50 protein-coding genes, 3 pseudogenes and 1 other annotated feature (1 of these 54 cut by a window edge) are annotated in these 57671 nt (G+C 51.3%); of the genes and pseudogenes, 27 read left to right on the top strand and 26 right to left on the bottom strand.

Annotation, left to right across the window (positions count from 1 at the left end):
- Positions 1–29: 29 nt before the first annotated feature.
- Entirely contained in the window at positions 30–752 is a 723-nt protein-coding gene (gene folM / locus K7X24_RS02045; RefSeq protein ID WP_224552587.1) for a dihydromonapterin reductase, read from the top strand.
- Positions 753–777: 25 nt separating this feature from the next.
- Here folM and K7X24_RS02040 read toward each other — a convergent pair whose 3' ends face one another.
- Positions 778–1980: an immunity 26/phosphotriesterase HocA family protein gene (locus K7X24_RS02040; protein WP_224552585.1), complete on the bottom strand. Its 1203-nt coding sequence runs from the start codon at positions 1978–1980 to the stop codon at positions 778–780.
- Positions 1981–2200: 220 nt separating this feature from the next.
- On the opposite strand from K7X24_RS02040, the gene rstA reads away from it, so the two are divergent.
- The 5 genes and pseudogenes from rstA (at position 2201) to K7X24_RS02015 (ending at position 8494) form a co-directional block, all read left to right on the top strand.
- Positions 2201–2938: a two-component system response regulator RstA gene (gene rstA / locus K7X24_RS02035; RefSeq protein ID WP_224552582.1), complete on the top strand. Its 738-nt coding sequence runs from the start codon at positions 2201–2203 to the stop codon at positions 2936–2938.
- Positions 2935–4248, top strand: a complete 1314-nt coding sequence (gene rstB, locus K7X24_RS02030; protein ID WP_224552580.1) for a two-component system sensor histidine kinase RstB — start codon at positions 2935–2937, stop codon at positions 4246–4248. Before rstA ends, rstB begins: the two co-directional genes overlap by 4 nt.
- Before the next feature lie 178 nt (positions 4249–4426).
- A pseudogene (gene asr / locus K7X24_RS02025) lies at positions 4427–4714 on the top strand (acid resistance repetitive basic protein Asr); the annotation flags it as partial.
- 727 nt (positions 4715–5441) lie between these two features.
- Positions 5442–6272, top strand: a complete 831-nt coding sequence (locus tag K7X24_RS02020) for a trypsin-like serine peptidase (RefSeq protein ID WP_224552576.1) — start codon at positions 5442–5444, stop codon at positions 6270–6272.
- 446 nt (positions 6273–6718) lie between these two features.
- A complete protein-coding gene (locus K7X24_RS02015) occupies positions 6719–8494 on the top strand; it encodes an EAL domain-containing protein (RefSeq protein ID WP_224552574.1) in 1776 nt (591 codons plus the stop codon).
- 83 nt (positions 8495–8577) lie between these two features.
- Here K7X24_RS02015 and hrpA read toward each other — a convergent pair whose 3' ends face one another.
- Positions 8578–12465, bottom strand: coding sequence for an ATP-dependent RNA helicase HrpA (gene hrpA / locus K7X24_RS02010; RefSeq protein ID WP_224552572.1), 3888 nt, complete (start codon positions 12463–12465; stop codon positions 8578–8580).
- Positions 12466–12770: 305 nt separating this feature from the next.
- Here hrpA and K7X24_RS02005 point away from each other — a divergent pair, with 305 nt between their 5' ends.
- Positions 12771–13376: an FMN-dependent NADH-azoreductase gene (locus tag K7X24_RS02005; protein ID WP_039505775.1), complete on the top strand. Its 606-nt coding sequence runs from the start codon at positions 12771–12773 to the stop codon at positions 13374–13376.
- 43 nt (positions 13377–13419) lie between these two features.
- On the opposite strand, the gene K7X24_RS02000 is transcribed toward K7X24_RS02005, so the two are convergent.
- Both K7X24_RS02000 and K7X24_RS01995 read right to left on the bottom strand, forming a co-directional pair.
- Complete coding sequence (locus K7X24_RS02000) at positions 13420–13653, bottom strand: YnbE family lipoprotein (RefSeq protein ID WP_103860542.1); 234 nt, start codon at positions 13651–13653, stop codon at positions 13420–13422.
- 15 nt (positions 13654–13668) lie between these two features.
- Positions 13669–16260 (bottom strand): YdbH family protein, encoded by a 2592-nt coding sequence (locus tag K7X24_RS01995; protein ID WP_224552570.1) that lies wholly within the window; start codon positions 16258–16260, stop codon positions 13669–13671.
- A gap of 372 nt (positions 16261–16632) precedes the next feature.
- Between K7X24_RS01995 and K7X24_RS01990 the strand changes: the two genes are divergently transcribed.
- The 3 genes from K7X24_RS01990 (at position 16633) to K7X24_RS01980 (ending at position 21221) form a co-directional block, all read left to right on the top strand.
- On the top strand, positions 16633–18186 hold the full coding sequence (locus K7X24_RS01990; RefSeq protein ID WP_103860540.1) for a methyl-accepting chemotaxis protein: 1554 nt from the start codon (positions 16633–16635) through the stop codon (positions 18184–18186).
- 369 nt (positions 18187–18555) lie between these two features.
- Complete coding sequence (locus tag K7X24_RS01985; RefSeq protein WP_103860539.1) at positions 18556–20109, top strand: methyl-accepting chemotaxis protein; 1554 nt, start codon at positions 18556–18558, stop codon at positions 20107–20109.
- 119 nt (positions 20110–20228) lie between these two features.
- Positions 20229–21221 carry a 2-hydroxyacid dehydrogenase gene (locus K7X24_RS01980; protein ID WP_010295895.1) on the top strand — a complete coding sequence of 331 codons (993 nt, stop codon included), beginning with the start codon at positions 20229–20231 and terminating at the stop codon, positions 21219–21221.
- A gap of 33 nt (positions 21222–21254) precedes the next feature.
- Here the strand turns inward: K7X24_RS01980 and K7X24_RS01975 are convergent, their stop codons facing one another.
- From K7X24_RS01975 to K7X24_RS01965, 3 genes are all read right to left on the bottom strand, one after another.
- A complete protein-coding gene (locus K7X24_RS01975; protein WP_198996676.1) occupies positions 21255–21545 on the bottom strand; it encodes a DUF333 domain-containing protein in 291 nt (96 codons plus the stop codon).
- Positions 21546–21921: 376 nt separating this feature from the next.
- Positions 21922–22260 (bottom strand): 2Fe-2S iron-sulfur cluster-binding protein, encoded by a 339-nt coding sequence (locus tag K7X24_RS01970; RefSeq protein ID WP_224552569.1) that lies wholly within the window; start codon positions 22258–22260, stop codon positions 21922–21924.
- Positions 22261–22294: 34 nt separating this feature from the next.
- The gene (locus K7X24_RS01965; protein ID WP_198996678.1) at positions 22295–22447 is read right to left on the bottom strand and encodes a hypothetical protein; all 153 of its coding nucleotides are present in this window, start codon (positions 22445–22447) and stop codon (positions 22295–22297) included.
- A 612-nt stretch (positions 22448–23059) separates the two neighbouring features.
- Here K7X24_RS01965 and K7X24_RS01960 point away from each other — a divergent pair.
- Positions 23060–23239: a hypothetical protein gene (locus K7X24_RS01960; RefSeq protein WP_224552567.1), complete on the top strand. Its 180-nt coding sequence runs from the start codon at positions 23060–23062 to the stop codon at positions 23237–23239.
- A gap of 81 nt (positions 23240–23320) precedes the next feature.
- Here K7X24_RS01960 and cysB read toward each other — a convergent pair whose 3' ends face one another.
- Together cysB and topA are read right to left on the bottom strand one after the other, a co-directional pair.
- Positions 23321–24295 (bottom strand): HTH-type transcriptional regulator CysB, encoded by a 975-nt coding sequence (gene cysB, locus K7X24_RS01955; protein ID WP_198996679.1) that lies wholly within the window; start codon positions 24293–24295, stop codon positions 23321–23323.
- 379 nt (positions 24296–24674) lie between these two features.
- Entirely contained in the window at positions 24675–27272 is a 2598-nt protein-coding gene (gene topA / locus K7X24_RS01950; RefSeq protein ID WP_224552565.1) for a type I DNA topoisomerase, read from the bottom strand.
- Positions 27273–27621: 349 nt separating this feature from the next.
- Here topA and K7X24_RS01945 point away from each other — a divergent pair, with 349 nt between their 5' ends.
- Positions 27622–27891 (top strand): YciN family protein, encoded by a 270-nt coding sequence (locus K7X24_RS01945; RefSeq protein ID WP_224552563.1) that lies wholly within the window; start codon positions 27622–27624, stop codon positions 27889–27891.
- Positions 27892–27949: 58 nt separating this feature from the next.
- On the opposite strand, the gene sohB is transcribed toward K7X24_RS01945, so the two are convergent.
- Complete coding sequence (gene sohB, locus K7X24_RS01940; protein WP_224552562.1) at positions 27950–28996, bottom strand: protease SohB; 1047 nt, start codon at positions 28994–28996, stop codon at positions 27950–27952.
- A gap of 356 nt (positions 28997–29352) precedes the next feature.
- On the opposite strand from sohB, the gene K7X24_RS01935 reads away from it, so the two are divergent.
- Together K7X24_RS01935 and cobO are read left to right on the top strand one after the other, a co-directional pair.
- The gene (locus tag K7X24_RS01935; RefSeq protein WP_224552560.1) at positions 29353–30114 is read left to right on the top strand and encodes a YciK family oxidoreductase; all 762 of its coding nucleotides are present in this window, start codon (positions 29353–29355) and stop codon (positions 30112–30114) included.
- Positions 30115–30131: 17 nt separating this feature from the next.
- Positions 30132–30722: a cob(I)yrinic acid a,c-diamide adenosyltransferase gene (gene cobO / locus K7X24_RS01930; protein WP_224552558.1), complete on the top strand. Its 591-nt coding sequence runs from the start codon at positions 30132–30134 to the stop codon at positions 30720–30722.
- Positions 30723–30802: 80 nt separating this feature from the next.
- On the opposite strand, the gene rluB is transcribed toward cobO, so the two are convergent.
- The 3 genes from rluB to rnm form a co-directional block, all read right to left on the bottom strand.
- Positions 30803–31687 carry a 23S rRNA pseudouridine(2605) synthase RluB gene (gene rluB, locus K7X24_RS01925; protein ID WP_224552556.1) on the bottom strand — a complete coding sequence of 295 codons (885 nt, stop codon included), beginning with the start codon at positions 31685–31687 and terminating at the stop codon, positions 30803–30805.
- 161 nt (positions 31688–31848) lie between these two features.
- Positions 31849–32469, bottom strand: a complete 621-nt coding sequence (locus tag K7X24_RS01920; RefSeq protein WP_039480865.1) for an L-threonylcarbamoyladenylate synthase — start codon at positions 32467–32469, stop codon at positions 31849–31851.
- Positions 32470–32629: 160 nt separating this feature from the next.
- Complete coding sequence (rnm, locus tag K7X24_RS01915) at positions 32630–33514, bottom strand: RNase RNM (RefSeq protein ID WP_224552555.1); 885 nt, start codon at positions 33512–33514, stop codon at positions 32630–32632.
- 208 nt (positions 33515–33722) lie between these two features.
- Positions 33723–33827: a sequence feature (Trp leader region), on the top strand.
- 31 nt (positions 33828–33858) lie between these two features.
- Between rnm and K7X24_RS01910 the strand changes: the two genes are divergently transcribed.
- The 7 genes from K7X24_RS01910 to K7X24_RS01880 all read left to right on the top strand — a co-directional run bounded on the left by K7X24_RS01910 (position 33859) and on the right by K7X24_RS01880 (position 41574).
- A complete protein-coding gene (locus tag K7X24_RS01910) occupies positions 33859–35421 on the top strand; it encodes an anthranilate synthase component 1 (protein ID WP_224552552.1) in 1563 nt (520 codons plus the stop codon).
- Positions 35421–35999 (top strand): glutamine amidotransferase-related protein, encoded by a 579-nt coding sequence (locus tag K7X24_RS01905; RefSeq protein ID WP_010275261.1) that lies wholly within the window; start codon positions 35421–35423, stop codon positions 35997–35999. Before K7X24_RS01910 ends, K7X24_RS01905 begins: the two co-directional genes overlap by 1 nt.
- A gap of 83 nt (positions 36000–36082) precedes the next feature.
- The gene (gene trpD, locus K7X24_RS01900) at positions 36083–37081 is read left to right on the top strand and encodes an anthranilate phosphoribosyltransferase (protein ID WP_095699431.1); all 999 of its coding nucleotides are present in this window, start codon (positions 36083–36085) and stop codon (positions 37079–37081) included.
- Between the two features lie 7 nt (positions 37082–37088).
- Positions 37089–38456, top strand: coding sequence for a bifunctional indole-3-glycerol-phosphate synthase TrpC/phosphoribosylanthranilate isomerase TrpF (trpCF, locus tag K7X24_RS01895; protein ID WP_224552551.1), 1368 nt, complete (start codon positions 37089–37091; stop codon positions 38454–38456).
- A gap of 13 nt (positions 38457–38469) precedes the next feature.
- Positions 38470–39663, top strand: a complete 1194-nt coding sequence (gene trpB / locus K7X24_RS01890) for a tryptophan synthase subunit beta (protein WP_170310025.1) — start codon at positions 38470–38472, stop codon at positions 39661–39663.
- Positions 39663–40469, top strand: coding sequence for a tryptophan synthase subunit alpha (gene trpA, locus K7X24_RS01885; protein WP_039531521.1), 807 nt, complete (start codon positions 39663–39665; stop codon positions 40467–40469). The genes trpB and trpA overlap by 1 nt, the downstream gene beginning before the upstream one ends.
- A 385-nt stretch (positions 40470–40854) precedes the next feature.
- Positions 40855–41574 (top strand): oligogalacturonate-specific porin KdgM family protein, encoded by a 720-nt coding sequence (locus K7X24_RS01880; protein ID WP_224552548.1) that lies wholly within the window; start codon positions 40855–40857, stop codon positions 41572–41574.
- A 210-nt stretch (positions 41575–41784) separates the two neighbouring features.
- On the opposite strand, the gene ompW is transcribed toward K7X24_RS01880, so the two are convergent.
- Both ompW and K7X24_RS01870 read right to left on the bottom strand, forming a co-directional pair.
- Entirely contained in the window at positions 41785–42417 is a 633-nt protein-coding gene (ompW, locus tag K7X24_RS01875) for an outer membrane protein OmpW (protein WP_224552546.1), read from the bottom strand.
- Positions 42418–43324: 907 nt separating this feature from the next.
- Complete coding sequence (locus K7X24_RS01870; protein WP_157983758.1) at positions 43325–43501, bottom strand: YciY family protein; 177 nt, start codon at positions 43499–43501, stop codon at positions 43325–43327.
- Between the two features lie 375 nt (positions 43502–43876).
- Here K7X24_RS01870 and K7X24_RS01865 point away from each other — a divergent pair, with 375 nt between their 5' ends.
- From K7X24_RS01865 to ttcA, 4 genes and pseudogenes are all read left to right on the top strand, one after another.
- Positions 43877–44251: a hypothetical protein gene (locus tag K7X24_RS01865; RefSeq protein WP_224552544.1), complete on the top strand. Its 375-nt coding sequence runs from the start codon at positions 43877–43879 to the stop codon at positions 44249–44251.
- A gap of 85 nt (positions 44252–44336) precedes the next feature.
- Positions 44337–44516, top strand: a pseudogene (locus tag K7X24_RS01860) (IS3 family transposase); the annotation flags it as partial.
- A 68-nt stretch (positions 44517–44584) separates the two neighbouring features.
- A pseudogene (locus K7X24_RS01855) lies at positions 44585–44851 on the top strand (site-specific integrase); the annotation flags it as partial.
- A gap of 77 nt (positions 44852–44928) precedes the next feature.
- On the top strand, positions 44929–45864 hold the full coding sequence (gene ttcA / locus K7X24_RS01850; RefSeq protein WP_224552542.1) for a tRNA 2-thiocytidine(32) synthetase TtcA: 936 nt from the start codon (positions 44929–44931) through the stop codon (positions 45862–45864).
- 121 nt (positions 45865–45985) lie between these two features.
- On the opposite strand, the gene K7X24_RS01845 is transcribed toward ttcA, so the two are convergent.
- The 3 genes from K7X24_RS01845 to K7X24_RS01835 form a co-directional block, all read right to left on the bottom strand.
- The gene (locus K7X24_RS01845) at positions 45986–46162 is read right to left on the bottom strand and encodes a hypothetical protein (protein WP_010295880.1); all 177 of its coding nucleotides are present in this window, start codon (positions 46160–46162) and stop codon (positions 45986–45988) included.
- Positions 46163–46654: 492 nt separating this feature from the next.
- Entirely contained in the window at positions 46655–47638 is a 984-nt protein-coding gene (zntB, locus tag K7X24_RS01840; RefSeq protein ID WP_010295877.1) for a zinc transporter ZntB, read from the bottom strand.
- 124 nt (positions 47639–47762) lie between these two features.
- Positions 47763–49379 (bottom strand): peptide ABC transporter substrate-binding protein, encoded by a 1617-nt coding sequence (locus K7X24_RS01835; RefSeq protein ID WP_318013116.1) that lies wholly within the window; start codon positions 49377–49379, stop codon positions 47763–47765.
- Between the two features lie 164 nt (positions 49380–49543).
- On the opposite strand from K7X24_RS01835, the gene mpaA reads away from it, so the two are divergent.
- The gene (mpaA, locus tag K7X24_RS01830) at positions 49544–50263 is read left to right on the top strand and encodes a murein tripeptide amidase MpaA (RefSeq protein ID WP_130639865.1); all 720 of its coding nucleotides are present in this window, start codon (positions 49544–49546) and stop codon (positions 50261–50263) included.
- A gap of 79 nt (positions 50264–50342) precedes the next feature.
- Positions 50343–50846 carry a thiol peroxidase gene (gene tpx, locus K7X24_RS01825; protein ID WP_039288920.1) on the top strand — a complete coding sequence of 168 codons (504 nt, stop codon included), beginning with the start codon at positions 50343–50345 and terminating at the stop codon, positions 50844–50846.
- 51 nt (positions 50847–50897) lie between these two features.
- Here the strand turns inward: tpx and tyrR are convergent, their stop codons facing one another.
- The 8 genes from tyrR to pspA form a co-directional block, all read right to left on the bottom strand.
- A complete protein-coding gene (tyrR, locus tag K7X24_RS01820) occupies positions 50898–52466 on the bottom strand; it encodes a transcriptional regulator TyrR (RefSeq protein WP_224552539.1) in 1569 nt (522 codons plus the stop codon).
- A gap of 136 nt (positions 52467–52602) precedes the next feature.
- The gene (locus tag K7X24_RS01815) at positions 52603–52782 is read right to left on the bottom strand and encodes a hypothetical protein (protein WP_224552537.1); all 180 of its coding nucleotides are present in this window, start codon (positions 52780–52782) and stop codon (positions 52603–52605) included.
- Entirely contained in the window at positions 52779–53813 is a 1035-nt protein-coding gene (locus K7X24_RS22060; protein ID WP_224552535.1) for a peptidase dimerization domain-containing protein, read from the bottom strand. The genes K7X24_RS01815 and K7X24_RS22060 overlap by 4 nt, the downstream gene beginning before the upstream one ends.
- A 156-nt stretch (positions 53814–53969) precedes the next feature.
- Positions 53970–55013, bottom strand: coding sequence for a YcjF family protein (locus K7X24_RS01805; protein WP_224552533.1), 1044 nt, complete (start codon positions 55011–55013; stop codon positions 53970–53972).
- Complete coding sequence (locus K7X24_RS01800) at positions 55010–56407, bottom strand: YcjX family protein (RefSeq protein ID WP_224552531.1); 1398 nt, start codon at positions 56405–56407, stop codon at positions 55010–55012. Before K7X24_RS01800 ends, K7X24_RS01805 begins: the two co-directional genes overlap by 4 nt.
- Positions 56408–56606: 199 nt before the next feature.
- Positions 56607–56972: an envelope stress response membrane protein PspC gene (gene pspC, locus K7X24_RS01795; RefSeq protein WP_224552529.1), complete on the bottom strand. Its 366-nt coding sequence runs from the start codon at positions 56970–56972 to the stop codon at positions 56607–56609.
- Positions 56972–57196: an envelope stress response membrane protein PspB gene (gene pspB, locus K7X24_RS01790; RefSeq protein WP_103860522.1), complete on the bottom strand. Its 225-nt coding sequence runs from the start codon at positions 57194–57196 to the stop codon at positions 56972–56974. The genes pspC and pspB overlap by 1 nt, the downstream gene beginning before the upstream one ends.
- Positions 57197–57283: 87 nt before the next feature.
- On the bottom strand, positions 57284–57671 hold the 3' portion of the coding sequence (gene pspA / locus K7X24_RS01785; RefSeq protein WP_010295838.1) for a phage shock protein PspA. It continues 278 nt past the right edge of the window; only the last 388 of its 666 coding nucleotides appear in the window; the start codon falls outside the window, past its right edge — the gene reads right to left on this strand; the stop codon is at positions 57284–57286.

Raw genomic sequence — 57671 nt, 5'->3', positions numbered from 1 at the left:
TTTGACTAGCGTGTTGAGGAGACCTAATTGTGACAACTTTTTCTTCTGCTCCCGTGTTAATTACCGGCGGCGCACGGCGTATTGGGCTGGCGCTGGCGCGTTCGTTTCTGGCCCAGTCGATTCCGGTCATCATCAGCTATCGCACACCTTATCCTGAGCTGGAGGTGCTACAGCAAGATGGTGCCGTTTGTCTGACCGCCGATTTTTCCACCACGGAAAACATCTATGCGTTTGCGGAGCAAATCCAGTCGCTCACGCCGCAGCTGCGCGCCATTATTCACAATGCCAGCCGCTGGGAGCCCGAAAAATCCGCCACACCGCCAGAAAAAACGCTGGCCGATATGCTGCAAATTCATGTCTATACGCCCTACTTACTCAACCAACTGCTGGAGCCCTGCCTTCGCGGGCAAGGTATCGCTGGCGCGGATATTATTCATCTGACAGATTACGTGGTTGAAAAAGGCAGCGAGAAACACATCGCCTACGCTGCCAGCAAAGCGGCACTGGATAATATGACACGCTCATTTGCCCGCAAACTGGCGCCGGAAGTGAAAGTCAACGCGATCGCCCCCAGTCTAATCCTGTTTAATGAAAAGGATGACGAATCCTATCGTCAGCAGGCGCTGGAAAAGTCATTGATGAAAATTGCCCCCGGTGAAGAAGAAATTGTCCAGTTGGTGGATTACCTGCTCAGCAGCCGCTACATCACGGGGAAAACATTGGGTATTGATGGTGGACGGGCTTTGCGCTAAGGCCCATCCAATAAAATCTCTGACGCTATTTCGTCTCTTTTTTCTTCACTCGCGCCTTACGCTGGTACACTTTATTGTTGGCGATATACGTCAGGTAAGCTGCACGTGTCAGCCCGCCAGTACGCTGGGCGAAGGCATCGTAGGTCGTATCGGGTGGAAAGCCAAACTCAGCCAATGCCTGTTCCCACGCGTCACGATGTTCCGGTTTGTGCAACGTTTTATCGTAGTCAGGGAAACCTTTATCAGCGAAGGATTCGGCTGACACGCTGCTATAAGCCCCATTGTTCATATAGTTACGCCCAGCTTTAAAAACTGTATCTTGACTGGCTTTCACGATCGAACTGGGTCCCCAAGACAAACGGTAGTCGCTTCTCTTTGTGCTGATGTTGGGGCCATAGCCAACAGGAAACAGAATGTCTTCTTCCGACAACACTTTCGAGCCCACATACTCGTAATTACCGCGCAGGAAAGCATTATCCATGACAATCCAGCATTTTTCTGACAACGGCAATGCCACGATCTCCGACAGCGGTGGATTACGCTCAATCGTGCTGAAAAGGTAAGGCCGAACAAATAGCGGCATCGTCATCACATCATTCCAGATGCTATGTTCTGCAAAAAGTTCGTCTTTTTGCATCTGGCGCAGGTTGCCAATAACCAAAACATAGCCATCAGTATGCAGGTCTATTTCGACCCGAAAGATATCGCCCGGAACAGTTTTATGCTGCTGGTTTTTCTTTTGCAGCAAGCGTTCCAGCTTATGTGCATAATCAACGGGTAGCCGCTCGTGATAAGATTGCAGCCATTCAACAATCGCGTCTTTGCTGACCAAATGCCGACATTCTGGCAAAGGTAGTTGGATAGCGTTTCGGTAATTGCTGGCGTTGACATAACCATAGCTTCCCGAATTAAACGTTCTGATGCCCGCAGAAAATACAATACCGTCCGCCATCACGCTGGAAACACTGGTGTAAGTCAGTTTTTTTTCTTTACCTCGCGCGGTTCTCGGCAAAATAACCTCACGTCCGCGCGTCCGAATGATGACATCTTCTTCCTGATAATTTAACGCGGTGGCTGTAATACGTTTTCGGATCGTTTCGCCATCGAAACAGATAAAATAGCCGTCACGTACAGTTAAAATATCCCATTCAGCCGATAACGGTTCCAACCCAAAGTAAGGGCGTAAGGCTTCTTGCATCCAGCTATTTATTTGGTCAATTGGTTTCATCTTCAGCACGGTTCCCAGTGAAGTATTCAGTAATCAGGTCGTCGCCGTTCTCAGTAAACGACGAGAATCAGGTGCAATACTGCCTAAAAAAACACACGCAGCAGCTTATCTAATTTTGACAAGTAAACAAATACTTAACACCCATTTACGCTTCATTTCTCGTTTATCACCGATCATCAGGCTATGCTATCAGTAGTGAGATGGAGATGACGCAAATACCATGCATAAGATTGTTTTTATAGAAGATGATACCGAGGTCGGAAAATTGATCGCCGCCTACCTCGGCAAACATGACATTAATGTTCAAGTTGAAGCACGAGGCGATCGGGCATTAGCGTTTATTGAACAGCAGCAGCCCGATCTCGTGCTGCTGGATATCATGCTGCCTGGCAAAGACGGAATGACCATCTGTCGGGAGTTGCGACCACAGTACAGCGGTCCGATCGTGCTATTGACGTCGCTGGACAGCGACATGAATCATATTCTGGCGCTGGAAATGGGTGCCGATGATTATATTTTGAAAACCACACCGCCCGCAGTCTTGCTCGCTCGCCTGCGCCTGCATTTGCGGCAATACGCTACGGCACCACAGGCTGTGACGGAAAACGCTGCGCCCGCCGCGTTGCAGGTGCATAAATCCCTGCACTTCGGCCTGCTCTGTATCGATCCGGTCAACCGAGAAGTGACATTAGGGCAAGAGCACATCGTGTTATCCACCGCGGATTTCGATCTGCTCTGGCAGTTGGCGACCCACGCGGGTCACATTATGGATCGGGATGCGCTGCTGAAAAATTTGCGCGGCGTGACCTACGACGGCATGGATCGCAGCATTGACGTCGCGATTTCCCGTCTGCGTAAGAAACTGTACGACAACCCACTGGAGCCGTTCCGTATTAAAACGGTGCGCAACAAAGGGTATCTGTTTGCCCCCAATACCTGGGAGAGCGTCACGCTATGAGAAAGCTGTTCGTCCAGTTTTTTCTATTGCTGTTCGCCTGCTTTGTCGTCATGACACTTCTGGTCGGGCTGGTCTATAAAGTCACGGCCGAACGTGCCGGACGTCAGTCCATGGATGACCTGATGAAAAGCTCGCTGTACCTCATTCGTAATGAACTGCGCGCAATTCCGCCCCGCGACTGGCATAAAACCATCAGCCAACTTGATTTAAACCTGTCATTCAAACTGCACATCGAACCGGTGAGCAAATATGCGCTGAGTCCCAAGAACCGGCAGCGTCTGAATCAGGGGGAAATTATTGCGCTGGATGATGAATACACATTTATCCAACGCATCCCCCGCAGCCACTATGTTCTTGCCGTTGGCCCGATTCCTTATTTGTTCTTCCTGCACGAAATGCGGTTGCTGGATTTACTGCTGGTGATGCTCATCGGGCTGTCGCTGGCGTTGCCGGTTTTCCTCTGGATGCGTCCACACTGGCAGGCCATGCTAAAACTGGAAAATGCCGCACAACGCCTGGGAGATGGTCATCTGGAGGAGCGCATTCACTTCGATAGCACCTCAAGCCTGTACCGGCTTGGCATCGCCTTCAACCGCATGGCAGATAACCTGAACCAGCTCATCAACAGTAAAAAGCAGCTGATTGACAACATTGCGCACGAACTGCGTACGCCGCTGGTCAGGCTGCGCTATCGGCTGGCGATGAGCGACAACCTGACAGAAGATGAGCAGCAGGCGTTAAACCGGGATATTGGTCAACTCGAAGCACTGATTGACGAGCTGCTGACGTATGCCAGACTCAACCGTCCACAGGTGACGTTGCATCTTGCCGATATTGATATTCCGTCGTGGCTACAGGCAAAAGTTGACGATTTCCGCCTGATCCACCCTGACAAACACATCTCGCTGGACATGCCTCATTCAGCACAGATTGGGGCGCTCGATTTACGCCTGATGGAGCGGGTACTGAATAACCTGATTGGCAATGGGTTACGTTTCTGCCACAGCCGATTGCATGTCAGCATGACGTCCGACGCCGGGCATATTGCCTGTCTGCAAGTCGAAGATGACGGCCCCGGTATTCCACCCGAAAGCCAGGAAAGCGTGTTTGAACCGTTTGTCCGTCTGGAAGCGGGTATCGAGAACAGCAGCGGCGGATGTGGGCTGGGGCTGGCGATTGTTCATGCCATTGCGCGAGCTTACGAAGGCAGTATTACCGTAGATGAAAGCCCGCTAGGCGGTGCTCGTTTCCGTTTCTGCTGGCCGATAAAAACCGCCACAACGCAGGCCACAATCGCCATTCAGCACTAATGTCGAGACAGCAGTAATCCCACTGTCTTTCAATCTATTCCTCGCGCTTCCAAACTTGTACATTAGGTTACGCGCCGAAACCAATCACTCACGGAAGCCGCTCTCTGTTTGCCCTATTCTCTCTTCAACGGCCCACCCGAGGGTCACGAAACGTGAATGAGATAACGAGGAAATAATGATGAATAAAGTATTAGTTATGATCGCAGGTGCGGCTCTGGGTCTGTCCTCTGTAGCATTCGCCGCAGATACCGTAACCAGCGCCCCCGTACAGCCTTCTGCGACGGCGACCACCTCTGCTCCAGCTAAAGCCATTCACCATAAAAAGCAGGTGAAGAAAGCTAAACCAGCCACTGAACAAAAAGCACAGGCTGCCAAAAAACACGTGAAGAAAACCAAACTCGCAGCACAGAAAGCGCAGGCTGCCAAAAAGCAGGTGAAGAAAGCTAAAACGATAAAACCCTCAGCTACCACGCCAGCGGCGTAATTGGTAAACACCCGCAGGGAAGGAGTCACTTGCGGGAAGCTACGTCACTAAAGTGCTTACCGCAATAGGACAACCATCAAACACTCAGTTTACTGGGTGTTTATTTCATGGGGGCGGGATAATGATGCGACGTTACTCATTTGAAATTATGCTATCCCTTGTTCTGCTTTGTGGATTTATCACCCTGAGTTTTTTTCTCTAGTTCGCAGAATTCCCCATAGCAGGATGACAGTCCGTGAGCGCGTTACCGCCTTAATTTTCAGGCAGCAATATCTCCGCCATTTGCATCTATATACCCTAAATAATTCGAGTTTCATGACAAAACGTTAGCGTTTTGAACAACGCAACGCGTTGGCCCCGAAGGGGTGAGGCCACAAGGCCGAATAACGCGGAAAGGGAAGGACAAATTCGTCGGGAACGAATTTGACCAGCCAACGGCTGGCCTTTGGTGAGAGACAAGATGTCTCTCATTTCATCCCGATGAGCTTACTCAAGTAAGTGATTCGGGTGACTGACAACTCTGCCAGAGGCAGTGTTGAACGCTGCTTGCAGCGGCCCCAACGGGGCGAGGCACACATAAGTGTGCTGAGTAACGCAGTCAACGCACAGGCAACTTGAAGTATGATGGGTATAATGCATTCAACGCTCTATATTTAAATCAATGCGCTCACTTATGCCGCCGACTTTTACCATAAGGCTTATTTACTTCATGCGTCTATCAGTCTGGTTGTTATGTTTGTTATCTTTTACTGCCCCGCTAAGTTGGGCTGAATCAGCATCAACAGACGCCGCAGTGCAGCGACACATCTTATTTTTTAATCACGACAATCGGGATGCGGTTCCTGACGCCGCCGCCTGGCCATGGCAGGCGATTGGGCAGTTGGAAACCACCACTGGCAACCTCTGCACCGTAACACTCATCTCTCCCCATCTGGCACTGACGGCGGGGCATTGCGTGGTCATCCCACCGAAGGGCGAAATAGACAAGCCCGTCGCGCTGCGCTTTCTGGCGACAGAAAATGGCTGGCACTATGAAACGACGGAAATTGAAGCACTGGCAAATAAAGCACTCGCCAAAAAATTGAAAGCCGATGGCGAGGGATGGATCGTTCCGCCCTCGGCAGCACCGCTGGATTACGCCCTGATTTGGCTGAAACAAACACCGCCTGGAATTCGCCCGCTCCCGCTTTGGCAAGGCAGTCATCAGGCGTTGATGCAGGCATTGCAGGATAACGGCCAGCGCGTCACACAGGCAGGTTACCCAGAGGATCATCAGGAAACGCTTTATCGCCATCAGGATTGTGTGATCACCGGCTGGGTTCATCCTGCCGTTATGGCACACCAGTGCGACACGCTGCCCGGCGATAGCGGATCCCCCTTGATGTTAAACTCAACAGCAGGTTGGGTTCTTATGGGAATTCAAAGTTCAGCACCCGATGCCAGTGAACGCGATCGAGCCGATAATCGCGCCGTTTCGGTTATCGCCATTCGTCAGCAGCTAGAAACATTGGCAAAACTACGATCGCCAAAACAACGCTAACGCCCACTACGCAAAAGCCCTCTCGTCAGGCGGAAATCGCTATTAGGGATACCGCCTGCTTCATGGTATAAAAAAATATCTGTTCTATTCTTATCAGAGATATAGATTAATCATCCATATTGTCGCTCGGTAGCGACGAGACAATTAGCAGGGTTTTATTTTTATCTTATGAAGATGCTTTTTTATAATTAGATTCCCATTTATTCGCAGAGCATTGTCTCAACCAAACCGATTATCTCTGCTCGCAAGTCATGGGAAAATATCATAAATTCATACCGCACACTGAAAACCGAAAACACGGTTTAAGACAAAAAAGCCTCTGAGCCTTAACGGAAAGATAAAGGTGATATAATAAGTTACCTCAATTTTTAGCCTCTATGTTATTGTGTCGCCGTTAAATTAAATTGATGTTGTCGCGGTTATTATTGCGGAAAGGAAGAGTCTACATGTTAAAACATTTGAGCCATGACGAAAAAGAACGCATGCAGACTCTCGATGAATTAAAAAAAACCGATATATCTCAAGACGATATTCTTCACAAACTCACGAAAATGGCCTGTCAACTGCTCGAAACCCCCACGGCACTCGTCACACTAGCGGGTTCTAAATCTCTGCATATTAAAGCGAAAAACCATTTTCCTCTGGACGATATGGGTAAAATCGGTTCATTCGACCATTTTATCGTACAAACAGGCCAATCCTTTGTCTGCCCCAATGCCATTCAGGACGACCGTTTTAACGATAGCCCTTACGTGACCGGCAAGCCTTTTATCCGCTTTTACGCTGGCGTTCCGCTTAAAACCAAAGAAGGCTATGCCATCGGTACGTTTTGCGTCATCGATTATGTTCCACGTACCTTCAGTAAGGTTCAACTGCGGCTACTGCACGATTTAGCTACGATTGCGATGGTGCTAATGGAATACCGCAATGCGATTGGGCTGATCGATGCCGTGACTCTGTTACCCAACCGACAGCGCCTGATCGATGACATCAGCCACATTACCGATATTCACGAGCGCTATCTGCTTATTCTGATTGATACCATCGACATTTCTTACGCCTATGAAATGGGGTGTGCGCTGGGTATGCCGACCGTAGAGGGCCTGCTGAAAGATATCGGCATCTTCCTGCGTCTCAGTTTACGTTCACCAGACAACATTTACTGTGCTGCCGTAGGGCGTTTCGCCCTGCTGGTGAAAGCTGACAAAAAAGAGCAGGTTCTGGCAGAGCTCGACGCCTGCGCCGAGCGGATTCATGAAAGTATCACCAGCCATATTCCGCTTAAACTGGAATTTTTCGTTGGCTATACTGAATTTCAAATTCCGGCCAACGATCCACAGCGAATTCTACGTGAATCAATGAGCGCACTGCGCGCTGCCATCGCCAAAAATATCCGTCAGTTTGCTTATGACCACGAGGCCGATAAGGCGCAGCAAATCGCCTTTACCTTGCTCAATGAGCTGGCCGATGTGTTACAGAGCAAGAGGCCGGGTCTGTATTTGGTTTACCAGCCGAAATTAAGTATCAAGACCAACACCGTCATTGGTGCCGAAGCGCTGATTCGCTGGCATCATCCCGAGCTGGGTGAGATTTACCCCGACCAGTTTATTCCGCTAGCAGAAGGAACGACGCTGATGCGCCCATTAACCGACTGGGTCACCCGAGAGGCCGCGTGCCAGGTGAAGCGGTGGCGTCACCTGGGACTAAACTTCCCAGTCTCAATTAACGTCTCTGCCAGAAATTTTTCCGAAAATGACTTTATCCCACGCCTCATCAGCATTCTGGACACCCAGGGCCTCACCCCTCAAGACATTGATATAGAATGTGTCGAAACGCAGAAAATCATCGAAAGTTCCGAAACGCTCGCCACTATCCAAACACTGCAACAGCTCGGGTTTACTATCGCTCTCGATGATTTCGGCACGGGATATAGCAATTTAAGCTATCTGCGCAACATTCCCTCTACGGTGATAAAACTGGATAAATCGCTGATTAAAGATATAAAAACTGACCACAAAAGCCGCGTCATTGTGGAGTCTATTATCAGCATGCTGCATAAACTGCATTATATTGTTTTGGCGGAAGGGGTGGAAAATAAGGAAACGCTCGAACATCTGGCGCGTTTTGACTGTGATGAAGTTCAGGGCTACTATTTTTCTCGGCCAATCCCTCCAGAGGCTTTCACCGCTTGGTTGAATGACTACTCGTCACGCACGTCTTAATCACATCATCGTTAAAATAAATCCGTTGCAGCAAGACGAGCGGTCGGCAGCAAACGCCGCCGACCTGCTGTGATAACGAAAGATTACCCTTCAACCTGCTCCATCGCCTGCAATACGCGCTTATCCGAGATCGGGAAAGGCGTCCCTAACTGCTGAGCAAAGTAACTGACGCGCAGTTCCTCAAGCATCCAGCGCACCGCTTTCACATCGTCGTCATCACGTCGCTCCGCAGGCAGTTTATTCCACCACTGTTGCCACGCTTGTTGAACGTGCTCCACTTTCAGCATCTGCGCCCGGTCACGGTGAACATCCTGCGCCAGTTTCTCCAGACGCCGTTCTATCGCTTGCAGATAACGCAGCACGTCCGGCAGGCGCTGCCAGCCGTTTGCGGTCACAAAACCCCGGAACACCAGACCATTCATCTGGCTCTTGATATCGCTTAACGCCAGCGCCATCGCCATATCTACACGCCCTTTCAGACGCTTGTTAATGGTGAAGACGGCCGTCAGGATTTGCTCAACCTGCTTGGCGATATCAACCACCGTATCGTTCAGCTCTGCACGCACTTTTTCATGCAGTTTCTGGAAGGCCTCTTCCTGCCAGACGGGACCACCGGATGATTCAATCAGCTTATCCACCGCGCAGGCGATACAGTCATCAATGAGATCCAACACCTTTCCGTACGGGTTGAAATAAAGACCGAGTTTCGCCTTGTTCGGCAGCTTTTCATGCAGATATTTAATCGGCGACGGAATGTTCAGCAATAACAGACGGCGCAGCCCCTGCCGCATAACCTGCTGTTGCTGGTGCGGCGTATCGAACAGGCGAATCGCCACGCTATCCTTTTCATCCACCAGCGCCGGATAGGCCTTGACAGAATAGCCGCCCCGCTTCTGCTCATAACAGTCCGGCAGCGAACCAAAGCTCCAGACGTGCAGGCCGCGCTGCTCCAGCCCGTCATCCACTACGGATGACAGCGTTTGCTGCACTTTATCCTTAAGCTGATCTTTCAACGCATTCAGGTCTTTGCCTTCGCGCTGCGTCCGATTCTTCTCATCGATAACGCGGAATGTGATTTTCAGATGATCGGGCACCTGATCCCACTGCCACGCCTCACGCGGCACCGTGACGCCCGTCATCAGCCGCAGTTCACGTTCCAACGCATCCAATAGCCCCTTCGCTAATGGCGTGGTACGGGCCAGAAACGCTTCGGCATAGTTCGGCGCGGGTACAAAATTACGACGTAATGGCTTAGGTAACGATTTAATCAGCGCGATCGTCAGTTCGCGGCGCACGCCGGGAATCTGCCATTCGAAGCCCTCTTCACGTACCTGATTGAGAATAGGCAACGGAATATGTACTGTTACGCCATCCGCATCCGCGCCCGGTTCAAACTGATAGGACAAGCGTAATTTCAGGCTGCCCTGATGCCAGAAGTTCGGGTAGTCCAGCGCGCTCACCTTCTCCGCGCCGTCTTTAATCAACATGCTCTTTTCAAAATTAAGCAGGTCGGCGTTATCCCGGCTGGCCACTTTCCACCATGTATCAAAATGACGTGACGACACCACATCGTGCGGCAAGCGCTGGTCATAGAAAGCAAACAGCGTCTCGTCATCCACCAAAATGTCGCGGCGGCGCGATTTATGCTCGAGATCTTCCACTTCCGCCAACAGTTTGAGGTTGGCACGGAAAAAGGCGTGATGCGTTTGCCAGTCACCTTCCACCAGCGCATGGCGGATGAACATCTCACGCGCCAGCGTCGGATCGATTTGGCTGTAGTTCACCTTGCGCGCCGCGACAATCGGCAGCCCGAAGAGCGTCACCTTCTCCTGTGCCATCACCGTGCCCTGCGCTTTCTCCCAGTGAGGATCGCTGTAGCTCCGCTTAATCAGGTGCTGAGCTAGCGGCTCGATCCATTCGGGTTCAATACGCGCGGCAATGCGTCCCCACAGGCGGCTGGTTTCCACCAGTTCAGCGACCATTGTCCACTTAGGCGGTTTTTTGAATAGCCCCGAGCCTGGGAAAATCGCAAACCGTGCGTTACGCGCGCCGCTGAACTCCTGTTTTTCAATATCTTTCTGCCCGATATGCGACAACAAGCCAGTGAGCAGCGCGCAGTGAATACTCAGGTAATCAGCCGGTTCACTGTTGACCGGCAGCCCCAGTTCTTTCACTACCTGACGCAGCTGCGTGTAGATATCCTGCCATTCACGCACGCGCAGATAGTTAAGGAAATCCGTGCGGCATTGGCGGCGGAACTGGCTGGAAGACAGCGCCTTTTGCTGGTCACGCAGGTAATCCCACAGATTGACGAAAGCCAGAAAATCGGAGTCTTTATCGGCAAAACGACGGTGTTTCTCATCCGATGCTTGCTTCTTATCCATCGGCCTTTCGCGCGGATCCTGAATCGACAGCGCAGCGGTGATGATCATCACTTCACGCACACAGCTGGTTTTACGCGCTTCCAGCACCATTCGCGCCAAACGCGGATCGATCGGCAATTGCGCCAGCTGTTGCCCCTGCGGCGTCAGGCGATAATGTCCATTCTCTGCCAGATTAATCGCACCTAATTCCTCCAGCAACCGCACGCCATCCTGAATATTGCGCTTATCCGGTGCTTCAACAAACGGGAACGCAGCGATATCGCCTAGCCCCAACGACGTCATTTGCAGAATAACGGAAGCCAGATTGGTGCGAAGAATTTCGGGATCGGTAAATTCAGGCCGTGACAGGAAATCCTGTTCGGAATAGAGACGAATACACACCCCGGCAGCGACACGGCCGCAGCGTCCTTTACGCTGATTCGCCGACGCCTGCGAGACAGGTTCAATCGGCAGACGCTGTACCTTGGTGCGGAAACTGTAGCGACTGATGCGCGCGGTACCGGGGTCGATCACATAGCGAATCCCTGGCACGGTGAGCGAGGTTTCCGCCACGTTGGTCGCCAGTACGATGCGGCGGCCGTGATGTGACTGAAAGACGCGGTTCTGTTCCTGATTCGACAGCCGCGCGTACAGCGGGAGGATTTCGGTATGCGGCAAGTCCAGACGGGTTAGCGCCTCTGCCGTATCGCGAATTTCACGTTCACCGCTCATAAAGACCAGAATATCCCCCGGCCCTTCGCGCGTCAGTTCATCGACCGCATCAAAAATCGCCTGTAACTGATCGCGTTCACTGTCATCCGCATCTTCCACCACGGGACGATAGCGCACGTCCACCGGATACGTCCGGCCGGACACTTCAATGATCGGCGCGTTATTAAAATGGCGAGAGAAACGCTGGGGATCGATGGTAGCCGATGTAATAATCACTTTTAAATCAGGGCGTTTTGGCAACAGCTGGCACAAATAGCCCATGATAAAATCGATATTCAGGCTGCGCTCGTGCGCTTCATCGATGATCAATGTGTCGTACTGCATCAACAGGCGATCCTGCTGAATTTCAGCCAGCAGAATACCGTCGGTCATCAGTTTGACCAGCGTATTGTCACCGACCTGATCGTTAAAACGGACTTTATAACCGACACTGCCACCCAGCGGCGTTTCCAGTTCGGCAGCAATGCGGTCAGCAACGGTTCTGGCTGCCAGACGACGCGGCTGCGTGTGGCCGATCAGGCCGTGCACGCCACGCCCCAGTTCGAGACAGATTTTCGGCAGCTGCGTGGTCTTACCCGATCCCGTTTCACCTGCGACGATAATCACCTGATGATGACGCAGCGCCTCCAGTATCTCGTCTTTTTTCTGGCTAACAGGAAGCTGTTCAGGATAGTGAATCGCCGGACAGCTTGCCCGTCGGTTCTCGACTTTCTGGCGCGCGGCGGCGATTTCCCCCTCAATTTCCTGAGCGATCGCCGCCTGAGCCTGCGGGCTGCTGACCTTCGCCGCGCCCTGTAAACGGCGGCGCAGACGTTGCCGATCGCGAAGCATTAGCTCACTTAACTGCGTAGATAATGCACTGAGAGGTGATTTCACGTTGCTCTTCCTTAATCGTTTTCTCTAATTCTTGTCTCTGCCGGGGCGATGCTCGCCACCGAATCTGGCTCAATGGAGCCTAACCTGATTTTAAGGTACTGAATTTTTAAGGCGTGGATAGTAGCACATTGTCATAGACGGCTCTAATCGCCCCTGCCCGGACTTAGTCAAACATCGTCTTATTCAATAAAATCGAATAAAGACCTCGAATATTTGCACTTTTCTCTTTCTAGATCACCGCATAAGATGTGACGCATCAAGGGGCGTTATGTTGTCGCCCACTTCAATCACTAAAGGAATTGGCAATGAGCAAAGTATTGGTTCTGAAATCAAGCATTCTGGCAGGTTATTCTCAGTCAAACCAACTGGCCGATCACTTCACCGCCGAGTGGCAGTCTGCACATCCAAACGACAGTATCACCGTCCGCGACCTGGCCGCTCAACCGATTCCGGTTCTTGATGGCGAATTAGTTGGCGCGCTGCGTCCTTCCGATGCCGCCCTGACTCCTCGTCAACAGGAAGCCCTGAAACTGTCCGACGAACTGATCGCCGAACTGCAAGCACATGACGTTATCGTAATCGCTGCACCAATGTATAACTTCAACATTCCGACTCAGTTGAAGAACTACTTCGACCTGGTGGCTCGCGCGGGTGTAACGTTCCGCTACACCGAGCAAGGTCCAGAAGGTCTGGTGAAAGGTAAACGCGCTATCGTATTAACCAGCCGTGGTGGCATCCATAAAGGCACACCAACCGACCTGCTGGAACCGTACCTGCGCGTCTTCCTGGGCTTCCTCGGTCTGACTGACCTTGAGTTCGTGTTCGCAGAAGGCTATGGCTACGGCCCAGATGTGGCACAGAAAGCCACCGAAACGGCGAAAACTCAGCTGTCTCAGTTGGTCACCGCATAAAGATTCATCATTACCGACCTTGCCATTGGTTTACTTGGCTTGACTATTGCGCGCCCTCCGGCGCGCTTTTCTTTATCTCATCGCCAGCCGCATTGTCCGATCTTTCCAGCAGTTGCGTCGCTTCTTTATCCGCTTTGATGTGAATCTCATGCTCGATCTTCACGTTCATATTGATGGTAATCGGCTCTTTGGGCGCAGCCACTTCAATACGCGGCACGCATCCCGTCAGGAAAGCGGCCATGCAACATGCCGCCAGCAATGTCTCGCACTTGTTCATTGTTCTACCTTGAGTTTATTCATTTGCCTGCTGCTCCAGCGTATCCCGCAAGTTATCGCCAAAACGCAAGCTGCGCCATAGCTGGAAGATATTTTCCTGATGGCGATAGTTAAGAATAACCTGTCTTTTTGCACTGAGCTGCGGGTTTTTCCCCTGCACCCGCGACGTTAATGTCAATTCGCCCTGATTATTCAGGTCAAGCGTGGCATAGGAACGCCCAATCTCCAGATAGCGCAGCCAGCCAATCGCCGCCCCGCCTGCCAGATTTTTACTCGCTAACTCATCGGCCAGTTGGTTATCCAGTCGCAGCGTCAGGAAACCGTCATTGGTAATTCGTCCGCCTTCAATCAGCATGGTCGGGTGATTAAAATTCAGCGGAAGCGTGCCGCTCACGCGCCCGGACAGGGCAAACTGCTTTTGTTTTAACACGGTTATCAGTTCGCTGAGATCCACACTCTTAACGGTGAACAGCGCCGGTTCCCGCTGCGGCCAGCGCAATGTAGACAGGCCAATATGCCCATCCAAGACGTCCATGTCGGCCTGAGACATAACCAGCGGCTGTCGTTCACTGTACGGGTAAAAACCCTGGAGATCGACGCGGATATTGCTCATCCGAAACAGGTTATCCAGCACGTCAATTCGCAGCGCAACGGGCTGCTTGACGCCCAGTTGCCAGCGCTGATCTTTCAAACGGTAAGGCAGGACAAAGTTAACGCCGCTAACTTCACCATCCTGTAGCCACAGTCCGCCATTTTTCACGACCCAATGTCCGCCCGCGCTGAATCCTTCTTTACGTGCGGCGGAAAATGCGGCCTGTGCGTAAAACTGTCCGGCGCGAATGTTCATTTTCAACAGAGGAGAAAGCAGAGGCTGAAACACCTTAAGCGGCTGTGTCGGCCACCACGCGCCACCACGCAGTCGTTCACCATCCCAGCGGCCACGCAGCCTGACTGGCCCGATATCCTCAGCCTGTAGCTGCCCCTGTAGCTGGAAATCATCCGGGCTACGCCCCTGCATCGCCAGCGTTAGCAACGAAGGCGGCAAGTAGCCCCCGTTGCTGAAGTGTGCCCGTTCGGAGGCCAGTTGTAGCGCCCCTTGAAAATATTCACCGGAACGGGCGCGCTGCCAACGGATCGGCTCAGTAATGGTCAGTCGGGGCTGGTGCACCGTCACAATGCCGTAGCCCAACTGATCCAAGCCGCTCGACAGTTGGCTGACTTCAATCAGGGTATCCTGCCACTGGCCTCGACCGGCCACATCCCACTGCCCTTTGAGCGGTGGCAGATGACCGTTGCCCCAATAACGCCATTGCCACTGCCCTTGATCTGGCCAGAAATCCTGTGCCTGACCGTCAAGGTGCAGGCTAAAGCGCCCCCAATATTCTTCCCGTGCCTTCACAATCGCCTGTAGTCGTCCATTCACGCCCGTCGCACTGACTCGGACACCCGCCAGCGGCCAGCGTGCCTCTTCAAGATAAATTTGCGGCGCAGGCCTTCCCCAGGCACGCAGCAGCGCCCCCGGTAAAAGAGAGAATTCGGGATTGAGAATCGAGCCCTGCAACACCCCCGGCAACGTTGCCGTCAGGGAGAGTGCGGGTAAGTTTGCCTGCCCGGTAAGCTGAAAGCGCAATTCGCTATTGAGCAGGCCGATGTTACCCGGCCCCAACACCAGCACGGCGTTCGCCTTACCATTATGCCCTTGCGTCAGCATGTTCAACCGCGCGTTAATCGTGGTGGCATCCAACCCTTGTCGCCAATGTTGTAATGTCATAGCCACCTGCCCGGAGAGTGGCTGATTGGCATAAGGCCAGCGCCAGACGCCGTTAGTGACCTGAATCACCTCATCCGTCAGTTGCCACGGCAGCGATATCAGCGGCATCTCGTCATTCGCCGCATTCAGTACCAGCTCACCAGCTTGATGATGCCAGTCCAGCAGGAGCGAAAGCGGATCGGGTGTCTGCCCTGAATCCAGTTTTCCGGTGAGCCGCCCCTGCACTGGTGCAGCATCCAACGTATCGGCCAGTTCCATCTCACCACTGACTTGCAGGCGCGCGAACCCCGCTGGCGTTGCGAGCATGCTCTCATGCAGCGTCAGACGCTTATCGTTCAGCTCTGCCTTAAACGCCAGTTTATCGCCCTGATAATCCAGCGTTTGTTGCCGTTTGCCGTCGCTGCGGAGTCGCACCTGCCCAGCATAATCCTGCCACGGCTGTAGCGTAAACGTCTTCACCTGAATATCGACAGCAGGCAGTCGCTGTTGCCATTGCGCCAGCTGCGCCGCTGGCTCGGAGTTGCTCCCTGCTGGCACATATTGCAGGCAGTCACTGTTTAACGTCACGGTATCAATATCGACATGCCATCGCCAGCTATGCCAACGCAGCGTCATACCCCGTACGTCAACGAGCGTGCACTCCCCGGCCATAAGACGGAACCCCGTGCTATGCAGCCCGCCGCCCTGCCAGCCAGGCGTCCCATCCACGGTCAAAAACATCTCCGTCGAGAGCCAGATGTTAGCAAGGCGTGGTAGCCACTGCGGCAGTGCTCGCCAGGAAAGAAACAGCAATGCGGCGAGCAGGAAAGCGACTGAAAGTGCACGTTTTTTAATCATTAGCGCGAGTTAAGCATCCTGTTCAATAGCGGTAAAATTCGTCCAGCATAACTCTGCCGATTATTCATTCACAAATCGCTCTTTTTATTAACAAACAAACCCATCCAGCTCACATTTACCACTATTGTGCGTACGTACTCATTACCCTTTCGTGGTAAAATGTTTAATTGAGGTTATATTTTGTAATGAATCACGTTATCTCATCATGAACAAAGCGTTTACGGGTGGATATCAGGATTATCTCCTTCTGCCCGAGCGCCTTAAAAAAATCAATGGGCAAACCTGAACCATTACCGCTATCCGCTGATTCATTGCCGTGGGTATGCCTCATGTTAAATCAGTATTCGGACACAGCATATCAAGGACTGCTTTATGCGTAATAACACCCCTGTAACCGACCGTCAGCTCCCTCTTTCTGAAAAAACCAGACTCATGTCGGTCACCACGCCAGAAAGCCATATTACCTACGCAAACAAAGATTTTATTGATGTCAGCGGCTATACCACAGATGAGCTGATGGGGCAGCCCCATAATCTTATCCGACACCCGGATATGCCACCAGCCGCCTTCGCGGATATGTGGAAAACGCTGCGCGCAGGCAATATCTGGACGGGGATTGTGAAAAATCGGTGCAAAAATGGCGACCATTACTGGGTAAAATCCAGCACCACGCCACTGAGAAAAGGCGGTGAAATTGCCGGTTATATGTCTGTGCGGACCGCCGCCTCACCCGAAGAGATTCGTCAGGCTGAGGGGCTCTATGCCAGTGCAAATGAAGGTAAACTGAAATATCGCACCTTCCATCATGGTCTGCTTATTTATACTGGGCCATTGCGCATCCTGAGTCTTTTTAAAACCATGCCATTACGCTGGCGCATCCGCAGCTATTTTCTACTCTTTAGCCTGATTCCGCTCATCGCTGCCTATTCTCTGCTGGCGGGAACGGCATTGGCCTCCGTACTTTTTCCACTGCTCATCGCCTGTTGTTTTGTCAGTGGCGAACTTCTGGTGCACCATGTTGCCCGTCCTATTGAGCAAATCCTGGCTCAGGCCATGCGTTCCGCTGCCGGACAGGCGGACAACCTGACGCAGCTTAATCGCGTGGATGAAATTGGCATGTTAATGCGCGCGGTAAACCAGTCCGGTATGAATTTCCGCACCTTCGTGGACGATGTGAACACCAATCTGAGCGAGCTGAAAAACGCCTGTAATGAAATCGCGCAAGGCAACCATACGTTGGCACAGTGCTGCGAGGAAACGGAAGAGAGCCTGCAACAAACCGCCGCCTCCGTGGAACAGCTTACTGCAACAATAAAAAGTAATGCGGAAGCCTCGCTTCAGGCCTCACTCTATACGCAGGATGTGAACCAGGCAGTGAACTCTGGCGAGCAGGCTGTCAGCCAGGTCTCTGATACAATGGAGACGATCACCCGTTCCAGCGAACGGATTACGGATATCGTCAGCGTGATGGATAATCTCGCGTTCCAGACCAATATTCTGGCCGTGAACGCCGCCGTCGAAGCCGCACATGCCGGAGAACAGGGTAAGAGCTTTGCGGTGGTCGCCAGTGAAGTGCGTTCGTTGGCACAGCGTAGCGCCTCTTCTTCCAGCGATATTTCGACCATCATTGACGAAACGCTGAATAGCATTCGTACCGGTGAACAGCAGGTTTCACACACGCATAAATCCATGAGCAATATTCTGCTGCAGGTTCAGCACGTTACCAATTTGATGAATGAGATCAGCCTCGCAACGCAGGAACAATCTCAAGGGCTGGAGCAAATTAATGAAGCGGTAAACCGCATCGATGAGCTCACACATCAGAATACCGCGCTGGCGAGTCAGTCACATTCGGCCACCGATCACCTGCAACAGCAGATCTCGAGTATGGTACAAGCAGCTTCTGTCTTTAGCCTTTCCCGCTAGTTAATCTCATCTTCACGGACGCTCATATCAGGGCGTCCGTCGCCTTATCCCCTCGTCATTTTTCCCATACTTCAACCTGCGTTACCCACCGTGCAAATTCGCAGAGTCATAATATACTTAGCAAATGAATGCTTTTGGTCACCGGCGCAGGCTCTTGCAGCGAGTCGGGCTAGGCAACTACTTTCCTGAAGAAAAAACAACAGTTTCCTAAAGAAAAAATAACGAGCGAAACTAGTAAGAATATATAAGTCTACTCGCTAAGTATTTCGTGAAGATTGCCGTTAATTAAATAGCATTAATCGCTTTTCAGTTAGCTAATGGATCTAAAAACATTATGTTTATGCTTGCTTATACTAAAAGGATCAATAAATGCGTAAGAATTTTCCAGTCAGTGATATTCAGTATTTATTAGATGAAAAAGCAAAGCTAATGTCGGTTACCACTACCGATAGCCATATCACTTATGCCAATGACGATTTTATTGATGCCAGTGGTTACGACTTTGAGGAAATCCTCCACCAACCTCACAATATCGTGCGCCACCCGGACATGCCCCCGCAGGCGTTTGCCGACATGTGGGCAACGCTGAAGGCAGGTAAAATCTGGACGGCCGTCGTCAAGAATCGCCGCAAGAGTGGCGACTATTATTGGGTAAAAGCCAGTACGACGCCGCTGATGAAGGAAGGGAAAATCACAGGATATATGTCGGTGAGAACCCGCGTTTCACAGGAAGAGATTCGGCAAGCAGAAGCGCTTTACCACCAAATGAACGAGAATAAATTAAAAAACCGCCGACTCTTTCAGGGACTATTGATTTATAAAGGGCCGCTAAAACTTCTTAGCTTATTTACCGTCATCCCCATACGGTGGCGGATAAGAAGCTACGTTTTCCTTTTCATGCTATTTGCGCTTCTTTTCTTATTGGCGACCCTTCCACTCACCACACCGCTATTAACTTTTGTTCTGGCACTACTCGCTGGCGCGACAATAACCAGTGAATTATTAGTTCAACATCTGGCAAAACCACTGGAAAAGATTCTACGCCAGGCTATTAATTCCGCATCTGGGCAGGCGGACAACTCGTTTCAACTTAATCGCGTGGATGAAGTTGGCATGTTATTACGCGCCGTCAACCAATCCGGCATGAATTTCCGCACGTTTGTCGATGATGTTAACGGCAAGCTGGCTGAACTACGCAACGCCTGCGGCGAGATTGCTTCGGGGAATTACACACTCAGCCAGCGCTGTGAAGATACCGCGCAAAGCTTACAATCCACCGCGTCATCAATGGAAGAACTGACGGCGACGATCCAAAGTAATGCGTCTGCCACACAGTTAGCAACGCGTTGTGCGAATGATGCCAATCAGGCTGTCAATGCAGGAGAGAAAGCGGTCAATCAGGTAACCGATACCATGGCGACCATGACCCGTTCCAGCAAAGAGATCACCGACATCATTAGCGTGCTGGATAATCTGGCGTTCCAGACCAACATTCTGGCGCTTAATGCAGCAGTAGAGGCCGCTCACGCCGGAGAACAGGGCAAGAGTTTCGCCGTGGTCGCGGGGGAAGTCCGTATTCTGGCGCAGCGTAGTGCCGCTGCCGCCAAAGACATCGCAGCGATTATCGATGCCACAATCGCGAACATTCACACCAGCGATAAATTGGTCAACCATACCAGTCAGTCAATGAACAACATTCTGGCTCAGGTACAACAAGTCTCGCAGCTTGTGAATCAAATCAGCCTGGCGACACAAGAGCAATCGCAAGGGCTGGGGCAAATTAATTCTGCGGTGAACAACATTGATGAATTGACGCGCCAGAACACCATTTTGGCTACGCACTCCAGTTCTGCCATTAACAGTCTGGAACAGCAGATTTCCACGATGTCCGAAGCCGTGTCGGTTTTCAGTACGTCTCGCTAAAATCGGTCTTACGCTATTATTGCCTCTCAATTTCAAACCGTTACTGTCAGTCAGGTAACGGTTTGTCACCGCCCGATTTTCTGATAGCTTAACCTAAGGATTTTTCGGAGAAACTATCAATGAAACTGGCAATTTACAGCACTAAGCAGTATGACCGTAAATATCTGGAGCAGGTCAATCAGCAGTTTGGCTATGAGCTGGAGTTTTTTGATTTCATGCTGACATCGCGCACCGCGAAAACAGCCGCGGGCTGTCAAGCCGTCTGCATCTTTGTAAACGATGACGGTGGACGCGAAGTGTTGACCGAACTGGCAGCGTTGGGCATTAAAACGCTCGCGCTGCGCTGTGCGGGCTTTAACAATGTCGATTTGGAAGCCGCTAAGGAACTGGGTATCAGCGTAGTACGCGTTCCCGCGTATTCCCCTGAGGCCGTCGCCGAACACGCCGTCGGCCTGATGCTGACGCTTAACCGCCGCATTCACCGCGCCTATCAGCGTACTCGCGACGCGAACTTCTCTCTGGAAGGATTGATTGGATTCAATATGCACAACCGGACGGCGGGCATTATTGGCACCGGAAAAATCGGCATCGCCACGATGCGCATTCTGAAAGGCTTCGGCATGCGGCTGCTGGCCTTCGATCCCTACCCGAACCCGCAGGCACTGGAATTAGGGGCAGAGTATGTCGATCTAAAAACGCTGTACGCCAACGCGGACGTTATCTCCCTGCACTGTCCACTGACGCCGGAGAATCATCACCTGCTGAATCAGGCGGCCTTTGCGCAAATGAAAAACGGCGTCATGATCGTCAATACCAGCCGTGGTGGCCTGATCGACTCGCAGGCCGCTATCGACGCGTTGAAGCAACAGAAAATTGGCGCACTGGGCATGGACGTTTATGAAAACGAGCGCGATCTCTTCTTCGCCGATAAATCCAACGATGTGATTCAGGACGATATCTTCCGCCGCTTATCCGCGTGCCACAACGTACTGTTTACTGGGCATCAGGCGTTCCTGACGGAAGAGGCACTAATCAGCATTTCCCAAACCACGCTACAGAACCTCAAAGACATCAGCCAGAACGCGTCTTGTGTAAATCTGGTTACACCGTAAACCTTCCTGCGGCAGTGCAGACTGCCGCGACACTCACCCTGCAGGGCAACTTCCATTCATCAGCGATTGCTCGCTACAGCGCTTACCGTTGGCTAACTGACAGGCACCCACGCTCGCACCATCAAGCTGCCGGGAGATCGCCATCGTTCCACCAATCAGCGTACAGTTGACGTCAACCGGCGAACTGCTTTTCAGCAACACCACCGTGCTTGTGTCATCATTTTGCGTGGTGTTTTGCTGGGTAGCGGCAGCGTTCTCACTATGATTACTGCATCCCGCCAGCAGAAGCGCAGCGGCAGTACATAGCCATGGCAATAATTTCATGTTTTGGCCTCGGATCGGGTGGAGCGAAGGTTCTGACACCACGTTTGGCATCAACACCTACTGGATAGACTTTTCAGACGAGGACTATATCTATCACACCTCGCTCCGACAACACAGGGCTCAATGCGGATAAACGGGCAAAAGATCAAGGAAATGGTGGGTTACATAGGAAGTGGGGCAACGATAAAGCACAAGCATTATGGTCTGTCCCCAAAAGTTGGACACCCGTTTTGGGCAGCGTTTATGGGAGAGTCGATATACATAATTTTTTACAGCGTGCCGTTCTGGGGAACGCCACATGTTTTGATAATGTTCCCTTCTTTATGAAGGGAACATATTTTGCCATTTTAAAGATCCAAGCTTAAAAAAGCCGGAATCAGTTCCACCTCTGCCAGTCTTCAAAGAAGACTTTGTCCGCTTTTTCTTCATCTCCCAGGAGCCATTCTACCCCTGTTCGAATAATACAGTCACTTTGAGGATATGCTGAACAGGTTAATATAAATCTAACTTTCTGCTCATCGCTTAGAAACGAACCATCCGATTGATCAACGAGACCGGTAATAAGTAGTGCAGCACATGAAGAGCATGACCCAGCACGGCATGAATAAGGTGAATCAACACCAGCCTCTTCAAGTGAATCCAAAATGCAAACATCATTAGGAGCCTGAATTACAGCCCCTGTGGTTAAATCTCTAATTGTATAAGTATATCCCATCACTTTTATCCTTTTTCAGATATTGACATTTACTTCATCGTGCGCAAAAACACTTCTCGCGATTACATCCAGGGCGTCTTTTATTTGAGTCATCGGCGCGATTTTCTTTATCAACGGCCTCCTCTTTTTTACTCATGTCTTCTGACATATATTCATTTTTCAAACGTTCATTGCTTTCTTTTTCCATTATTCCCTCTTTATTAAATTGATTCGTGAGCATGGTGGACATTTCTACTCAGCCAATGACAGCTGTCACAGCGAGAGAGATATATTACGTTTAATACCTATTTTGTTATTTTAAAGAACTTTACTAATCAGACGGTTGCTGGCCCACACTGAATACAACTCGGTTTGTATTACCGGGCGAGTAAGCGGCGGCAAAAATGTACGACAGTCTTCGATGGCAATATCATGAGGAGGGGGAAAAGAAACCGCGCTCAGAACGTAACGTGGTTAGTCGATGGCTTGCTGCATAAGCTTTTTGATATTTATATCAAAATATATAATTAAACACATTACTCACTGAAAATATAATAAATATTATTATTTTATTTTTTTAACATGGTCTCACATTATTCATATAAAGAGAATGGCGTTCCTCCTTGCTAAAGAAAATTAAATCACCTAGTCTCATTTCACTGACCTGTGAATATATTAACAGGGCAATACAGCGATAGATTATCAATAAAATTAAATGAGGTGAAATAATGTCAGATCAACTTGCTGGTGGATGGACTGCTTTCCGTGATTTGAATGATGCTGATCAATCACTTTTAAATCTACCGTACATTTAGTGGGTGTGGCTTATACGCCGCTATTTGTTGCAACACAGGTGAACTACTCGTTCCTGACCAAAGGTACGGTAACGTCACCAGAAGCACCACTAAAAATTGTCAAAATTCATATTTATAAGCCGCTGAGCGGCGATGCGCGCATTACTAAAATTGAAGAGGTTTACCGTAAAAAAATAATAGCTTGAAGCCCGACGGCTATATAAATGAAAACTCCAGACATACGCTGGAGTTTTCATTTCATAACAACAAATGCTGCATCAGTAACATTATTTCACGGGTAATGAGACATCTTTAAACATCGCTTCAATTTCATCATTCGAGCGCAGCGCAACGGCAGAATCGACGACATCACGTGTTAAATGAGGGGCAAAACGCTGGATGAAATCGTACATGTAGCTACGCAGGAACGTACTGCGGCGGAAGCCGATTTTCGTTGTACTGTAGCTGAAAATACTGTTCGCGTTGATGGTCACCAGATCGGTTTCCGTCTGCGGATCGACCGCCATATTAGCAATCACCCCGACACCCAGCCCTAAACGCACATAGGTCTTAATCACATCGGCATCCGTTGCGGTAAAGACGATGCGCGGCGTCAGCCCCGCACGGTTAAACGCGGTATCCAGCTCGGAACGGCCCGTAAAACCAAAGGTATAGGTAACGATGGGATAAGCGGCCAGCTCTTCAATGGAGATGTCTGTTTTGGAGGCCAGCGGGTGATCAGGTTTTACCACCACGGCACGGTTCCAGTGATAGCACGGCAACATGATCAAATCGTCGTACAGATGCAAAGCTTCAGTCGCAATAGCAAAATCCGCAGACCCTTTCGCGACAGCCTCAGCAATCTGCGTCGGCGAGCCCTGATGCATGTGCAGCGACACGCGAGGATAGCGATCGATGAAACCTTTAATGACGCTTGGCAGCGCGTAGCGCGCCTGCGTGTGCGTCGTCGCCACGTACAGCGACCCTTTATCGGGATAGGTATGTTCTCCGGCGACCGCTTTGATAGCATCGACTTTCGACAACACTTCACGTGCAATGCGGATGACTTCCTGTCCGGCTGGTGTCACCTGTGTCAGGTGTTTTCCACTACGGGCAAAAATTTGAATGCCCAACTCATCCTCCAGCATGCGGACCTGTTTACTGATCCCCGGCTGGGAGGTGTACAACCCTTCTGCGGTAGAAGATACATTCAGGTTGTGATTAACAACTTCAACAATATAACGAAGCTGTTGTAGTTTCATAATTTATCCCATTCCCAATTGAAGTGTGCACGTGGCATCTCACGACGTTCTGACGACGTTCCGTTTTATTGATTTGATTGCGCCTTAACCACCTGGCGCATATTTCCATCAATTAATGTCATTTAATCATAAAAATTATTTTTATATAACCATTTTTGCATGGCGACAGCGATAAAGAACGCGGTGTATGCGATTATCACCGAGGTAAACCGCATTATTCTCTATCACGGATCAACAATCCTCATGCTACCGCAGGACAATCTTCATGCATCTGTTTTATCTGGATATTTTCTGCGATCAAAAAAGCCAGCCTTACGGCTGGCTTGATTTAGCGATGTCTTACACATAACCCAGTTATGTGTAGGGTAACTGAAAGAAGTTACTTCTTCCCTTCAACCCATTTGCCATCAATGTAAAACGCTGACCAGCCCGTTGCCTTGCCATCTTTCTCTGACGAGACATATTGCTGTTTGGTCTTACGGCTGAAACGCACCTGCGTTTTGTTGCCGTCGTTATCGGCCACAGGAGCATCAGCCAGATAACGCAGTTTTTCCGGTAAACGATCTTTGAATCGCACCAGTTCTTCTACCAGAGGTGCCCGCGTTTCGCGAGATTTCGGGAACGTATTGGCCGCAAGGAAGACACCTGCCGCGCCGTCACGCAATACGAAATAGGCATCAGACTTCTCGCAAGGCAGCTCAGGCAACGGCACCGGATCTTCTTTCGGTGGCGCAACATCGCCATTACGCAGGATCTTACGCGTGTTACTACATGTTTCGCTGGTGCACGCCATGTATTTACCGAAGCGTCCCATTTTGAGGTGCATCTCGGAGTCACATTTCTCGCACTCAACAATCGGGCCATCATAGCCCTTGATGCGGAACTCGCCGGCTTCGATCTCATATCCGTCACAGGCAGGGTTATTCCCACAAACGTGCAGCTTGCGCTGATTATCAATCAGATAGCTGTCCATCGCCGTCCCACATTTCTCACAGCGGCGGCGGGCACGCAACGCGTTGGTTTCGGCATCATCGCCTTCCAATACGTTCAGCACTTCGGTTTCTGGTATTAGGTTGATCGTAGTTTTACAGCGCTCTTTCGGCGGCAGTGCATAACCGGAACAGCCCAGAAATACGCCGGTACTGGCAGTACGGATACCCATTTGACGAGAGCAGGTTGGGCAATCAATGCTAGTTAATACCATCGCATTCGGGCGCATACCGCCTTCTTCAGGATCCTGTTCTGCCTTTTCCAACTGCTGGCTAAATTCGTTAAAGAACTCATCCAAGACCGCTTTCCATTCCGCCTGATTATTGGCGACCTGATCGAGGCGGCTTTCCATCCGTGCGGTGAAATCGTAATTCATCAGTTCGCGGAAGTTTTCTTCCAGTCGATCGGTAACGATTTCACCCATTTTCTCGGCATAGAAACGGCGGTTCTCCACTCGAACATAGCCGCGATCCTGAATGGTTGAAATAATAGACGCGTAGGTAGACGGACGACCAATTCCGCGTTTTTCCAGCTCTTTAACCAGAGAGGCATCGCTGTAACGTGCAGGTGGTTTAGTGAAGTGTTGCCCTGGCAGCAGTTTTTGCAGCGACAGCACTTCGCCCACTGCCACGGTCGGCAACGTGCGATCTTCATCATTTTTACGCAACGCAGGCATGACTTTCGTCCAACCATCGAAACGCAGCGTACGGCCTTTGGCACGCAGCTGATAATCGGCAGCTTCCACGATTAGCGTGGTGGAATCGTATTGCGCTGGTGTCATTTGGCAGGCGACGAACTGACGCCAGATCAGCTGATACAGCTTCTGTGCATCGGCTTCCATATCTTTCAAGCTGTCGGCCAGCACGCCAACATCGGAAGGACGAATCGCTTCGTGCGCTTCCTGCGAGTTTTCTTTGCTGCTGTAAAGGTTCGCTGATTCCGGCAGATAGCGCTTACCGAATTCTTCGCCGATATAACCACGCACCATCGTCAAGGCATCCTGACTGAGGTTTGTTGAGTCGGTACGCATGTAGGTAATGTAGCCCGCTTCATACAGACGCTGCGCCATCATCATGGTCTTTTTCACGCCGAAGCCAAGACGCGTACTGGCTGCCTGTTGCAGCGTGGAGGTGATGAACGGCGCGCCCGGTTTGCTGCTGGTCGGTTTATCTTCACGATCGGCAACCACATAGCGCGCGTTCTCAAGCAGACTGACCGCCGCATGCGTTTGTTCTTTATTAACCGGTTTAAACGGTTTGCCGTTGTGGTGCGTCACCTGCATTTGCAGTTGAATATCGCTGCCTGCCAGCAAATCAGCGTGCAGTTCCCAATATTCTTCAGGCACGAACGCTTTGATTTCACGCTCGCGATCGACAATCAGACGCACTGCGACCGACTGCACGCGCCCAGCGGACAGGCCACGGGCGATTTTTTTCCACAGCAGTGGAGAAACCATGTAACCCACCACGCGATCCATAAATCGACGCGCCTGCTGGGCATTCACGCGGTCAATATTCAACGTGTCTGGTTTTTCAAACGCCTGTTTAATGGCATTTTTCGTGATTTCGTTAAACACCACGCGGCTGAAACGCCGATCGTCACCTCCAATGATTTCCCGCAGGTGCCAAGCAATGGCTTCCCCTTCGCGGTCAAGGTCGGTTGCGAGATAGATGTGGTCAGCATTTTCCGCCAGCGTTTTTAATTCGGAGACAACCTTCTCCTTACCCGGCAGGATTTCGTAGTTGGCTTTCCAGCCATGATAAGGGTCGACGCCCATACGATTAACCAGCGCTGATTTCTCATCTTTTTTGACTTTTTTCGTTTTATCTTTCGTCGTTGAGTCCGCGCTCTTTTTACTGACTGAGCCACTCGTCGGCAAATCGCGCACATGACCGACGCTGGATTTCACCACGTAGTCATTGCCCAAATACTTATTGATAGTTTTGGCTTTTGCCGGGGACTCGACGATAACGAGAGCTTTACCCATATGTACTATTACCTGCTGAATTCTTCTGAAAATCAGATATTTTTCGGGGCATTCAGAGCGGATTCTACTGACTGCGCAAAATCCCACACTCTACCTGATAAATACTGCCACGCAACCTAATTAGCATGGAAACCCTGTTTTATCCGCTTCCTGCCACACTGAATATCGGCAGGTAAGCACCTAAAATGTAGTCCCTTTGCATCATAATCTACGCTTTACGCTGAAACCGTATCGCAGTACCCTTTTATCTTGGTGCGACTTTTGAAATCGCCGTGTTGATTTTAGAAATAGCCTTATTGATATAGTGCAACACCCCTTTTTTTCAAGGGTGAGTACAGGAGTAACAATCATGTCACCTGAACATCAGGTTAACGAAGAAAAGCGTCCTATTGACCGCCAGAGCTTATTAATTGAAGCCAATGACATCATTAAACATCACGATGATTATTTGCATGGCATGGTCGCTAATAGCGTAGAACAAAAAAACGGCGTATTGGTTTTTCGCGGTGAATTTTTTCTCGATGAGAACGGAATACCGACCTTAAAAAGCACCGCAGTATTTAATATGTTCAAGCATCTTGCGCATGTTTTATCCGAAAAATATTATTTGATCGATTAAATGCAAATGCCCGCAAATTCGCGGGCATTTGATTACGTACGGCTTAATATTGCATCGATTACAGCAGGGGCTTCGAACCACGTTGCCACCAACGCAGCATCAATCGTTCTGCAGTATCGCCTGCGCTGCCCGTCAGACGATCCAGCAGACGTTTACGTCGCGTATAGCGAACACTTAATACTTCATGGCTAGCCATTTCCTCAATCAGCAGATCGTCACTGGTGCCGATAGCATCAACCAACCCCAGATCTTTCGCTTGAGTGCCAAACCAGTGCTCCCCCGTCGCCACCGAATCAATATCTAGAGAGGGGCGCATCTGCTGCACAAAATCCTTAAACAGCGTGTGAGTGACATTCAGATCTTCGCGGAATTTCTCACGACCTTGTTCAGTGTTCTCACCAAACAGCGTCAGCGTACGCTTGAATTCACCGGCAGTGTGCAATTCAACATCAATATCTTTGTTTTTCAGCAAACGGTGGAAATTGGGAATTTGCGCTACGACGCCAATAGATCCCACAATCGAAAAGGGTGCCGCTACGATGCGGTCAGCCACGCAGGCCATCATATATCCGCCGCTGGCAGCGACTTTATCCACCGAAACCGTCAACCGCACACCGCCCTGACGCAGACGCTGTAACTGCGAGGCTGCCAGTCCATAGCCGTGAACCACACCGCCGGGACTTTCAAGACGTAGCAACACTTCGTCTTGCGGTTTTGCTACAGCAAGTACGGCAGAGATCTCTTCACGTAGCGAGCTAACTTCGCCCGCATCCATACTGCCGTTGAAATCGAGCACGTACAGGCATGGCTTAACACTTTTCTCTTCGCCACGTTTGGCGCGTTGTTTATCTTGCTTCGCGGTTTCTTTTTCTTTCTTCTTTTCTTGTTTAGATAACAGCTTACGCTCGGTGTCGCTCATACAGGCAGTCTGCATTTCGCGCTGCATTTCCTGATATTGTTCACCTAGATTCGTGACCTGCAACTCACCTTTATGTGGGCGTTTACGCTGCGTCATCCCGAATGCCAGAACGACTAACGCACCAATAGCCACCACGATGGTGAGTACCTTAGCCAGGAATAAACCGTACAGAGAAAGTAATTCCACAAACACCGTCCTCATTGACTGCGTATTAATTAATGTTGGTTTACTCACCAACCATGGCGTTGACGTCGAGCGCCATTCCCTTCCTATAACCTAACTGATGGCACGCAATATGGCGATGTTATTCCTGCGGTTTTTACGCCTAATGCTGCTTTTTACAACAGCACAGGGATAAATAGAGGCAGTCTCATTGAAAACATACGACATTTGAGGCATAACACCCCCATTCACCCAGCCCGGATGCGCCGTTATCTGACGTTCCGATCGGCACGACTAACGCATATCGTCGTGCCGACACGCGATGGCAGGTCTATTATCTGAAGCGTGGCTGTTCTGCGCCACGGCAAGAGGAATTCATTGTGCATTACCAACCTAAAATCGATTTACTGCAAAACCGCATCATTCTGGTCACCGGTGCGGGCGACGGCATTGGTCGGGAAGCTGCGCTGACCTACGCCCGCTACGGCGCACACGTCATCTTATTCGGACGGACAGAAAGTAAACTTCAGTCGGTTAAACAGCAGATCGAACAGGATAACGGCACACCAGCGCACGTTGTTGTTTGCGATATGCTGGCTTTATCCTCCGCACAGTGCTTTCAACTGGCTGACGAACTGGCGCAGGTTGTGCCGCACCTAGATGGCGTTCTTCACAACGCCGGATTACTTGGGGAAATCGCCCCTATCACACAGCAAACGCCGGAGATCTGGCATCAGGTTATGCAGGTCAACGTCAACGCAACCTTTATGCTGACGCAGGCGCTGCTGCCTCTGTTATTGAAATCGCCGTGCTCTTCTCTGGTTTTCACTAGTTCCAGCGTGGGCCGCGAAGGTCGTGCCGGCTGGGGAGCCTATTCCGTCTCCAAGTTCGCGACTGAAGGCCTGATGCAAGTGCTGGCCGAAGAATACCGTTCACAAAATCTGCGAGTGAACTGTATTAATCCCGGTGGAACACGTACGGGAATGCGTGCATCGGCCTTTCCCAATGAAGATCCGATGAGACTGAAAACACCAGCAGATATTATGCCACTGTATCTCTACCTGATGGGCGATGACAGTCGCCGCAAGACGGGGATGAGTTTTGACGCACAGCCGGGCAGAAAAGCCGGTCCAGCCGAATAATAGAGAAGAGCCACACGATGAGCGATGAACGCCACCAGCAACGCCAACAGCGCCTGAAAGAAAAGGTCGACGCCCGTATTGCCGCCGCGAATGAAACGCGCGGTATCCTGATCGTCTTCACCGGTAACGGGAAAGGAAAAACCACAGCGGCGTTTGGTACCGTCACGCGAGCGATAGGCCACGGATTACGGGCAGGCGTGATCCAGTTTATTAAAGGCGAATGGCCGAACGGTGAGAAGAATTTGCTGCAACAGCACGGCGTGGAATTTCAGGTCATGGCGACGGGCTTTACCTGGGATACACAGAATCGCCAGACGGATACCGAAGCGGCACAGCACGTCTGGCAACATGGCAAACGCATGTTGGCCGATCCACAACTCGATATCGTCGTGTTGGACGAACTGACGTATATGATTAGCTATGATTACTTGGATTTAAGTGACATTGTCACTGCATTAAAACATCGTCCTGCTGGGCAGACGGTCATTATTACCGGCCGAGGTTGCCATCGGGATTTGCTAGAAATGGCCGATACCGTGACGGAAATGCGTCCGGTAAAACATGCGTTTGATAACGGGATTCAGGCGCAGCAAGGCATTGACTGGTAGTTGTTAACTTTCACTGCTGATAGCAAAGCGAAATGAAAACGGGCAGCGAAAGCTGCCCGTGAAGCGTAGGAATAACGATATTAACCGTTGCGCTTCGGTTTTGGCGAGGTACGGCGCGCCGGAGCACTGTTGATCTGGCTGTGGCGTTTTACCGCACGGCGGATCTGGTTCGCTTTCACCCGACGGCGTTCACGCTCAACTGGCAGTTTCGACACGGTTTCTACCGGAAGTTGCACTAACTCACGCAGATAATTCAGCTGTTCCAGCGGCATTTCTGCCCAGCCACCGCGTGGAATGCCTTTCGGCAAGGTAATGTCGCCGTAGCGCACGCGAATCAAGCGACTAACCTGCACGCCAACCGCTTCCCACAGACGACGAACTTCGCGGTTACGCCCTTCTGTCAGCGTCACGTTATACCACTGATTCAGACCTTCACCGCCCTGATAGCGGATAGTGCGGAATGATGCAGGGCCGTCTTCCAGCTGTACACCTTTACTCAGTTGTTTGATCTTTTCGTCGTCAACAACACCGAAGACACGCACGGCATATTCGCGCTCAACTTCGTGGCTAGGATGCATCAGACGATTGGCTAACTCACCGTCGGTCGTGAACAGCAGCAGACCGGAAGTGTTGACATCCAGACGCCCTACGGCAACCCAGCGAGAGCCCTGAATTTTTGGCAGACGGTCAAATACCGTCGGGCGGCCATCAGGATCGTTACGGGTGCACAACTCACCTTCCGGTTTATAGTACATCAGTACGCGGCACACTGACTCTTCGGTTTCCTTAACGGTAACCACATGGCCATCGATACGTATTTTGGTGGCTTTCGTCACTTCAACGCGATCGCCCAGAGTGGCAATCTTACCGTCAACGCTGACGCGCCCAGCCTGAATGATACCTTCAATTTCGCGGCGTGAGCCATGTCCGGCACGCGCCAGAACTTTTTGTAACTTTTCGCTCATTGAGCAACCTCTAGTGTCGCCTTCCCAGGCGTCGGGGGGAGTCATAACTGCTTATAAAATTCAGCAGGTTACGTAAAAATCGTTCGTCGTATTAAAAACTGGCGCGATTATACCGATCTTCGCGCCATTTGTATTCCCATTGTTACCGCTCGTCGCTGCACTTATAGGAACGGCGTGACATCACCGGTGCCTTCACGGGCGACGCGCGGCACAGATTCGGTCAAGTCGATGACCGTCGTCGGCTGTTGACCCAGCGAGCCACCGTGAATAATCAAATCCACCAGTTTTCCCAATCTATCCTGAATCTCTTCTGGATCGGATTCGGCAAAATCATTTCCTGGCAGCATCAGCGTGGTCGACATCAACGGCTCATTCAGCGCGGCCAGAAGCTCCAATGCGATAGGATTGGACGGCACACGAAGGCCGATGGTTTTACGCTTTTCATTCATTAAGCGGCGAGGCACCTCTTTCGTCGCTTTCAGAATAAACGTGTAATTACCAGGCGTATTATTTTTAATCAACCGGAAAGCCGAGTTATCAACATGGGCATATGTCGACAGTTCGGACAGATCGCGACACATCAACGTGAAGTTATGATCGCTACCCAGATCGCGAATCCGGCAGATGCGTTCCAGCGCGTTCTTTTCGCCCAACATACAGCCCAACGCGTAACCGGAATCCGTTGGATAAACAATCACCCCACCTTTATGCAAAAATTCCACCGACTGATTGATCAATCGCGGTTGCGGATTCTGTGGGTGAATATAAAAAAACTGGCTCATGACCCTACCTCATACGTCTGACATTTCGCGGCGTTGTTCATTCCAACCCGCTTCATCGTGCAATAGGATTATTATAGAACGTGTTGATGGTAAAAGATTGTTATTCCATGAATTTGTTATTTCAAAAAGAACGACATGGCATCAACACGGCTATGCACCGCTAGCCTACCAACACGGGATGGTGCCAAACGGGTTCGACATCGGCAGGTAGCCACAGCTTGCGGCCTAGCTCAATCCAGGCGCATGGCAGGTGGAAATCCGATCCTTGCGACGCCATCAGGTTGAAGCCGCGCGCATAGCGTCCCAACTGCGTGCGCTCATCCGGTGCCTGTTGGCATTGCGCCACTTCCATCGCAATCCCGCCGCTTTCTGCGAAGGTAGCTAACAGACGCTTTAACCATTTGGCCGTCAAATCGTAGCGCCCCGGATGCGCCAACACCGACACACCGCCGGATTGATGAATCGCCTCAATCGCTTGCGGGATTGTGCACCACTGCGGGGGTACGTAACCGGTTTTGCCTTTCGCCAGATATTTCTTAAATACCTGATTCATATTGGCCGCGATGCCCAGTTCGATCAGATAACGCGCAAAATGCGCGCGTGTAATCTGCCCCCCTGTCGCCAGACGCTGTGCGCCGGCCAGCGCATCGGGAATACGGTTTTTTTCCAGTCGAGCCGCAATCTGTTCCGCCCGACTCTGCCGACACTCTGCTTGCTGTTGCAGCAAACCCGTTAACGCTGGATGTGCAATATCCATCCCCAACCCGACGATATGGATCTCATGATTTTCCCACAGCGTGGAGATCTCCACGCCGGGAATCAACCTCAGCGGCAACCTCTGCTGTGCAATCGCATTCTGCGCTTCGTCAAGTCCAGCCGTCGTGTCGTGATCGGTAATAGCCAACACGCTCACCCGCATGTCTACCGCACGACTGACCAGCGCCGTCGGCGTTAAAAGACCATCAGATGCCGTGGTATGGCTATGCAAATCATAAAGTGGAAATGACGATATCGGTTGAAAATCTTCTGGCACAAGCCTATCCATTAACAAGAATAATGCGAAGGCCGCATGATGCCATTAATAGGAAGCAAATGGTAATGCCCGCCGTTTCCCTGAGTAATAAAATAATCATATTGAAGGTGTTGACATTTTATCGTCGAACCAGTTAACTAGTACGCAAGTTCGGTACACAGACAGTAATCAGTATACAAACAGTGAGATGATGATAATGGCAACGCAGAAAATGATGAAGCATGGTTGGTGGCGCTCTTCCCTATCGCGGGTGGACTAATCACGCATCGCTGTTATCACACATGCAGATATTCCCAGGCCCGCTTAACTAAGCGGGCTTTTTATTTGATGGGCACAACATTAAACGGGTAGCAAGAATGCAAACAACACAACCTAAACTGGAACTGCTGCGTACCGAGGCCGTTTACCGTAACGACCCCAGCGCCATCTTCCATCAGCTCTGCGGTGCCAGACCGGCAACGTTGCTGTTAGAGTCGGCTGAAATCGACAGCAAGGAAAACCTGAAAAGCCTGTTGATCGTAGATAGCGCGCTGCGCATCACCGCACTGGGCCAGCACGTTTCCATTCAGGCACTCACGGCAAACGGCGCCAGCCTCCTGCCGCTTCTGGATGCCGCGCTACCAGTAGAAATTATTAATCAGCCGCGCCCGAACGGCCGTGAACTCACCTTCCCGCTGGCAGACGCGATGCAGGACGAAGATGCTCGCCTGCGCTCGCTGTCCGTGTTTGATGCCTTACGCCAGATTCTGACGCTGGTCGCCTGCCCGACAGACGAGCGTGAAGCCATGTTCCTAGGCGGCCTGTTCGCCTACGATTTGGTCGCTGGGTTTGAAGAACTACCCGCGCTGAGCCAGCAGCAGCGTTGCCCGGATTTTTGTTTCTATCTGGCAGAAACGCTGCTGGTGCTTGATCACCAAAAACGTGTGACCGCTCTGCAAGCCAGCCTGTTTACGCCGAACCAGAGCGAAAAGCAGCGTCTGCAACAGCGTCTGGAACAGCTACAACTTCAGCTCACCCAGCCAGCGCCTGCGCTGCCACGTCAGTCCATCGAAGACATGACGCTGAGCTGTAACCAGAGCGATAAAGCCTTCGGTGACGTCGTCAGCCAGATGCAAGAAGCCATCCGCATCGGTGAAATTTTCCAGGTCGTGCCGTCACGTCGTTTCTCTCTGCCGTGTCCTTCACCGCTGGCCGCCTACCAAACGCTGAAGGATAGCAATCCCAGCCCTTACATGTTTTACATGCAGGATCAGGATTTCACGCTGTTCGGTGCCTCGCCGGAAAGCTCGCTGAAATACGATGCTGACAGCCGCCAAATCGAAATCTACCCCATTGCCGGTACCCGCCCGCGCGGTCGCCGTGCCGATGGCTCACTGGATCGCGATCTTGATAGCCGTATTGAGTTGGAAATGCGTACCGACCATAAAGAGCTGGCTGAGCATTTGATGCTGGTAGATTTAGCCCGTAACGATCTGGCTCGTATCTGTCAGCCGGGCAGCCGTTACGTTGCTGACCTGACCAAAGTTGACCGCTATTCCTTTGTAATGCATCTGGTCTCCCGCGTAGTGGGCACATTGCGTGAAGATTTAGATGTGCTGCATGCCTACCGCGCCTGCATGAATATGGGCACGCTGAGCGGCGCACCGAAAGTCCGGGCAATGCAGCTGATTGCCGAAAGTGAGAAAACCCGGCGCGGCAGCTACGGCGGCGCAGTCGGCTACTTCACCGCGCACGGCGATCTGGACACCTGCATCGTTATCCGCTCCGCCTATGTCGAAGACGGTATTGCCACCGTTCAGGCCGGTGCGGGCGTGGTTCTGGATTCTAACCCTCAGGCTGAAGCCGACGAAACGCGTAATAAAGCCCGGGCCGTACTGCGAGCTATTGCCAGTGCGCACCATGCAAAGGAGATTTTCTGATGGCTGACATCCTGCTGCTCGATAATATCGATTCATTCACCTACAACCTGGTGGATCAACTGCGTGCCAGCGGTCATCAGGTCGTGATTTATCGCAACCATCTGCCTGCCGACGTCATCATCGCGCGCTTACAGCAAATGGAAAAACCGATCCTGATGCTCTCCCCCGGCCCCGGCACGCCAGCCGAAGCGGGTTGTATGCCTGAGCTGCTGCAACGCTTACGCGGTCAGTTGCCGATTATCGGCATTTGCCTCGGCCATCAGGCCATCGTGGAAGCCTACGGCGGCCATGTCGGTCAGGCGGGTGAAATCCTGCACGGCAAAGCGTCTGCCATCGACCACGATGCCAGCGGTATGTTTAGCGGTTTACCGCATCCGTTGCCCGTTGCCCGCTACCACTCGCTGGTCGGCAGCAACATTCCGTCGACGCTGACCGTCAACGCACACTTCAACACGATGGTCATGGCCGTGCGAAACGATGCGGATCGCGTCTGCGGTTTTCAATTCCATCCTGAGTCGATTCTGACCACGCACGGCGCTCGACTGCTGGAACAAACGCTGGACTGGGCACTGGCTTAACGAGGGATACGATTATGCAATTGTCTTCTACACAACAGTCTTCTAAGACCCGGGAACCGTCTACAGCTCAGGATGTCATGACCATGCAACACATACTGGAAAAATTATACGGCGCGAACCCTATCAGCCGTCAGGAAAGTCAGGCGCTGTTTGGTGCCATTATTCGCGGTGAACTGGAAGCTAGCCAGTTAGCAGCGGCGTTGATTAGCATGAAAGTGCGTGGCGAGCATCCCGACGAAATCGCCGGTGCCGCCACGGCCTTGCTGGCCGATGCGCAGCCGTTCCCCCGCCCTGACTATTTATTTGCCGATATCGTCGGCACAGGCGGAGACGGCACCAACAGCATCAACATTTCGACGGCCAGTGCCTTCGTTGCTGCCAGCTGTGGCCTGAAAATCGCCAAGCACGGCAACCGCAGCGTATCCAGCCGCTCCGGTTCCTCAGACTTGCTCTCCGCTTTCGGCATTAAGCTGGATATGAGCGCGCAGGATTCCCGTCAGGCTTTGGACGATCTGGGCGTGTGTTTCCTGTTTGCTCCGCAATACCATCTGGGCTTCCGTCATGCCATGCCAGTTCGTCAGCAGCTCAAAACGCGCACCGTCTTCAACGTGCTGGGGCCGTTGGTTAACCCCGCTCGCCCGCCACTGGCGCTGATTGGCGTGTATAGCCCCGAATTAGTTCGCCCTATCGCCGAAACGCTGAAGGTGCTGGGCTACCAACGTGCTGCCGTCGTACACGGCGGCGGGATGGATGAAGTCGCGCTTCATGCACCGACGCAGGTTGCTGAGTTGAACAATGGCGAGATCGAAACCTACGAACTGACGCACCGCGATTTCGGTCTGGATGCGTATCCGCTGTCGGCATTACAAGGCGGTACGCCAGAAGAAAATCGTGACATTCTCGCGTCACTGCTACAAGGTAAAGGTGAACGCGCGCACGCCGCGGCGGTTGCCGCCAACGTTGCGCTGCTCCTGAGATTATTCGGACAAGAAGATCTGCGCCAGAATGCGCAACAGGCGCTTGAAGTCATTCATAGTGGACAGGCTTATCAGCGCGTTATCGCCCTGTCCGCCAGAGGATAATGGAACCATGCAGGAAACCGTATTACATAAAATTGTGCGTGATAAAGCGCTCTGGGTTGCGGAACGAGAAAAAGCACAGCCGCTGGCCTCTTTTCAGCATGAGATCGTTCCCAGCCAGCGCGACTTTTATCAGGCGCTGAAACAAGATAAGCCCGCCTTTATTCTTGAATGCAAAAAGGCTTCACCATCGAAGGGATTGATTCGCGATGATTTCGACCCAGTAGCGATAGCTCAGGTCTATAAAGGTTACGCATCTGCTATTTCCGTTTTAACCGACGAGAAGTATTTTCAGGGCGATTTTGCCTTCCTGCCACAGGTTAGCGCGGCAGTACACCAGCCGGTGTTGTGCAAAGACTTTATTATTTCGCCCTACCAGATCTATCTGGCTCGCTACTATCAGGCTGATGCCATTTTGCTGATGTTGTCCGTGCTGGACGACGAGCAGTATCAGCAACTGGCCGAGGTAGCGCACAGCCTGAAGCTGGGCGTGTTAACAGAAGTCAGCAACGAAGAAGAGCTACTGCGGGCCATTCAGCTCGAAGCGCGCGTAGTCGGGATCAACAACCGCGACCTGCGCGATCTCTCCATTGACCTCAACCGTACCCGGACGCTCGCACCGCGTCTGCCCGCAGGGGTAACCGTGATCAGTGAATCCGGTATCAACTGCCAGGCGCAGATTCGTGAACTCAGCGCGTTTGCTCAGGGCTTCCTGATCGGCAGCTCACTGATGTCCGAGCCGGATCTGAACGACGCAGTACGCCGCGTTATTTTGGGAGAAAACAAGGTCTGCGGCCTGACGCGCGCCGCAGATGCACAGGCGGCTTATCAAGCGGGTGCGCTCTACGGCGGATTAATCTTCGTCGCCAGCTCCCCACGCTATGTTGACGCCAAACAAGCCGCCGACGTTATGACAGGCGCCCCACTGCGCTATGTCGGTGTTTTCCGCAATGCGCCCGTCGAACACATCGTTGCTATCACAACGCAGTTAGGGTTAGCGGCCGTTCAACTGCACGGTGATGAAGATCAACAGACCATCGACCGGTTACGTCAGCAATTACCAGCGACCTGCCAGATTTGGAAAGCATTAAGCATCGCGGATGTGCTGCCAGAACGCAATTTTACCCACGTCGATCGCTACGTGTTTGACAACGGTCAGGGCGGCAGCGGTAAAACCTTTAATTGGTCGCTGCTGGCGAATCAGTCATTAGATAACGTGCTGTTGGCCGGTGGCCTGAATAGCGATAACTGCGCACTGGCGGCACAGCAAGGTTGCACAGGACTGGATTTCAATTCCGGGGTCGAAAGCGAACCGGGAAAAAAAGACTCACATAAAATTGCTGCGGTTTTTGCGACATTACGTCAGCCGCAACACTAAAACAGACGGGAAAATTATGACATTACTCAACCCTTACTTCGGTGAATTCGGCGGACAATTTGTTCCGCAGATCCTCATCCCGGCGTTACGCCAGTTGGAAGAGGCTTTCGTCAGTGCACAGAAAGATCCTGAATTTCAGGCCGAATTTACCGATCTGCTGAAAAACTATGCGGGTCGCCCAACAGCGTTAACCTTGTGTAAAAACCTGACCGCTGGGACGAAAACCAAGCTGTACCTGAAACGTGAAGATTTACTGCACGGCGGTGCGCACAAAACCAATCAGGTGCTCGGACAGGCTCTACTGGCTAAGCGCATGGGTAAAAGCGAAATCATCGCCGAAACGGGGGCGGGCCAACACGGTGTCGCAACGGCGCTGGCTTGCGCCCTGCTTGGCCTGAAATGCCGCGTTTATATGGGTGCAAAAGACGTTGAGCGTCAGTCGCCGAACGTCTTCCGCATGCGTCTGATGGGTGCAGAAGTGATCCCGGTTCACAGCGGTTCCTCCACGCTGAAAGATGCTTGTAACGAAGCGCTGCGTGACTGGTCCGGCAGCTATGAAACGGCACACTATCTGCTGGGAACGGCCGCTGGCCCGCATCCTTATCCGACTATCGTGCGAGAGTTTCAACGCATGATTGGTGAGGAAACCAAAGCACAGATCCTGGAAAAAGAAGGTCGCTTGCCGGATGCGGTACTCGCCTGCGTCGGTGGTGGCTCTAACGCGATTGGGATGTTCGCTGATTTCATCGACGATACAAACGTCCGTCTGATCGGCATTGAGCCTGGCGGCTTGGGCATTGAATCCGGGCAGCACGGTGCACCGTTAAAACACGGCCGCGTTGGTATTTATTTCGGTATGAAGTCCCCGATGATGCAAACGTCTGACGGGCAAATTGAAGAATCCTATTCTATTTCCGCCGGGCTGGATTTCCCGTCCGTAGGGCCACAGCATGCCTATCTGAACAGCATCGGCCGCGCCGACTATGTCTCGATTACCGATGACGAAGCGTTGGATGCTTTCAAAGCGCTCTGCCGCGGTGAAGGGATTATTCCCGCGCTGGAATCTTCCCACGCACTGGCACACGCCTTGAAGATGATTAAAGCGGAACCGGAGAAAGAGCAACTGCTGGTGGTCAACCTGTCCGGCCGTGGTGATAAAGACATCTTTACCGTGCACGATATTTTGAAAGATCGGGGAGAAATCTAATGGAACGCTATCAACAGTTATTTAACCGCCTGTCAGAGAAAAAGGAAGGCGCGTTCGTTCCATTTGTTACGCTGGGCGATCCCTCTCCCGGGCAATCCCTGAAAATTATCGACACGCTAATTGCCGCCGGTGCTGACGCGTTGGAGCTCGGCGTGCCCTTCTCTGACCCATTGGCGGATGGCCCGACCATTCAGGACGCCAATCTGCGCGCCTTTGCCGCAGGCGTCACACCGGACCAATGCTTCGAAATGCTGGCAGCAATACGTCAAAAATACCCGGAAATCCCGATTGGCCTGCTGATGTATGCCAATCTGGTCTTCAGCAACGGTATTGATGAATTTTATCAGCGCTGCGCGCAGGTTGGCGTCGATTCGGTGTTAGTGGCGGATGTTCCGGTGGTGGAGTCTGCCCCATTCCGTACAGCAGCGCTACGACATGGCATTGCCCCCATTTTTATCTGTCCGCCCAATGCTGACGATGAACTGCTGCGTGAGATCGCCTCTTATGGCCGTGGCTACACCTATTTAGTCTCACGTGCGGGCGTGACTGGGGCTGAAAAGCGCGCGCAACTGCCGCTGAATCATCTGGTTGCCAAACTGAACGCATATCATGCTGCCCCGCCGCTGCAAGGATTTGGCATCTCCGATCCTGCCCAAGTGCGCGAAACGTTAGCCTCAGGCGCAGCGGGTGCCATTTCTGGCTCCGCGATCGTACGGATTATCGAAAAAAATCTGAACCAGCCTGATGTGATGCTGTCAGAGTTACACGCCTTTGTAAGTGAAATGAAAGCCGCTACGCGTTCATAACACTTTTCAGGCGCGCGATTTGTGCTTTATACAAGTCCTATCGCGCGCCGAATAATGTTTCAAATTATTTCTCATTTAATTAAACATCAGTATCTTCAATTATTATTTAATGTCCAATTCATTATAATTGTAAGAAATGTTTTCAAATTGAAATAATTATTTAATTCCTTATTAAAGAAATGAATCAAATAACCGTTAATTTTTAAACCGCATAAACCCCACTAATAAAACACGAAGAAAATCACAGAAATGAGATCATTTTAAATTTTCTCTTTTTAACGATCTTGTTCACATTACTGTAAGAAATAATAAATAGAATGGAACCGCTGAACAAAAGTGGCAGCGCGTTTTTAAATAATAATTCTCTTTGACTTGGGATAATAAGATGAAAGCTAAAATATTGACGATGGTGGTAACCTCCTTAATCAGCTTAAGCTCCATGGCTGTGACGATTGACTATCGTCATGAAATGAAAGATACGGCAAAGAACGATCATAAAGACCGTCTGCTGATGTCCCACCGTTTTGGCAACGGTTTTGGCCTGTCAATGGAAGCCAAGTGGGGTCAATCTGACAACGATAAAACGCCAAATAAACCCTATAACGAAACGGTCAGCACCGGTACCGAAGTCACCGCTAGCTATCAGTACAAATTCGATAAAACCTTTGGTTTGGAAGCTGGCTTAAATATGGTTTCCTCTTCAAAAGACAACAACTATCGTCCTTATATCAAAGGAACGGCCAACATCACAGATTCTCTGTACTATGGCCTGCGCTACCGTGCATCCTACCTGCGCAAAAGTGACAGCATTGGTACTTCAGCCCCTTCAGATATGAAAGGCTACACCATCACCAGTACATTGGGTTACAAACTGCCAGCGAATTTTGTCATTGAATACGAATTTGAATACGACAAGAAAACTAAAGCCGGTTCTGTTGGCTACCTCGCTGACAACGAGAACTATGACATGACCCACGATGTTAAACTGGCTTATAAATTCGACAAAAACTGGACGCCTTACGTTCAAGTCGGTAACGTTTCTGGTAGCAAAACTACTGATGAGCGTCAAACTCGCTACCGCGTTGGTGTACAATACAATTTCTAATGGCTAATGCCATCTAGATAATTGCTGCTATAAAATAGCGTTCTCTTTATTGGTTTGTTATTTCCTGTCTATAAAAACGGCGACGTTATTTCACGTCGCCGTTTTTTATGGCGTGCCATCCCTAGCCGCCCCCTTAAGAGCCGTTGCTGACGCAACGTTAAAAATCTCTCCCAGAAATTTTTTATTCTTCACATCAAACTAAATTAACAATCAGAAGCGATAGCCTACGCCAAACATAAAGGCCCATGGATCAAGTTTAGTATGGATACTTTGCTGATCGTTACCGGCTTTAAATTTCACATCAGTATCAATACCCATCCACCACACGGACATATTGACTAACCAATTCTTGTCCAGGTTGTAATCCAATCCAGCCTGCGCAGCCACACCCCAAGAATTCTTCAGGCTCAAATCGCTTAGGCCCGCACCTTTCCCCGTATCATTAAATTTCTCATCGAAGAACATCGTGTAGTTCAGACCAACGCCCAGATAGGGACGCAATTTATCCTGAGCGTCGCCAAAATAGTACTGTGCGACCAGAGACGGCGGCAGGTGCTTCACTTCTGCGATTGTTCCAGTGCTTTGTAAGCCGACTTTATGGTTAAACGGGGTGGCCGCCAACAATTCAACACCGATATTATCCGTCACCATATAGCTGAAGGTCAGACCCAGTTGAGTATTGTTATTAACCTGAAACTCCCCCAACCCCAGCACATTGTCCGAACTTTCAGCAGGGCGCACGGTTGCTGAACCCGCCCGAACAATGAAATCACCCGCTTGATGAGCCTGTGCCAATGCAGGCATGAGCGCCGCCGCCAACAATAAGAAAGATGTCTTTTTCATTACCCACTCCATTTATAGGGTTTAAATTTCGAGCGAAATATACCCATAAGTAGGTATTCTTGTTTTAAGCCAGATCACATCTTTTGAAGATTTTACGACCAAATTGAACTAAATCATTTATTGGTAACCAATTAAAATCTATAGATTTGATCCAAATCAAAAAACAAGGCACAGAGCACAGAGCACAGAGCACAGAGCACAGAGCACAGAGCACAAATATGGTTCATCGCAAGCTAGCGTGAACCAATAGAAAACGGCAGTCAGAACGTTTAGATTTGTATTCGTTAAAACACATCCTGAATCTTCAAAAACTGCCGTCGTTATGAATGCTAACCTGACTTCTCGACCGTCATGTTGCCGTGGCTGCAACCGGAATATTAATCCTACTTCACGATCTTTCCCTACGACACGTCAGGGAGCGTGAATTGTTCCACTGGAAAGTCTGGCTGGATCTATCTGTTCACCGCCTGCACCGTCCTGCTGCATTATGACCAAGAAAATCGACTGGCTGCCTGAACGCCAGCGATACACCGCCACCCAGTCAATGTGAGACGCGCGGCACATGGGAAGTGGAACAGTTCAAACTAGTGTCATTCAAATGTAGAAAGGTCTGGTGACACAGGTCGACCGAGTGGCGGCGGATAACCATCGGCTTTCCGAACAGGCAAATCGCCAATCCCACTAGCTAAAAATCGCAACTGAACAAGCCAACATCTGGAGCAAACGGAACGTTTACATACCTCGGTGTTGCTGTTTATCCAGCCCTCAACAGAGGCTGATGTTAGCTCGATGATTGACCAGAGAGAGATGACGCCACGCATTCCGGCAATGAGGTGAACCGCTGAGGGATCAAACTCGTGGTAAAAAAATAGCGACCATACCTCGGATCGCTATTTTCCTCACTGGCTTACCAGTCGTAGGTTACCGCATAGAGTAATGCCCGCCGTTGTTGCTTTTGTTGCAAATAACGGGCAGAGCGAATATGGCGATAAGTACGTGATTGAGCCTCTAACCAACGACTTCTTCTACGCTGAACCTGACGCAACATCCGCCAGCGGGCCACTTCATTCCGACTGCGTTTCATTATACGACTCTTGTTAATCCACTCACACCGGACATTATACCCCCCTAATGCGTGACGACAATCGGTGAATCCCCCTCTCCACCATTGTCTTCTTACTCATAACTTTTTTATGCCCTATAAAGGCCGTAGTCGCACGATAAATCCGTTTAGGTGCTACCTTGAATATAGCAACAAAACAGAGCTGCCGATATCAGGACATGCTCGAATGGGGATATGGGGATATGGGGATATATAATTAAAATTGGCATTTCAGATGGAAAATGTTATTACGCTCAGCTATAAATAAATAGCACGATGCTTCCCCCTGTATTGTTATGAGTTTTTCATTTAAAAGAAAAATATATAAAAGAATATATAATATGACAGTTATAACTAATGGTATTAATCAAAAAAAATATCCCTATCACGCGTGTTAATGAGTCGGTAAAAATAGAATTTACATTTGATACAAATGGCGCCCCAGAGACTAAAAATGCCAGAATAGAAGCTTTGGTTATACCCGATGGGATTATTACTGATATGTATCACCTATCTGGATCTAAATTTGAACAGTCTTCAGATGAAAAGAGTGCTAGTGTTATTAGTACCGCAGAGAAAAGTTCTGGATGGGGTAAGGATAGATACATTACATTGCTATTTAAATCTCTGCCAAAAGGTAATGATAATTATATTGTAGGCACGCTATATTATTACAATGCTGATAATGTTGTTGGATTGGGTATTCCCCTTATAGTTAAACTAAATGACTAAATAGCTTTGCATCAGAGTACGGTGAGCGCTCCATCGGGGTTTCCCGTTGTGAGCGCGATGGAGACGTTCCCAACTAATGCGGGGCATGGAAAGCTTTTTTCATTCGCTGAAAATGGAATGTATCCACGGTGAATATGTTGGTAGCAGGGAAGTGACAAGAACAATAATACTTTATTATATCAAGTGTGATTATAACCGCAGGCGTCGGCATAGTGCTGATGGCGGTCTTAGCTCGGAACAGTGTGAAAATCAGAGCCTTACTTAGGACTGAGTCCAATTTACGTGGATAAGATCATTTCGCCAACTGGCAACAAGCTCCAGCGGCGTGAAATAATCCGCACAGTAACCTTACTTAAACCGGCTCTGGAAGCACTCCTGTCACAAATAAAAATCACGGGGAACCAGCGACCGAATGGCATTGTCTATCGCCACAGAGAATATGGCCTTACTGAAATCCAGCATTTACACTTCGTTTTTCTACCGCGATTGCGCAAAGGTGAGCAAAAAATTAGTTACTCTTTCTCGTCCATCGGGCAATTCAGGAACACCGCTGTAAAACGATCTGGCATTCGTCGCCGTAATCCGTACCATACACGCCATGATCGTGCAGACCGTGTTGGCGTCTGCGCTGAACCGTTTTCCATCCGCAATGCCTTTTGCAACGAGCACAGATAAAAATGTCAGAAAATCAACAAATTAAACATAAACAACAATACAATTTGAACAAATTGCAAAAGCGCCTGCGTCGTAACGTCGGCGAAGCTATCGCTGATTTTAATATGATCGAAGAAGGCGACCGCATTATGGTGTGCCTGTCTGGCGGGAAAGATAGCTTCACCATGCTGGAAATTTTGCGCAATCTGCAACAGAGCGCGCCGATTAACTTTTCTCTGGTCGCGGTGAATCTGGATCAGAAGCAGCCTGGATTCCCTGAGCACGTTCTGCCGCAGTACCTTGATAGCATCGGAGTGGAATACAAGATCGTCGAAGAAAATACCTACGGGATTGTGAAAGACAAGATTCCAGAAGGAAAAACCACCTGCTCGCTGTGTTCACGCCTGCGCCGCGGGATTTTGTATCGTACCGCGACGGAGCTCGGCGCAACGAAAATTGCCCTCGGTCACCACCGTGACGATATTCTGCAAACGCTGTTCCTGAACATGTTCTATGGCGGAAAGCTGAAAGGCATGCCGCCGAAGCTGATGAGCGACGACGGTAAACATATCGTCATCCGCCCTCTTGCTTACTGCCGTGAGAAAGATATCGAACGCTTTGCTGAAGCCCGTCAATATCCGATTATTCCGTGCAACCTGTGCGGATCGCAGCCAAATCTGCAACGTCAGGTGATTAAAGATATGCTGCGCGACTGGGACAAACGCTATCCTGGCCGTATTGAGACCATGTTCAGCGCCATGCAGAACGTTGTGCCATCTCATCTTGCCGACCATGCGCTGTTCGATTTTAAAGGCATTCGTCACGGTAGCGACGTGGTGGATGGTGGCGATCTGGCTTTTGACCGTGAAGAACTGCCGTTGCAGCCCGTTGGCTGGCAGCCGGAAGAAGATGACGACGTGCCATCCGTGACCCGCCTTGACGTGCTGGAAATAAAGTAAGCGCGACATTCCCGTGAGGGAATGGCATTACCATAACGAATAGAGACACGGTGGCAAGAAGCAGCGGTTGCTGTTTCACCACCGTGTTTTTTATTGCTATTCTCTGCCGCGTAGAGCGCCGCTATCGGTCTTGCAGTGGTTCAGTGACAGGCTCGTGTTCCGGCCCTGTCGGCGGCGGATCAGGAATGGGCGGAGGATCGGGAAGCGGACGAGGTGTCGGATCGTTCGGTATAATGGGAATCGGTTCAACCGGAACCGTGTCGGCTTGCAGATAATCCGTGGCGTCTTGAGTGAGCATATTTTCCTCCTCGGTGTTGGATACTGTTAAGGCAAATCCAGCTACTGAAGCAGTACAGACATGCGTTACGGCTGACCAAACAGCGCCAGCGCTTCCCTTTAAGCCTAGTAAGCTAATGAATAAAATGCCAAAGGCATTTTACAACGTCGCCTGCGACGGCCCGAAGGGTGTGGCGCGTAGCCCACCATAATAAAATGCCAAAGGCATTTGGCAACGTCGCTTGAGGAATAGCGGAAAAGGTCAGGATCGAGGGGCAAAAAAAAGCCGACAAAACTGTCGGCATGGTGTGAATCAATTGTGCTATGCAGTAATTCAAAAAAGGAAGTAAGACAATATGGAGCGCAACGCCCATCGCTTGACGTTGCATTCACCTGCGGGAATGATAGTGCCGCACAACAGGGTAAAAAATGTTGATATTGCTCAATTTACGCGTGGTTTTTTAGCTGTTCACGACAGTTTGTGATTATCTGCGCACCCGTTCGGCACGAGTCGTTATAGCCATTTACTGCGTTTTAACCACCATGCAACGCCGCCCACCAATATCACCAACATCAGGCAGAACGTGAAAAAACCAAACGGCGCATCGCCGCCGGGAATTCCCCCTAAGTTGACGCCAAATAAGCCGGTTAAGAACGTCGTCGGCAGGAAAACCATCGCCAAAAGTGACATCGTATAGGTACGGCGGTTCATCGCTTCGGTCATCAAGGCGGTGATTTCATCCGAAAGTACCGTGGTACGCGCAATACTGGCATCCAGATCTTCCAGCCCGCGCCCTAATCGATCGGCGATTTCCTGCATTCTGCGGCGATCGTCATCCTGCATCCAGGGCAGTTTTTCGCCGGAAATACGCGAGAACACATCGCGCTGTGGCGTCATATAGCGGCGTAACACGATAAGCTGTTTGCGGATCAGCGCCAGCTCACCGCGCGGTGGAATTTTTTGCTCCAGCAAATCCTCTTCCAGATCGATGATTTTCTCATGCAAATCATCAATAAACTCGCTGGTATGATCGGTCAACGATTCCGCGATGGAGACCAACCAGCTTCCGCTGTCCGTCGGGCCATTGCCTTCCTTCAGGTCGGTAAGAATTTCGTCGATAGCCAGAATCTTACGACGTCGGGTAGAAATGATCAGCTTGTCGGTAATGAACACCCGAACGGCCACCAGTTGATCTGGCCGCGCATTGGCATTCAGGTTAATGCTGCGCAGCGTGATCAGCGTACCTTCCCCCAAACGCGTGACTCTGGGGCGAGCGCTCTCCCCCGCCAACGCATTGCGTACGCTATCCGGCACCAGCGTCGTTTTATTCAGCCAACGCACGCTGGCGGGCAATGTAGAATCCAGGTGTAGCCAGCAGGGTTTTTCGCTGTTAACCACATCCTGCTCACCAATCGGGGTCACGCCCCCCTTCCCATCCAACTGATACGCATGAACCGCACCGCTGTGTTGCAACTCTTTTCCTGCAAAGGATTCCACGTCTTGCCTCCAACGGTTTTTACTATCAGCGCTTTTGCTATCAGTTTTGCACGCTACCAGCCAGAGTGACCATCACGATCGCTCCGGCTTTATCGCCACATCATTCGATGTATTAATACGGTACTTAATGTTTTTCGATGTAAAGCATCTGGCTGTACGCCACGTCTTCAGGGTTAGTAATGGGATAGCCCTTCACCCAGGGCTTGATCAAGCGTCCGTTGGTATATTGATAGATCGGCGCAATCGGTGCTTCATCCATCAAGATTTGCTCAGCTCGGTTGTAGTCCGTATTCAGCGCCTGCGGGTTAGTCTGATTGCCTGCTTCATCCAGAATGCGATCGTAATTCGCATTTTTAAAGCGTGCGATATTTCCGCTGTGATGTGAGGCCAGCAGCGAGAGGAATGTCGACGGTTCGTTGTAATCACCGACCCAAGACGCCCGCACGACGTCAAAATTACCGCTATTGCGGCTGTCGATGTAGGTTTGCCACTCTTGGTTAGACAGGCGCACGTCTACACCCAGCGTTTTCTTCCACATGGAGGCCACGGCAATCGCGATCTTCTGGTGACTTTCCGACGTGTTGTACAACAGCGATAATTTCAACGGATTATTTGGGCCGTAACCTGCGGCTGCCATCAGCGCTTTTGCCTGCGCATCCAGCTCATCCTGAGAATATTGCTGCAACAGGCTTTCCGTTGGTTTGAAGCCCGCGGTGACATCCGGCGTAAAGTGCCAGGCTGGCTTTTCGCCTGTGCCCAATACTTTTTCCGCAATCACTTTACGGTCGATGGCGTAAGACAGCGCTTTTCGCACTCGTACGTCATTGGTCGGCGCACGCTGCGTGTTAAACGCATAATAGTAGGTGCCAAGTTGCTCTGGCGTATAAACCTGACCGGGCAAGTCTTTCAGCAGCTTCTGGTACAGGTTTTTAGGAAATGACTCGGTGATATCGATATCACCGGACAGATAGCGTTTTGTCGCGTTCGATTCCTGATTGATCGGAACAAAGGTTACCTTCGTCAGGCGCGTGTTAGCGTTATCCCAATAATATTGATTCTGCGTGAGCACCAGTTTCTCATTCACGACGCGATGATCCAGCTTAAACGCGCCATTTCCGACCAAATTTCCCGGCTTCGTCCAGTCGTTTCCGAATTTTTCTACCGTAGCTTGATGTACCGGGAACAAGCTAAAATTCGCCGTAAGGCTAACAAAATAAGGCACTGGCTTGCTAAGTTGCACTTTCAGCGTGTGGTCATTGACGGCCGTCACGCCAAGCTGATCGGCTGGCAACTTGCCCGCAAGAATCTGCTCAGCATTCTGAATCCCCGCAAGTCGGGCAAACCAGGCGAATGACGAGCTGTTTTCAGGCGTGACCAGACGACGCCAGCTGTAAACAAAATCCTTTGCCGTAACGGGTTCACCGTTAGACCAGCGGGCATTATCTCGCAGGGTAAAGATAAACGTGCGGTTATCGGTCGTCTGCCAACGCAGCGCTACGCCAGGGACGATGTCACCCTTGGCATCCTGATTGACCAGCCCTTCAAACAGATCGCGCGCCACCTGCGCTTCCATCAACCCCACCGCTTTTATCGGATCGAGAGAAGCTGGTTCATCTTTAATGTGGCGGACGATTTCTTGCTTTTCAGCCAGAATCGTTCCCGCCGGAACCTGCGCCGCGACAGCATTGCCCGTCATGGCCGCCATCAACGCGGCATAAAATGCAGAATATCCATAGTGCATGATGATTTGACCTGAAAGCGTAATGAATTGATTGAAGAATATAATAGTCAGAAATCAGCGCTATCATCCAGCGATACCCCGCAATTTGTCAGCCTGCATCGCCGTTTGCGTCTCCGGGCCGATTTTTTTATGATGAAACGCATAGGCAATCACAGGGCGGTATCATGGAAAACACAATCATTCCTCTTCAGGCGCGCCAGCAACGAGGTAATTTGCCGTCGCTGGGCGAACCGTATGGGAAATCGCTGCTGGGCGCACCATTACTCTACTTTCCAGCCGAATTAGCCCCTTCAGAGAGCGGACTGATTATTGCCGGAACACACGGTGATGAGACTGCGGCAGTGGTAGCGCTTTCCTGCGCGCTGCGTACCCTCTTTTCAGGCCAGCGTCGCCACCATGTGATTCTTGCGGTGAACCCGGATGGCTGTCAGTTGGGGCTGCGTGCCAACGCTAACGGCGTCGATCTCAATCGCAATTTTCCGGCCAGTAACTGGCAGCCGGGGAAGACGGTCTACCGCTGGAATAGCGCCGCAGATGAACGTGATGTCGAGCTATCTACCGGTGAAACCGCGGGTTCAGAGCCGGAAACAAAAGCCCTTTGCACGCTGATTGAGAAACTTAATCCTCACTGGGTTGTCTCTTTTCATGAGCCACTCGCCTGCATTGAGGATCCACATCGTTCCGATCTGGGTCGATGGTTGGCGCAACAGTGCGAGCTGCCGTTAGTATCGAGTATCGGTTACGACACACCTGGCTCTTTCGGAAGTTGGTGCGCCGATCGTTCGCTTCATTGCATTACCGCTGAGCTTCCGCCAATCTCGGCAGATGCCGCCAGCGAATGCTACTTGAAAGCGATGGTGGCATTGCTAAGCCAGCAATTTTAATCGTAATTTTTATACCAATGTTGCTAATGTTGCCCTAAACTGAGCAGCGTGTTAATCACCTGTAATTAAGGACGCAAACATGTCACAGAACGTACATTTTCAAGGCAATCCTGTGCCAGTAGCAGGGTCATTCCCAGCCAAAGGAAGCAAAGCCCCAGCATTTACTCTGGTGGCTAAAGATCTGTCCGATACCCCGCTGAGCAACTATGCTGGCAAGCGCAAAATCCTGAATATTTTCCCAAGCATCGATACCGGTGTTTGTGCCGCGTCCGTGCGCAAATTCAACCAACTGGGTTCTGAACTGGATAACACCGTTGTTCTGTGTATCTCTTCCGATCTGCCGTTCGCGCAGTCCCGCTTTTGCGGCGCGGAAGGTCTGAACAACGTCGTTGTGCTGTCTACCCTGCGTGGCGGTGAGTTTAAAGAAAACTATGGCGTTGCTATTGCTGATGGCGCGCTGAAAGGCCTGACCGCTCGCGCGGTTGTCGTACTGGATGAAAACGACAACGTGCTGCATAGCGAACTGGTGAACGAAATCACCACTGAACCAGACTACGACGCAGCACTGGCTGTTCTGAAATAAGCGACACTGGCATTACGTGAAAAACGGCTGCGCAAGCAGCCGTTTTGTTATTTACTCCTCGTCATCCCCCGCCGATTTGCGTTGGCTGAGCCCATATTCCCGCAGTTTGTTGGCTATCGCCGTGTGCGATACCCCTAAGCGTTTCGCCAGTTTGCGTGTGCTTGGATAGGATTGATAAAGGCGGGTCAGCACGGAGCGCTCGAAGCGCTTGTTGATGTCGTCCAGCGAGCCATCAAGCAGGGTTTCATCTTGCGGCACATCAATCGAAAACGCCGGGAGATCGATGTCCTGCATATGCAGTTCGTTACCTTCCAACTGCGTCAGCGCCCGATAAATGGTATTTCTCAATTGACGAACGTTACCCGGCCAGCCGTACTGCGGCAGGAAATGTTCCACATCTGCGGCCAATTTGGGACGCGAAATCCCCTGTTCGTCGGCAAAGCGCGCCACGAAAAGCTCGGCCAGCGGCATAATATCCGCCGGACGTTCGCGCAGCGGCGGTAACATCAGCGTGAGTACATTGAGGCGATAATAAAGATCCTCCCGGAACTCACCGCGCTGCACCAGTTCCAATAAATTTTTCTTGGTCGCGCAAATCACTCGCACATCGACATGGACTTCGTGATCTTCACCGACGCGGCGGAATGTTCCGTCATTCAGGAAACGCAGCAATTTGGTCTGCATCTGTGCCGACATTTCACCAACTTCATCCAGCAGAACCGACCCACCGTTCGCCTGTTCGAAGAAGCCTTTCTTGCCTTCCTGCGCATTGAGATACGCGCCGGGCGCATGGCCGAACAGCTCGCTCTCCATCACATCATCGGGTAACGCCGCGCAGTTCAGTGCCAGGAAAGGATTCTTGCCACGCGGCCCGCGCAGGTGGCAGGCACGCGCCAACATATCTTTGCCCGTCCCCGTGTCGCCCACGATCAGCAGCGGCGCGTCCAGCATTGCTAATTTGCGCGCCTGCTCAACCACCTGACGCATTTTCGGACTCACAGCCACGATATGATCGAATTCATTTTCATCGTTCACGGCGAGATTCTGCAACTGTCGGCCCATGCGAGCGGCCGATTTCAGCATCACCAGCGCGCCCGCCGTTGCCACTTTCCCGGCATCATCTTCCAGACGGACTGGCGTCATTTCCAGCAAGAAATCCTGACCGCGAATCACCACACGCTCCGCCACGACAGCGCTGTTCTTTTCCAGCCAACTGGCAAAATTGAAACTGGGGATCATGCTGCCAATCGTTAATTCGCTGATGGTCTCTGCCGATTGTTCAAACAGCGCCAACGCGGCAGGGTTAAACAGCTCCAACTTTCCTTTCATATCCAACGAGAATACGGGTTCAGGCATCGATTCCAGCAGCGCATTCAACGCCCGATGTTCACGTTCAGAGGGCATGAACGCCACGGTACGCACATCGCTAACGCTTTCAATACGGCGGATTTCCGTCATCAGCAGACGGAAATCATCAAAATCGAGGGTGGCAAAATTGAGGTAGATACGACCAATAGACGCAATTTCAATGCCACGTAAATCAATATTACGTGACGCAAGTAAATCTAACAGTTCACGGACCATACCAATGCGGTCTTCACAAATCACTTCCAGATGCATCAACGGCTACCTTCTTCAAGAGACACGACATGGCTATTGCTATTGATAATACCCTTTCGTTTGCACCGGATGAAGTAAGGTGGCAGCAAAAGTTGACACATCTGTATGTTTTTTCCACGTCAATGACGAAACGGGGTTAAGACAGCGGCATCGTTGCCATCGCCACAATGGTTCGAATGCCTTCCAGATAGTTACCGAGGCGTAAATTTTCATCAAAACTATGCTGATTATTATCGGCATTCACCAGAGGAACGATGACGTAAGGCACTTTCAATACGCTGACCACGCCGCTCATCGGCAGCGTCCCGCCCATCATACGATTCTTCTCCGGTGCGATACCGCGCGCGCGACGGCCCAGTGACCCAGCGGGGAGTCGATCTCCGTTCTCGTTGCATAGGCGCTGCTCGGATAGGCCGTCAGGTTCAGGGAAATCAGGTGCGGATACTGTTCGCGTTCGGCCTGTGTTGGTGCTTCACCGGCAATGATATGAAAGCCTTTGCTGGCGATATACTGGCGTAACAACGCATACATATCATCCGGCGGCGTTTCCGGCACGGTGCGAATATTCACGCTAGCCGTTGCGGTTGACGGAATGGCATTCGACGCTTTTTTGCCCGTATCGCCCGCTTTAATGCCGAGAATATCCAGCGAAGGATATTGCACCGCCTCTGCCGCATTGCTGGCGACATTCTCTAGCCGCGCAATACCAAAGCGTTTTTCCAACGCGCCAGCAGGAGGGGCGGTCTCCGCCACCTGTTTTTTATCGCTATCGCTAAGCGTGACGCGGTCATAGTAACCGGGGATGGTGACCTTACCATCCGCATCTTTCATGCTGGCCAACAACGTAGCCAAGTTTTGCACCGGATTGGGAATGACATTGCCATAGCCGCCACTGTGCGCCGCCGCGTTCGCACCAAAAACCGTCATATCGATCTGGATTGACCCACGATTGCCAAAGTTGATGCCAGGGCGGTTGCTAGACGGCATCGCGCCGTCATAAATCACCATGCCGTCGCTTTTCAGCAGCGTCAGGTTGTCGGCCATGACCGCGAGAAACATGACAATCGGCCCTTTATCATCAGCCGAGGCATGGGCAAAGAGGCACCATTCTGGATTGATATCCCCTGTCAGAAGACGTAACTCAGGCAGCGTTTGCCATTCGGTCGTATTCACGGGCTGGCCGTCAAAATGCATGTAGAACAAGATGGGTTCACGATCGGTTTTTGGCGTGCCCAGCTCAGCATAAACCAGCGGTTTATCACCATTTGTCAGCTGTTGCGTGGAGAAGCCACGCTTCTGAAAAGCCTTTTCCAGCCAGTCGGTATTACGCTGGATATCCGCAGGCACGGCAGCATCATTTGGCAACGTGAGTAATTCGAGATATTCAGGGAAGCTGTTTTGCGCGTAACGTTCCGCATCGGTGGGTGCCAGTACCAGCTGTGCGCTGGCAGGTAAGCAACGATAAACGACGATGGCACACTACCTGCACCATCGTCTTCACCCCTAACGCCCTTTTTGCAGCGTTTCTTTCACCTGACCAATCAACTCGCGGCGGAAATCACCAAGGCGCGGTTTATCATCCAGCCACGGCAGCGGGCGGCACAGTTCCATCGCTTTGATACCCAAGCGTGCAGTCAGCAGCCCTGCGCCAATACCCTGTGCTGCACGGGCTGATAGCCGTGCTGCAAGATCCTGCGACATCCAGTCCATGCCAATTTCCCGCACCAGCTCTGATGCGCCAGCAAACGCGATATTGACCAGCACCAGTCGGAACAGGCGAATACGACTGAAATAGCCAAGTTCGATGCCATACAACGCGGCAATACGATTAATCAAGCGCAGATTGCGCCAAGCAATAAAGGCCATATCCACCAGCGCCAGCGGACTGACGGCGATCATCAAGGTGGATTCTGCTGCCGAGCGGCTAATTTCACGCCGCGCCTGCGTATCCAGTACGGGCTGAACCAGACGCGCATAAAGCTCCAGCACTTCGCGGTCATTGTGAGTTTCGTGGAGTGAAGCCTGCCAACGCTGTATCGCCGGATGACCGCTATCCAATCCTGCCTGCCGTGCCAGTTTTTCACAGAATTCGCGCCCGCGCCCCACACCGTGACTGTGCAACAAATCGCGAGCCACATCACGTTCTTCCGCCCGTTCTCTCAAACGATAAAGCCGCCGCCACTCGACAGCCAGCGAGCCAACGCCCGCCGCCACAATCAGGCTACCTGCGGTAATGCCACCCAGCGCAATCCAGTCCTGCTGAACCCAGGCGCTGTGCAGCGACTGCACGCCCTGCGCCAGCGCGCTGATGCCAAACAGCCCGATCCCCGCCATCACCATACGCCGCCACAGGCTGCGCTTCGGCCGCAGCGCCGCGCTGATCGCCTCTTCCGCCACGCCTTCTTCTGGCACTTCTTCTTCGCGGCTGATCGGGGAAAATGGCGTGCCGCTCTGCTCGTCAAATGCCAACCCGGCACGCAACTGCGGCTGTGGCTCTTGCGGTGAGACGTCATCGAACGTGACGCGGGGTTTCAGTGGCTCGTTCATCGCAATTTATCCTTTAACAGAAAGTCCATGACCGTATCCAACCGGATATGCGGCAACGGCGCGTCTACCGTCATTTCTCGCGGACGAAATTGATCGAAGTGGAAGCCCTGCGTTTGCCAGAATGCCGCACTTGGTAAACGCGCAGGCACTTCACCGGGATAGACGGTCAATGGCTGACCGTCGCTGAGTCGATGCCCTTTCAGCGCTGGAATTTTCTGTCCCTGATGATCGACCATCCCGCTCTGCGTTGACTGGATCGACGCAATACCTTCACAGCGCATATCGATGCCTTCAAACGCGGCGTTCTGCCACGCCTCTTGCACCAATTGCTGAAGCAACGACACCAGATTGGCGTGCTGGTCGGCGGTAATGTGATCCGCTTTACTCGCCGCAAACATCAGCTTGTCGATGCAAGGCGAGAACAAACGCCGGAACAGCGTGCGCTTCCCGTAATGAAAACTTTGCATTAGTTGGGTCAGCGCCAGCCGCATATCGTTAAACGCATGAATGCCGCTATTGAGCGGTTGCAGGCAATCGACCAGAACAATCTGCCGATCGAAGCGCACAAAGTGATCCTTATAAAATCCTTTGACGACCGACTGACAGTAATAATCAAAACGCTTGCGCAGCATGCCGATGTTGGTTTTCTCATCCGCCTGCGCCAGCTTGGCTTCACCGATATTATTCACCTGCGGCCAAGGGAAGAATTGCAGCACCGGCGCGCCCGCCAGATCGCCCGGCAGCACAAATCGGCCTGGCTGAATAAAGTGCAGTCCTTCCTGTTTGCAACGGTGCAGATAGTCGGTGTAGGCCTGCGCCACCTCGGCAAGCAGGTTTTCATCGGCCGGGGCCAACGGATCGATTTTCTCGCACAGCGCCAGCCAAGGTTTCGCCCATTCAATGCGTCCTCCTTGCAGCAAGCCGCTCATCTGCTGCGACCAGCTTAGATAGGTCTGCTCCAGCAGCGGCAGATCCAGCAGCCACTCGCCGGGGTAATCGACAATTTCCAGATAGAGCGTCGAGGTGTCTTTAAAGTGACGAAGCAGCGAATCCTTGGAGCGATAGCGCAGCGCCAGACGAATCTCACTCACGCCGCGCGTCGGCGTCGGCCAACCCGGCGGGGAACCATACAGCGCCGCCATGCCTTCATCATAGGCAAAACGTGGCACGCCCAGATCGCGCTGCGGCACGCGTTTCACACCCAGCAAACGCTCTTCACGCACGGGGGAAAACATCGGCAGATGTGCACCGCTGTGGGTATTCAATAATTGATTGACGAACGCGGTGATAAACGCGGTTTTGCCACTGCGGCTCAACCCGGTGACGGCAATCCGCAGGTGGCGATCCACGCCGCGATTGACCAGTGAGTTAATTTCGTTCTGTAGTCGACTCATTGAATGATCCATCACTCCTGTAGTTGCCAAAGCGTGTGGTTGAAAAAGCGTGTAGCTGCGAGTAGGTAGTTACGAAAGCGCATTCAGGCTACCGCATTGATTGCGGAGAAAAAAGCAGTGCAAACGTTATCCACTATGAATCTTATGGACAACGTCTCTGCGGCGGCTATAACTCATGAATGTCACAACCGATGAAAAATTACAGGTGACGAAAGCGGTTCTGAACACCAAACGTATCCGAGGTGACATAGCGTTCAATGTTGCGCAAGCGCTGTTCGCTGGCCTGCAAGGTCGCATCCGCTTCATTCAGCAGTTGGCTGGGTGTGCGAGCCGCTTTTTCATCCTCAAACCCCATTCCCGCCGGAGCCGGGTCGAGCATAAAGGTCAGAATGATGTAGGCCACCATGGTGAAAAAGAACAGGCCGAAAAATATCGACAGCACCGTAATCAGCCGCACGAGTTTCACTGGTACGTCAAAGTAACGTGCTAAACCAGCGCAAACCCCTTTCAGCATGCCTTCTTCCGGTATGCGGTATAACGTTTTACCTGACCACGTATTTTTCATTACGACTTTCTCCAGTCCGGGTGTTCTGCATCCAGAATGTCTTCCAGCGCTCTGATACGCTCACGCATACGGGTGGATTCTTCCGTTAAACGTGTGAGACGTTGCATATCGTTTTGTCCCAGTTGAGCACTGTTTTTACGCTGACTGTAATGTAGCCAAAGCCATATCGGTGCCACAAACAACATGAAAATGGTCAGCGGAATGGCAAGAAACAACGCACTCATTGTGTCTCCTTAGTTATTATTCACACGTCGGTGGCTGCCGTTTTCTAACGACAGCCCATCCGATAGCGTTTACGCGCTTATGACTCTTTACTCTGCTGGCTTAACTTTAGCCTTAAGTGCCGCCAACTGCGCGCTGATTTCATCGTCCGCTTTCAGCTCGGCAAACTGCTGATCCAGCGATTTTTGTTTCCCCAACCCGTGGCTTTCCGCTTCCGCTTCCATCGTGTCGATACGGCGTTCGAACTGATCGAAACGCGCCATGGCTTCATCCAGTTTGCCGCTATCCAACTGGCGGCGCACATCGCGTGACGATGCCGCAGCCTGATGGCGCAGCGTCAGCGCCTGCTGGCGAGCACGGGTTTCGCTTAATTTGTTTTCCAGCTCGCCGATTTCACGCTTCATCCGCTCCAGCGTTTCGTCCACGCTTTCGGCTTCATGCTGCAACACCGCGATCAGGTCGGTCAGCTTCTGCTTT

Origin of the sequence: Pectobacterium versatile, from assembly GCF_020166435.1 — a bacterium.
GTDB lineage: Bacteria > Pseudomonadota > Gammaproteobacteria > Enterobacterales > Enterobacteriaceae > Pectobacterium > Pectobacterium versatile.
The sequence above is the reverse complement of the archived record's forward strand: the minus strand, read 5'-3'. Positions and strand labels throughout refer to the sequence as shown.

Excerpts from the sequence above, each read along its gene's own strand:
- K7X24_RS02040 (WP_224552585.1), bottom strand. The coding sequence starts at position 1,980 with ATGAAACCAATTGACCAAATAAATAGCTGGATGCAAGAAGCCTTACGC.
- rstA (WP_224552582.1), top strand. The coding sequence starts at position 2,201 with ATGCATAAGATTGTTTTTATAGAAGATGATACCGAGGTCGGAAAATTG.
- rstB (WP_224552580.1), top strand. The coding sequence starts at position 2,935 with ATGAGAAAGCTGTTCGTCCAGTTTTTTCTATTGCTGTTCGCCTGCTTT.
- K7X24_RS02020 (WP_224552576.1), top strand. The coding sequence starts at position 5,442 with ATGCGTCTATCAGTCTGGTTGTTATGTTTGTTATCTTTTACTGCCCCG.
- K7X24_RS02015 (WP_224552574.1), top strand. The coding sequence starts at position 6,719 with ATGTTAAAACATTTGAGCCATGACGAAAAAGAACGCATGCAGACTCTC.
- K7X24_RS02005 (WP_039505775.1), top strand. The coding sequence starts at position 12,771 with ATGAGCAAAGTATTGGTTCTGAAATCAAGCATTCTGGCAGGTTATTCT.
- K7X24_RS02000 (WP_103860542.1), bottom strand. The coding sequence starts at position 13,653 with ATGAACAAGTGCGAGACATTGCTGGCGGCATGTTGCATGGCCGCTTTC.
- K7X24_RS01995 (WP_224552570.1), bottom strand. The coding sequence starts at position 16,260 with ATGATTAAAAAACGTGCACTTTCAGTCGCTTTCCTGCTCGCCGCATTG.
- K7X24_RS01990 (WP_103860540.1), top strand. The coding sequence starts at position 16,633 with ATGCGTAATAACACCCCTGTAACCGACCGTCAGCTCCCTCTTTCTGAA.
- K7X24_RS01985 (WP_103860539.1), top strand. The coding sequence starts at position 18,556 with ATGCGTAAGAATTTTCCAGTCAGTGATATTCAGTATTTATTAGATGAA.
- K7X24_RS01980 (WP_010295895.1), top strand. The coding sequence starts at position 20,229 with ATGAAACTGGCAATTTACAGCACTAAGCAGTATGACCGTAAATATCTG.
- K7X24_RS01975 (WP_198996676.1), bottom strand. The coding sequence starts at position 21,545 with ATGAAATTATTGCCATGGCTATGTACTGCCGCTGCGCTTCTGCTGGCG.
- K7X24_RS01970 (WP_224552569.1), bottom strand. The coding sequence starts at position 22,260 with ATGGGATATACTTATACAATTAGAGATTTAACCACAGGGGCTGTAATT.
- K7X24_RS01965 (WP_198996678.1), bottom strand. The coding sequence starts at position 22,447 with ATGGAAAAAGAAAGCAATGAACGTTTGAAAAATGAATATATGTCAGAA.
- cysB (WP_198996679.1), bottom strand. The coding sequence starts at position 24,295 with ATGAAACTACAACAGCTTCGTTATATTGTTGAAGTTGTTAATCACAAC.
- topA (WP_224552565.1), bottom strand. The coding sequence starts at position 27,272 with ATGGGTAAAGCTCTCGTTATCGTCGAGTCCCCGGCAAAAGCCAAAACT.
- K7X24_RS01945 (WP_224552563.1), top strand. The coding sequence starts at position 27,622 with ATGTCACCTGAACATCAGGTTAACGAAGAAAAGCGTCCTATTGACCGC.
- cobO (WP_224552558.1), top strand. The coding sequence starts at position 30,132 with ATGAGCGATGAACGCCACCAGCAACGCCAACAGCGCCTGAAAGAAAAG.
- rluB (WP_224552556.1), bottom strand. The coding sequence starts at position 31,687 with ATGAGCGAAAAGTTACAAAAAGTTCTGGCGCGTGCCGGACATGGCTCA.
- K7X24_RS01920 (WP_039480865.1), bottom strand. The coding sequence starts at position 32,469 with ATGAGCCAGTTTTTTTATATTCACCCACAGAATCCGCAACCGCGATTG.
- rnm (WP_224552555.1), bottom strand. The coding sequence starts at position 33,514 with ATGGATAGGCTTGTGCCAGAAGATTTTCAACCGATATCGTCATTTCCA.
- K7X24_RS01910 (WP_224552552.1), top strand. The coding sequence starts at position 33,859 with ATGCAAACAACACAACCTAAACTGGAACTGCTGCGTACCGAGGCCGTT.
- K7X24_RS01905 (WP_010275261.1), top strand. The coding sequence starts at position 35,421 with ATGGCTGACATCCTGCTGCTCGATAATATCGATTCATTCACCTACAAC.
- trpD (WP_095699431.1), top strand. The coding sequence starts at position 36,083 with ATGCAACACATACTGGAAAAATTATACGGCGCGAACCCTATCAGCCGT.
- trpCF (WP_224552551.1), top strand. The coding sequence starts at position 37,089 with ATGCAGGAAACCGTATTACATAAAATTGTGCGTGATAAAGCGCTCTGG.
- trpA (WP_039531521.1), top strand. The coding sequence starts at position 39,663 with ATGGAACGCTATCAACAGTTATTTAACCGCCTGTCAGAGAAAAAGGAA.
- K7X24_RS01880 (WP_224552548.1), top strand. The coding sequence starts at position 40,855 with ATGAAAGCTAAAATATTGACGATGGTGGTAACCTCCTTAATCAGCTTA.
- ompW (WP_224552546.1), bottom strand. The coding sequence starts at position 42,417 with ATGAAAAAGACATCTTTCTTATTGTTGGCGGCGGCGCTCATGCCTGCA.
- K7X24_RS01870 (WP_157983758.1), bottom strand. The coding sequence starts at position 43,501 with ATGAAACGCAGTCGGAATGAAGTGGCCCGCTGGCGGATGTTGCGTCAG.
- K7X24_RS01865 (WP_224552544.1), top strand. The coding sequence starts at position 43,877 with ATGGTATTAATCAAAAAAAATATCCCTATCACGCGTGTTAATGAGTCG.
- ttcA (WP_224552542.1), top strand. The coding sequence starts at position 44,929 with ATGTCAGAAAATCAACAAATTAAACATAAACAACAATACAATTTGAAC.
- K7X24_RS01845 (WP_010295880.1), bottom strand. The coding sequence starts at position 46,162 with ATGCTCACTCAAGACGCCACGGATTATCTGCAAGCCGACACGGTTCCG.
- K7X24_RS01835 (WP_318013116.1), bottom strand. The coding sequence starts at position 49,379 with ATGCACTATGGATATTCTGCATTTTATGCCGCGTTGATGGCGGCCATG.
- mpaA (WP_130639865.1), top strand. The coding sequence starts at position 49,544 with ATGGAAAACACAATCATTCCTCTTCAGGCGCGCCAGCAACGAGGTAAT.
- tpx (WP_039288920.1), top strand. The coding sequence starts at position 50,343 with ATGTCACAGAACGTACATTTTCAAGGCAATCCTGTGCCAGTAGCAGGG.
- tyrR (WP_224552539.1), bottom strand. The coding sequence starts at position 52,466 with ATGCATCTGGAAGTGATTTGTGAAGACCGCATTGGTATGGTCCGTGAA.
- K7X24_RS01815 (WP_224552537.1), bottom strand. The coding sequence starts at position 52,782 with ATGATGGGCGGGACGCTGCCGATGAGCGGCGTGGTCAGCGTATTGAAA.
- K7X24_RS01805 (WP_224552533.1), bottom strand. The coding sequence starts at position 55,013 with ATGAACGAGCCACTGAAACCCCGCGTCACGTTCGATGACGTCTCACCG.
- K7X24_RS01800 (WP_224552531.1), bottom strand. The coding sequence starts at position 56,407 with ATGAGTCGACTACAGAACGAAATTAACTCACTGGTCAATCGCGGCGTG.
- pspC (WP_224552529.1), bottom strand. The coding sequence starts at position 56,972 with ATGAAAAATACGTGGTCAGGTAAAACGTTATACCGCATACCGGAAGAA.
- pspB (WP_103860522.1), bottom strand. The coding sequence starts at position 57,196 with ATGAGTGCGTTGTTTCTTGCCATTCCGCTGACCATTTTCATGTTGTTT.